Here is a 57671-nt window from a genome sequence, read left to right on the forward strand (position 1 = left end):
GCGCCAAGGGAGCGGGTGTCTGAGTTCTGCTGCCCCCGGCAGGGGGGGGGGGGGGGCGCGGGGGGGGCCGGGGGGCCCGCCCCCCCCCCCGCCCCCCACCCCGGTGCCGGCTCCGCCGCGGCTGTCCGCGACGTACACCGGCCTCAGCTCGCCCAGATGCCGGTGATGTCCGAGGCGGAGGCGGCGTTGCCCGCGTGCGTGGTGAGGCCCGCCAGGTCCTCCAGCGTGCGGAGCACGTTGTAGTGGTTGTACGTCGTGGCGGACGACGAACCGACCTTGACCGGCTGGCCGTACAGCACGGTCGGGATGCGGTTGCCGCTCAGCCGGTTGTCCTCGTCGAAGGTGACGACGAGCAGGCTGTTGTGGGTCTTCGCCCAGGTCGCGTAGGCACCCAGCTTGTTCTTCAGCCAGGTGTCACCGGTGGACACCGAGCAGTCGTGCATGTCGCTGCACAGGTTCGGCGTGACGAAGGAGACCTTGGGCAGGGTGGTGAAGTCCGTCGGGAACTGCGCGAAGGTCTTCGCCGTGGACGTCGGGACGTTCTTGAAGGCGAACCACGGGTTGTGCTTGCGCGCGTAGTCGCCGCTGCTGCAGGTGGTGGAACCCTGGCTCGGCAGCGTCTCGTTGTAGCTGGCCCAGCTCTTGCCCGCGGCGATCAGCTCCGAGGCGAGGTTGGCGGCCGAGCTGAAGCCGGGGGTGTAGCAGCCGTCGTCGGTGACGCCCTGGTTGCCGCCCGAGAAGATCTGCAGGTAGTTGGGCTGGCTCGGGTGCGTGACGCCGTACGACTGCGTCAGGCTGGCGCCGCCGGCCTTGAGCGTGTTGTTGAGGTACGGGGCGCTGGAGCTGCCGATGACCTGGCTGTAGGCGTGGTTCTCGAGCATCACCACGACCACGTGGTCGGGGTTCGGCACGCTGCCGGCCGCGTGGGCGGTCTCGGCGCCGCCGAGTCCGGCCCACAGGCCGAGGGAGGCGGCGGCGACGCCGAGGGTGGAAGCGAGGGCGGTGACGGTGCGACGGGGACGGGGCAGGGACCAGCCGGACACGGCGGACCTCCGTGAAGGGGGGGACGGGGAGTGGCGCCGCGCCAGGTTAGGAGGGGGCCGTGGACGTCCGAAGCGCCGCGGAAGTGAAGGTCCGGGGAACGGTGCGTACGTTCTGGATCTTGAGGTCAAGCGCAGGTAAAAGGGCCCGGGGAACGCAACTCGCGTTCCCCGGGCCCTTGCTGTCAGGACGTCACTTGACGTACGTGATGCCGTCCGTGGTGATCGCCGGACGCCCGGAGGTGCCGACGACGACGACCTTCAGCGTGTGCTTGGCGCTGGTGCTCCAGGTCTTGGACCAGATCGTCTGCCGGTAGGCGGTGGTGGAGGACTTCAGGTCCACCGTGGCCGCCTTGACCCCGTCGACGTAGACGTACGCCTGGCCGGAGGTCGAGGCGCGGGAGACCACCCAGCCGACCGAGCGGCCGGTGAACGTCCAGGTCAGGCTGGCGTTCTTGGAGGACGAGGTGAGCGACTTGCCGCCGAGGTAGCTGGTGCTGCTCTTCGCCGACCACGTCCCGGCCTTCGTCGCCGAGGTCTCCTGCAGGATCGCCGCCGTGCGGCTCACCGAGGCGGTGGTGTAGTTCCCGGCCGCGTCGGTGGCCTTCAGGCCGTACGTGACCGCGGTGTTCGCCTTGCCCGTGGTGCTCCACGAGGTGGTGGTCGGGCCGAAGGTGGCCGTGGTCGGGGCGGTCGCCGCGACGCTCTTGAGCGCGCCGTTGTCGGCGGCCTTCCAGCTCACGGAGACCGGCACGGAGGTGCTGGACACCGTGGCGTTGCGGATCTTCACCGAGGGGGCGGTGGTGAACGTCGGCTTGGTCGTGTCGCCGACCACGGTGTACGAACTCGCCGACGTTGCCGTCTTGTTGCTCATGTGCACCGCCCGCACGGTCACGGTGTGCTTGCCTGCGGCGACCGTGATCGGCGCGGAGGTGGCGGTGGCCTTGGCGGTGGCCGCGACCTTGCCGTCCACGAGCACCTCGAACCGCTTCAGGACGGCTGTCGGCGTGCTCTCCTTCCAGGCCACCGTCGCCGTGCCCTTGGTGTAGTACGAGGAGCCGGAGAGCGTGGCGCCGCTGACGCCGTTCAGCGTCGGCGCGGCGACGCCGGCCGCGTAGGAGCGGATGGTGGCGAGCTTGTCGTACAGGTTCTGGCCGGGGCAGGCGGTGGCGAAGCCGTCGCGGTGCCCGGAGATCGGGTTGAACGTGTACGACTTGTTGAGGACCCACGGCGGGCTGTCCTTCGCGCCCTCGACCAGGGTCTGCGTCTTGCTGCCGGGGTTGGGGTTGATCCCGTACTGGCCGAGCTTCCACGCGGACAGCGCCGCGATCGAGCCGAGCATCTTGGAGGAGATCGGCGTGGCCGGGACACCCTTGATGACCTGGAAGGTGCCGATCGCGGCGATACCCCAGCTGCGCGTGTTGAAGCCGTAGGTCTGCGCGCCGATGACCGGCAGGTCCATGCCGCCGTAGCGGCCCTCGAAGATGGTGCCGCACTTGTCGACCAGGGCGTTGTAGCCGATGTCACGCCAGTCCTGCGACAGGTGGTAGGCGTAGATCCACCGGACGATCGTGGCCGATTCGGTGCAGTCGTAGTCGGCGGCGGTATCGGTGTGGTGGACGAAGACCACGTTCACCTTGTCCGCGTAGGGCGGGTCCCCGGCCTCGCGCTTGGACTCGTCGGCGCCCCAGCCGGCCCGGCTCACGACGGCCGGCTTGGCGACGGTGGACGCGGGAGCGGCCGGCCGGGTCGAACTCGGCGACGGCGAGGTGGAGGTGGTCGCGGACTTGCTCGGCGAGGCGCTCGTCGACGCCGAGGAGCTGGCCGGCGGGGTGCTCACCGGTGCCGAGGTCGACGGCTCCGCCGTCTGGCTCGGGGAGGAGGCTCCGGGATCCGGCGTGGCCGAGCCGGGCGGGGTGTCGGTCGCCGAGGGGTCGGCCGACGGGGTCGTGGTCTCCTCGGCGTCCGCCGCGAAGGCGGCGGGCGCCATGGCGACGTCGGTGCCGCTCTTCTTGGCGTCGCCGACCAGCTCGAGCTGGAGGCCCTTCGGGAGGGTGCCCGAGGCACCGTTCGCCGACACGACCTTGAGCTCGACGCCGTTGGACAGGCCCACGTACAGCGGGGCCGAACCGCCCCGGGTGGCGCCCTCGGTCTTCGGGTCGGGAGCGTCGTCGTAGTGCGGGTCGACCGCGTGCCAGTCGGACCACCGGCCGGTCTTCACGGAACGGGTGCGCACCTGCACCGTGCCGTCCAGCTCCGTGCGCGGGTCGTCCCACGTCACCCCGAGCAGGCCGAAGGTGTCGGTGTCGCGCCGCGGCAGGGCGCGCTCCCCGCCCTTGCCCTTGAGGTCGACGGACTGGACCGCACTGGGCACCGGCCCCTTCGCGTCGGCCGACGGGGCGGTCCCCTCCGGACCGCTGGCCACGGACGCGGCGGTGATGACACCGGCCCCTCCGAGCACGACCGCCCCCACCGCGAGCCACGCACGCCCGCGCAGACGTATTCGCCGCATGTTCTCTTCCCCGCCCCGTCCCACTCATGGGTAGCCGTGGGTACCGTTGGTTGATTTCTTAAACCTCTGAAACAGCAAGCGCTTTATACCAGAAGGACCAGACCGCGCTCACACCGCCGGACGATCACCCCAAACCGGGCATACCGCCAGGTAACAGGGCCGGGGCAGGGCGGATACTCTCTCTAGGGCGGATCGGGCCAGCCGGGAGCACCGGGAAAGGCAGGCGGCGTGCTGGAAGGGCGACGGGACACCAGGTTCGGGCGGCTGCTGCGGCACGGCTTCAGTGACGCCGTGGCCGCCGAGGCGCTGCTGGGCGGGGAGCAGCTCGCCCCGGTCCGCAGCGACCCGGTCCTGCTCGACGCGCTGGGCGCCACCGCCGACCCCGACCAGGCGCTCGCCTCCCTCGTACGGGTCCTCGAGGCCCTCGATCCCGGGGAGCGGCGCACCCTCCTCGACACGCTCACCACGGCCAAGCCGCTGCGCGACCGGCTGCTCGGGGTGCTGGGCGCCTCCGTGGCCCTGGCCGACCACCTCACCCGGCATCCGCGCGACTGGCACGCCCTGGTCACCTACGAGCACGCCGACCTGCACCCGGGGACCACGGAGTTCGAACGGGGGCTGGCCGGGGCCGACGACCCCGAGTCGCTGCGCGTCGCCTACCGGCGCTGCATGCTGGGCATCGCCGCCCGCGACGTGTGCGGCACCAGCGACCTGGTGCAGACGGCCGCGGAGCTCGCCGACCTCGCCACCGCGACGCTGCGCGCGGCCCTGGCCATGGCCGAGGCCGAGGCGCCGGATGACGCCGCGCTGTGCCGGCTGGCGGTGATCGGCATGGGCAAGTGCGGCGGCCACGAGCTCAACTACATCTCCGACGTCGACGTCATCTTCGTGGCCGAGGCCCGCCCCGACGCCGAGGAGGCCAAGGCGCTGCAGGCCGCCACGCGGCTGGCCTCGCGCATGATGCGGATCTGCTCCGACACCACCGTCGAGGGCAGCATCTGGCAGGTCGACGCCAACCTGCGGCCCGAGGGCCGGCGCGGCCCGCTGGTGCGCACCCTCTCCAGCCATCTGGCCTACTACAAGCGCTGGGCCAAGACGTGGGAGTTCCAGGCGCTGCTCAAGGCCCGCCCGGTGGCCGGCGACCCGGCGCTCGGGCAGGAGTACGTCGAGGCGCTGTCGCCCATGGTGTGGCAGGCCGCCGAACGCGAGCACTTCGTCCAGGACGTGCAGGAGATGCGGCGCCGGGTCGTGGAGAACATCCCCGTCGCGCACCTCGACCGGGAGCTGAAGCTGGGCCCCGGCGGCCTGCGGGACGTGGAGTTCGCGGTGCAGCTGCTCCAGCTCGTGCACGGCCGCACCGACCCGTCGCTGCGCAGCGGCACCACCCTGACCGCGCTGTCCCAGCTCGCCGCCGGCGGTTACGTGGGGCGGGCGGACGCGGCGGCGCTCGACACCTCGTACCGCTTCCTGCGGACGATGGAGCACCGCATCCAGCTCCACAAGCTGCGCCGCACCCACCTGGTGCCCGAGGACGTGGCGGACCTGCGGCGGCTCGGCCGCTCGCTGGGCTTCCGGGCGGACCCGGTGGTGGAGCTGCAGCGGGAGTGGCGGCGGCACGCGCGGGAGGTGCGCCGCCTCCACGAGAAGCTCTTCTACCGGCCGCTGCTCGACGCGGTCGCCCAGCTCGCCCCCGGCGAGGTGGGCCTGACCCCGGACGCGGCCAAGCAGCGCCTGGAGGCGCTCGGCTACGCCGACCCCACCGCGGCACTGCGCCACCTGGAGGCGCTGGCCTCGGGGGTCAGCCGCAAGGCCGCCATCCAGCGGACCCTGCTGCCGGTGCTGCTCGGCTGGTTCGCCGACTCCGCGGACCCCGACGCGGGCCTGCTCAATTTCCGCAAGGTCAGCGACGCCCTGGGCCGCACCCCCTGGTACCTGCGGCTGCTGCGGGACGAGGGCGCCGCCGCCGTCAACCTCGCGCGGGTGCTCTCCTCCGGGCGGCTCGCCCCCGACCTGCTCATGCGGGCGCCCGAGGCGGTCGCCCTGCTCGCCGACGACGAGGGGCTCCAGCCCCGCACGCGTGCTGCGCTGGACCAGGAGGTGCTGGCCGCGGTCCACCGCGCGGACTCCGCCGAGCAGGCCGTCGCCGCGGTGCGTGGGGTCCGCCGCCGCGAGCTGTTCCGCACCGCGGCCGCGGACCTCGTCGGGGTCCACCGCGACGACCCCGACGCCATCGGCACCGCCCTCACCGACCTCAACGCCGCCGCCGTCACCGGAGCCCTGCAGGCCGCGGTCAACGCCGTCGAGGCGGCCGAGGGGGAGCCCCTGCCGACCCGGTTCGCCGTCATCGGCATGGGCCGCTTCGGCGGCCGCGAACTGGGCTACGGCTCCGACGCCGACGTCCTGTTCGTCCACGAGCCGTACGAGGGCACCGACGAGCACCGGGCCGCCAAGGCCGCGCTCAAGGTCGCCAACGAGCTGCGCAGGCTGCTGCAGATCCCCACCACCGACCCGCCGCTGCTCATCGACGCCGACCTGCGCCCCGAGGGCAAGAGCGGACCGCTGGTGCGCACGCTCGGCTCGTACGCCGCCTACTACCGGCGCTGGTCGCTGGTCTGGGAGAGCCACGCCCTGCTCCGCGCCGAACCGGTCGCGGGCGACGAGGACCTGGGCGCCCGCTTCATCGGCCTCGTCGACCCGCTGCGCTACCCGGCCGACGGGCTGCCGGAGGAGGCGGTCCGCGAGATCCGCCGGCTCAAGGCCCGAATGGAGTCCGAGCGGCTGCCGCGCGGCGCCGATCCGACGACCCACGCCAAGCTGGGGCGGGGCGGGCTCAGCGACGTCGAGTGGACCGTGCAGCTGCTGCAGCTCCAGCACGGCGCGCAGTTCCCCGGCCTGCGGACCACCCGTACCCGGCCGGCGCTGGCCGCGGCCGCGGCGGTGGGGCTGGTCCCCGCCGAGGACGCGGAAGTCCTGGACGCCGCCTGGATCCTGGCGAGCCGGATGCGCAACGCCGTCATGCTCGTCCGGGCCCGTGCCGGCGACACCTTCCCCGGCGACGGCAAGGAACTCGCCGCGGTGGGGCGGTACCTCGGCTACGAGCCGGGCCACGTGGGCGACATGGTCGAGGAGTACCGCCGGGCCACGCGCCGGGCCCGCGCGGTGGTCGAGCGCCTCTTCTACGCCACGTAGTCCGCGCCCGCCGCCCGCCTACGCCGTGGCGACGCGCACCTGGCGCGGCAACCGGTAGGCGAGGCCGCCGTAGACCGCCCAGGAGGCGGCGAAGCCGACGCCGAGGCAGAGGGTGCCGCCGGCGGCGTCGAGCCAGAAGTGGTTGGCGGTGGAGACGATGACGAGCAGCGTGACCACCGGGTAGAGCACGCCCAGCACCCGCACCCAGGCCCGCCGCGCGAGCATGGCGACGGTGATGCCGCACCACAGCGACCAGCCGATGTGCATCGACGGCATGGCCGCGTACTGGTTGGAGACGTGCGCCAGGTCGCCCGACGCCATCGACCCCCAGGTGTGGTGGATCTTCACGGTGTCGATGAAGCCGCCGCCCTCCATCAGCCGGGGCGGCGCCAGGGGGAAGAAGTAGTAGCCGAGCAGCGCGATGCCGGTCGTCACGAAGAGGACCAGCCGGGTCGGCGCGTAGCGCCCGGGGTGCCGGCGGAACAGCCAGACGAGCACGGTGAGGGTGACGATGAAGTGGAGCGTCGCGTAGTAATAGTTCATCGCGACGATGAGCCACGTTACGGAGTTCACGGCATGATTGACCGCGTGCTCGAAGGCGAGCCCGAGGGACCGTTCCAGGCCCCAGACGTGGCCCGCGTTCCGCATGGCGTCGTCCTGCTGCTCGGGCACGGCGTTGCGCACCAGTGAGTAGATCCAGTAGCTGACTGCGATCAGCAGGATCTCGAACCACAGCCGGGGCCGGCGTGGCGCCAGCAGCCTGTTGCCCGTCGTCGCTCCATCGGCGTCACGGGAATCGATGGAGCGCGGTGGTGCGGCGTCACTGCGGTGGGCCATGGTCTTCGCGGTCGATTCCCCCATGGGGCGATAGTCTGCCATGCGGTCCGGTGCCGTCCGATCAACCCCCGGTGGGATTCCGTGCATCGCGCGTACGCCTCCCGGCCGACTGCTGTACGGGTACGGCTGCCCGGGCCTTGGGACCTGATGCCGTCGAACCGCGGACGACCAGTTCGGGCAGGAAGACGAACTCGCTGTGCGGTGCCGGGGTACCTCCGACCTCCTCCAGCAGCGCGCGCACCGCGGCCTGACCCATGGCCGTGACCGGCTGCCGGATGGTGGTGAGCGGCGGATCGGTGAAGGCGATGAGCGGGGAGTCGTCGAAGCCGACGACGGAGACGTCCCCGGGGACGGACAGCCCCTGCTGCCGGGCGGCGCGGACGGCGCCGAGCGCCATCATGTCGGAGGCGCACACCACGGCCGTGCAGCCGGACTCGATCAGGCCCGAGGCGGCCGCTTGACCACCCTCGAGGGTGAACAGCGAGTGCTGGATGCGCCCGGCCGCCTCGTCGGCGGCTATGCCGAGCACCTCTTCCATGCTGCGCAGGAAGCCCTCTATCTTGCGTTGCACGGGGACGAACCGCTTGGGACCGACCGCGAGGCCGATCCGCTCGTGGCCGAGCGCCGCCAGATGGGTGACGGCCAGACGCATGGCACCGCGGTCGTCGGGTGAGACGAACGGCGCCTTGATCTTGCCGGAGAAGCCGTTGATCAGGACGAACGGCACGCCCTGGCCGTGCAGCCGGTCATAGCGCTCCACGTCGGCGGTGGAGTCGGCGTGCAGTCCGGAGACGAAGATGATCCCGGCGACACCGCGCTCGACGAGCATCTCGACGAGTTCGTCCTCGGTCGAGCCGCCCGGGGTCTGGGTGGCCAGCACCGGGGTGTACCCCTGCCGGGTCAGGGCCTGCCCGATGACCTGCGCGAAGGCCGGGAAGATCGGGTTCTCCAGCTCCGGGGTGATGAGCCCGACGAGGCCCGCGCTGCGCTGCCGCAGCCGCACCGGCCGTTCGTACCCCAGCAGGTCGAGGGCGGCCAGCACGGATTGGCGAGTGGCGGCGGAGACCCCGGGCTTGCCGTTGAGGACACGGCTGACGGTCGCTTCGCTCACCCCCGCCTGGGCTGCGATGTCGGCAAGCCTTGCGGTCACAGGATTGGACTGTACCGGTCGCATCTCAGATCGCCCACCAGATGCACGAATCAGCCGGAAGACGGACGGATCCGCCGGTGAACGCCACGGGCTCGTTGGAGAGCACCGGCCGACCCGGCACGGCGAGTTGGACCGGCGCCGGATTGACGTTGACGGTGCACACCAGGCCGGGACGGGAGAAGGCCAGCACCCCCTCGGGAGCGTCCAGCCAGCGCATCGGCCCGTCGCCGAGGCCGGGCAGTTCACGGCGCAGCCGCAGGGCCGAGCGGTACAGCTCCAGGGTGGAGTCGGGGTCGCCGGTCTGCGCCTGGACGCTCAGTCCGCCCCAGCCCGCGGGCTGCGGCAGCCAGCTGCCGGCCGGGCCGAAGCCGTGGCTGGGGCCGTCGGCGGTCCACGGGATGGGCACCCGGCAGCCGTCGCGCAGCCCGTCCTGGCCGTTGTCCCGGAAGAAGGAGGGGTCCTGGCGGACCTCGTCCGGCAGGTCGGTGACCTCGGGCAGACCCAGTTCCTCGCCCTGGTAGACGTATACGGAACCGGGCAGCGCGAGCATCAGCAGGGCCGCGGCGCGGGCCCGGCGCAGCCCGGCCGTACCGCCCCCGTAGCGGGTGACGTGCCGGACCACGTCGTGGTTGGAGAGCACCCAGGTGGTGGGGGCGCCCACGGAGACGGTGGCGGCGAGGGACTCCTCGATCACCGCGCGCATCGCCCCGGCCTCCCACGGGCACTGCAGGAAGTGGAAGTTGAAGGCCTGGTGCAGCTCGTCGGGGCGGACGTACAGCGCCATGCGCCCGGCGTCGGGCGCCCAGGCCTCGGCGACGCCGATGCGCTCGGACGGCAGTTCCTGCGGCCCGGGGCCGGGGGAGTAGGAGTCGAGCAGCCGGCGCCAGGCGCGGTGGATCTCGTGCACCCCGTCCTGGTCGAAGAAGGGGAGCAGCTGGGAGCCGATCATCTTGACCTGCTCCTTGTGGCCGATGTCGGGCAGGCCGGGCGCCTTGACCATGCCGTGGGCGACGTCGATGCGGAAGCCGTCCACACCCAGGTCCAGCCAGAAGCGGAGGACGGCGTCGAACTCCTCGCGGACCTCGGGGTGGTCCCAGTTGAGGTCGGGTTGCTCGGGCGCGAAGAGGTGGAGGTACCAGTCGCCGTCCGCGACCCGGGTCCACGCGGGGCCGCCGAAGACCGACTCCCAGTCGTTGGGCGGCAGTTCGCCGTGCTCGCCCTTGCCGGGGCGGAAGTGGTAGCGCTCACGGTCCGGCCCCCCGCGCCGGTCCGTGAGCGCCGCCCGGAACCACGCGTGCCGGTCGGAGGTGTGGTTCGGGACGATGTCGACGATCACCCGCAGGCCCAGCCCGTGGGCGGTGCGGATGAGCGCGTCGGCGTCCGCGAGGGAGCCGAAGAGGGGGTCGACGCTGCGGTAGTCGGCGACGTCGTAGCCGCCGTCCGCCTGGGGCGAGGCGTAGAAGGGGGTCAGCCAGACCGCGTCGGCGCCCAGTTCCGCCAGGTACGGCAGCCGGGCCCGGATGCCGGGCAGGTCGCCGACGCCGTCGCCGTCGCCGTCGGCGAAGGAGCGTACGTACACCTGGTAGATGACGGCGCTGCGCCACCAGCCGGGTGTGCCCCCTTCGGGGGCGGCCGGGGTCTCGTCGGTCGCGTCGTGGATGACGGGGGCGAGCTCTTGGGTCATGTCGGTCCCTCGGGAGTCGGCGCCGTTCCCTGCCGATGATTCCGATCCGCCGCGTGATCGGCAATGCCTTTCAAGAATTTGCGGAAGATCGCGTAACGGCTTCCAGGAGCGCGAGCGTCCCACGTCACGTCTCCCGTCTGCAACTGTGAGGACACGCAGATGTAACGATCGGAAGATCTTGCAAGTCTTTGCAGCAAGGTCTTTCGTCGGGCTTTCATCCCTGTTACGTTCCTCGACAGCCCGGCGGCCGCAAAGGCGCAGTCGGCAGGGGGGACGCGGCGACGCGTCCCGCACCATCACGGGCTTTCATCCTGGAGGAGATCACATGCGGCGTGGCATAGCGGCCACCGCGCTGGTTGCGGCGCTCGGGCTTGCGGCGACGGCTTGCGGCGGCGACGACGGCGGCAGTGACAAGGCCGGCGGTCCCGTCACCATCACCTGGTGGGACACCTCGAACGCGACGAACGAGGCGCCGACCTACAAGGCCCTGATCGCGGACTTCGAGAAGGCGAATCCGAAGATCAAGGTCACGTACGTCAACGTGCCGTTCGACCAGGCCCAGAACAAGTTCCAGACGGCCGCCGGCAGCAAGGGCGCCCCGGACGTCGTCCGCGCCGAGGTCGGCTGGACCGCCTCCTGGGCGAAGTCCCAGTTCCTCGCGCCGCTGGACGGCACCCCGGCACTGGCCGACCAGGGTGACATCAACCCGTCCCTGCTCAAGCAGGCGCAGTACGAGGGCAAGACCTACGGTGCCCCGATCGTCACCGACACCCTCGCGCTCATGTGGAACAAGGAGCTGCTGAAGAAGGCCGGCTTCGACAAGGCCCCCGCCACCTGGGACGAGCTGAAGGCGGTCGCCAAGGCCGTCAAGGCCAAGGACAAGGTCGACGGCTTCTGGCTCCGCGCCGACTCCTACTACGAGCTGCCCTTCCTCTTCGGCGAGGGCACCGACATGGTCGACGCCGCGGCGAAGAAGATCACGATCAACTCGCCCGAGGCCGTCAAGGCCGTCGACGCGAGCAAGTCCGTGCTCGCCTCCCCGGGTGTCCACAAGCTCGACGTGACCGCCGACAGCTACGCCCACATGCAGGACGCGTTCGTCAACGGCAAGGTCGCCATGATCGTCCAGGGCCCCTGGGAACTGACCAACATCTACAAGGGCGCGGCCTTCTCCGACAAGGCCAACCTGGGCATCTCCTCCGTCCCGGCCGGCTCCACCGGCAAGGCCGGCGCCCCCACCGGCGGCCACAACCTGGCCGTCTACGCCGGCTCGGACAAGGCCCACCAGGAAGCCGCCCAGAAGTTCGTCGGCTGGATGACCTCGGGTGAGACCCAGGCCAAGATCGCGCTGAAGAACGGCACCCTGCCGACCCGCACCTCCGCCTACACCGCCGAGGTCAAGGCCGCTCCCGGCGTCGCCGAGTTCCAGGACATCCTGGCCAACGTCGCCCGCCCGCGTCCGGAGCTGCCCGAGTACAGCTCCCTGTTCGCCGACTTCAACACCGGTCTGACGAACGTCCTGCAGGGCAAGACCGGCACCCAGGAGGGGCTGGACGCGACCGCCGACGCCTACAAGAAGCTCGTCAAGGACTTCCAGTAAGGCAGCCATGAGCCGTCCGGTCCGCCTCCCCCGAGCGGGGGGCGGACCGGACGGCCCGCCCGCGTCCGCACGCATGCCCCCCGGCCGTGCGCCGCGGCCGTACCACCCTTAGCGAACCTCTCGAAAAGGTGCCGAAGATGACCGTCGCCGTCCAGGGCGGGACCCGGAAGACCAAGCGTGGCGAGGCGCCGCGCCGCGGTCCGCTCAGCCGCATCCGGCAGTCGTACAACCGCAACTGGTATGCCTGGGCCATGGTGGCGCCGGTGGTCGCCGTCATCGGCCTGCTGGTGCTCTACCCCCTGGTCCGCGGCATCTACCTGTCGCTGACCGACGCCAACAGCCAGAACGTCGGCCGGACGATCGGCGTCAACCACATCCCGGACTCCTTCTCCTGGGTGGGCTTCAAGAACTACACGGAGATCCTCTCCGGGGCGGACCACCAGTTCTGGCCGCACTTCACCTGGACCATCATCTGGACGGCCGTCTGCGTCACCCTGCACTACGGCCTCGGCCTCGGCCTCGCCATGCTGCTGAACCGCAAGATCCGCGGCCGCACCTTCTACCGGCTGGTGCTGATCCTGCCCTGGGCCGTGCCCACCTTCGTCACCGTCTTCTCGTGGCGGCTGATCCTCGCCGACGACGGCGGCATCCTGAACACGGTCCTGCACTCGCTGCACCTGCCGACGCCCGCGTGGCTGAGCGACCCCTTCTGGCAGAAGACCGCGGCGATCATGGTCAACACCTGGGTCGGCGTGCCCTTCATGATGGTCTCCCTCCTCGGCGGCCTGCAGTCGATCCCCTCCGAGCTGTACGAAGCGGCCGAGATGGACGGCGCCACCCCCTGGCAGCGGTTCCGCTTCGTGACGCTCCCGGGCCTGCGCTCGGTGAGCAGCACGGTGATCCTGCTCGGCATCATCTGGACCTTCAACCAGTTCGTCGTCATCTTCCTGCTGTTCGGCGCGAGCGCGGGACAGGACGCGCAGATCCTGGTGACCTGGGCCTACCGGCTCGGCTTCGGACAGGACCCACGTGACTACGCCGGTTCCGCCGCCTACGGCGTGATCATCCTGTCCATGCTCATCGTCTTCGCCTCCGTGTACCGGCGCTGGCTCGCCCGCTCCGAGAACGCGGCCGCCTGACGGCCGCCCCCGGCAAGGACATCGTCATGACGCAAGAGAGGGCAGCCACCCCCATGAGCACCACCGCAGACCTCCCCGCGACGGGAGCCGACCAGGGCGTGACCGCCGCCCCCGCCCGGGCGGCCGCGCGCCGGCGCACCGGCCGCGGCGAGCGCAGCCGGGGCGCGTCCGTGCTGATCCACGGCGTGCTGATCACCGCGAGCCTCATCGCGGCCTTCCCCGTGCTGTGGATCGCCTGGGTCTCCTTCGGCCCCGACAAGACCGACTTCCTGCACCCGGCCGACATCGCCGGCAAGTTCAGCTTCGAGAACTACACCAAGGTCCTCGGCGACACGAACTTCCTGCAGTGGTTCCTGAACTCCATGATCGTCGCCCTCGGCACCTGCGTGCTGGGCGTGTTCATCGCCGCCAGCTCCGGCTACGCGGTCTCCCGGATGCGCTTCCCCGGCCACCGGCAGCTGATGTGGATCTTCCTGGTGACCCAGATGTTCCCGGTCGCCATCCTCATGGTGCCGCTGTACAACATCCTGGCCGACCTGGGCCTGCTGGACACGTACTGGGCGCTCATCCTGGTCTACTGCACCACCGCCGTGCCGTACTGCGCGTGGCTGCTCAAGGGCTACTTCGACACCATCCCGCAGGAGATCGACGAAGCCGGACGGGTCGACGGCCTCACCCCGTTCGGCACCTTCTACCGGCTGGTCCTGCCGCTGGCCCGTCCTGGCCTGGCGGTGGCGGCCTTCTACACCTTCCTCACCGCGTGGGGAGAGGTCGCCTACGCCTCGGTCTTCATGCTCGGCGACGACAAGTACACCCTCGCCGTCGGACTGACCACCTTCATCAGCGAGCACGACAACCAGTGGGACCTGATGGCCGCCACGTCCGTGCTCATCGCCGTCCCCGCGTCGGCCTTCTTCTACGTCGTCCAGCGGCACCTGGTCACCGGCCTCACCGCCGGCGCGGCCAAGTCCTGACCGTCGTCCGACCCGGGGCACCCGGCCCACCGGCCGGGTGCCCCGGCCTCGCCCCCTCGCCGCACGAGCAACCACTTTTCCAAGGGATCACCATGACCCAGTACCTGGCGGACTCCACCCGTCACCCCCACTCCTGCGACCAGCCCGTGGCCACCACGGACTGGTGGAGAGACGCGGTCATCTACCAGGTCTACCCCCGCAGCTTCGCCGACGGGAACGGCGACGGCATGGGCGACATCCCCGGCGTCCGCGGGCGGCTCCCGTACCTGCGCGACCTCGGCGTCGACGCCGTCTGGCTGAGCCCCTTCTACGCCTCCCCGCAGGCCGACGCCGGTTACGACGTCGCCGACTACCGGGCCATCGACCCGATGTTCGGCACCCTCCACGACGCCGACGGCCTGATCCGCGACGCCCACCGGCTGGGTCTGCGGATCATCGTCGACCTGGTCCCCAACCACTCCTCCGACCAGCACGAGTGGTTCAAGCAGGCGCTGCGCGAGGGTCCCGGCTCGCCGCTGCGGGCGCGCTACCACTTCCGTCCCGGCAAGGGCGAGAACGGCAAACTGCCCCCCAACGACTGGGAGTCCATCTTCGGCGGGCCGGCCTGGACCCGTGCCGCCGACGGCGAGTGGTTCCTGCACCTGTTCGCGCCCGAGCAGCCCGACTTCAACTGGGAGCACCCGGCCGTCCAGGACGAGTTCCGCTCGATCCTGCGCTTCTGGCTCGACATGGGCGTCGACGGCTTCCGCATCGACGTCGCCCACGGCCTGGTCAAGGCCGACGGCCTGCCCGACATCGGCGCCCACGAGCAGCTCAAGCTCCTTGGCAACGATGTCCTGCCCTTCTTCGACCAGGACGGCGTCCACGACGTCTACCGCTCCTGGCGGCGCATCCTCGACGAATACTCCCCCAGCCTTCGGCCGGGGGCGCCCCCAGGCGCCCGCATCGCCGTCGCCGAGGCCTGGACCCCCACCGTCGAGCGCACCGCCAACTACGTCCGCGCCGACGAACTGCACCAGGCCTTCAACTTCCAGTACCTCGGCACGAAGTGGGACGCCGTCGAGCTGCGCGAGGTCATCGACCGCTCGCTCGACGCCATGCGCCCGGTCGCCGCGCCCACCACCTGGGTCCTGTCCAACCACGACGTGGTACGCCACGCCACCCGGCTGTCCCCCGACGGGAAGGGCTACGACCTGCGCCGTGCCCGCGCCGCCTCCCTGCTGATGCTGGCCCTGCCCGGCTCCGCGTACGTCTACCAGGGCGAGGAACTGGGCCTGCCCGAGGTCACCGACCTGCCCGACGAGGCCCGTCAGGACCCGGCGTTCTTCCGCGCCGCCGGCCAGGACGGCTTCCGCGACGGCTGCCGCGTGCCGATCCCGTGGACCGCGGAGGGCAGCTCGTACGGCTTCGGCAGCGGCGGCAGCTGGCTGCCGCAGCCCGAGGAGTGGGCGGGCCTCAGCGTCGCCGCGCAGACCGGTGACCCGGACTCCACCCTGGAGCTGTACCGCTCCGCCCTGCGGCTGCGCCGCGAGCGGGACGGCCTCGGCGCGGGCGAGTCGGTCCAGTGGCAGGACGCCCCGCAGGGCGTGCTGTCCTTCCGCCGGCCCGGCTTCGCGTGCACCGTCAACACCACCGGTGCTCCGGTGACGCTGCCCGCGCCGGGCCGGGTGCTGCTGGCCAGTTCCCCCGTGGAGGTCACGGCGGACGGGGTCGTCCTCCCGGCCGACACGACCGTCTGGTGGGCCGTTTGACGTGCGTCGCGGTCGCATAGGGTCGGGGACTGTGAACACCACCGCTCGACTTGCCGACATCGCGGCCCAGGCGGGGGTCAGCGAGGCCACCGCCAGCCGCGTGCTGAACGGGAAGGCGGGGGTCGCCCCCGCCACCCGGCAGAAGGTGCTGGCCGCACTGGACGTGCTCGGCTACGAGCGTCCGGTGCGGCTGCGCCAGCGCAGCGCCGGCCAGATCGGGCTGATCACCCCCGAGCTCAACAACCCGATCTTCCCCGCCTTCGCCCAGGTCATCGAGCAGAACCTGACCGGCTACGGCTACACCGCGGTGCTGTGCACCCAGCACCCCGGCGGCTCCACCGAGGACGAACTGGTGGAGGCGCTCGTGGAGCGCGGGGTGCGCGGCATCGTCTTCCTGTCCGGGCTGCACGCGGACGTCACCGCCGACCCCGAGCGCTACGCCCGCCTGCTCGGCCAGGGCGTGCCCTACGTGCTGGTCAACGGCTTCAACCCGGCGATCGCCGGGCCGTACATCTCGCCGGACGAGCGCGCCTCGGCACGCATCGCCGTGCAGCACCTGGTGGAGCTCGGCCACCAGCGGATCGGCCTGGCCGTCGGGCCCAACCGCTTCGTGCCCGTGCACCGCAAGGTCGAGGGCTTCGTGGAGTCGCTGGGCAGCCTGCTCGGGCTCGCCGAGGAGCAGGCCGCGGAGTACGTCCAGCACACCCTCTTCTCCGTGGAGGGCGGCCACGCGGCCGCCGGGGCGCTGCTGGACAAGGGCTGCACGGGCATCGTCTGCGGCAGCGACCTGATGGCGCTCGGCGCGGTGCGCGCGGTGCGGGAACGGGGGCTGACCGTCCCCGGGGACGTGTCGGTCGTCGGCTACGACGACTCGCCGCTGATCGCCTTCACCGACCCGCCGCTGACCACGGTCCGCCAGCCGGTCGAGGCGATGGGCGCGGCCGCGGTGAACGCGCTGCTGGAGGAGATCGGCGGCAACCCGGTGCAGCGCGCGGAGTTCGTCTTCCAGACGGAGCTGGTCGTCCGCGGCTCCACGGGTCAGGCGCCCGGCGCCGGCCGGCGTTCCTGATCGTCTCCGGTCGTCTCTGATCGTCCCCGGCCGTTCCTGATGCGCGGCGGGTGTTGAGGCGGGCCCTGGACCTGCCCCGGGCGGGGCGCAGCGGGGTGGCTTCGTCGGTCCTGGGCCCGCCTCCGTCTCGGTGGCGACCGGTCCAGCCGGCCGGGCGCGTGGGACCCGCCGTCAGGGGCGGACCCCCGGCCGGCCGAACCGGGCCGAAGAGGAACGTAACAGCCGCTCCGGTCAGGACGGAAGGCCCCTGCAGAAACTTTCTGCAAGATTCTGCAGGGACCTTTCGGAAGGGCGGGACCGCAGGTGGGAGGGGGTCAGGGTGCGATGCCCACGCCGTCCAGGCGGCTCCACACGCGCTCCTGGGCGGCGGACAGCGCCGGCCAGTGCCGCGCCCCCGGGCGGGGGTACACGCGGGAGGCGTAGGGGCGCGGGACGTACCCCGGTTCGAAGAAGCACCCCGTGCCGTAGGTGGTGTCGAACGCCGGGCAGGAGGCCGCCACCGAGGCCGGCGTGGGCTTGCGGCCGGTCCGTGCCCAGGTCGCCAGTGACCGCATCGCGGCGGCGTACTCCGCGTCGCTCAGCTCGCTGTGCTCGCTCTCCCGCGTGAAGTTCTGCACCAGCAGCCGCCCGCGGTGGGCGCCCTCCAGGGAGGCCCGGTAGGCCGCCTCGTGCTCGACGAAGGCGGTCGGGTCGTCGATGGCGTGGACGGTGAGCACGGGGATCGACACGGCGCCGGTGACGTCGCTGTCGTAGGACAGGTCCCGGCGGGCCGTGGGGTCGGCGGCGAAGCGCTCCACACCCGCGTTGAGCGCCGCGTCGTCGTGCGAGCCGGTATAGCGGACGGTGCTGTTGCCGAACGGGTTTCGGCCGCCGAGCCGGTTGTGCACGATGTCGCGGAAGGTGAAGGTCGCGAACCGCAGGTGCGATTCCAGCGTCCGCTCCGGGATCCCGGTCACCGCCAGGATGTCGTCCAGGTTGCGCTGCTGCAGGGCGGTGCGCTCCTGCGGGGGCGAGGCGTAGCCGGTGCACTCCTGCAGGCGGGAGCGCAGTCCGCTGGTGGTCATCGTCGAGTCGGCGCGCAGCCCCATCCACAGCGGGTACGGGGGCTCGGTGGGCCTGGGGTGGTTGCGGCAGTAGTACTGGTAGACCACGCGCAGGTCCACCCGGTAGTCGTAGCCGCGTGAACCGCCGCCCAGGACGCCGCTGGTCAGCAGGGCGCCGTCGTACGGCGCATGGCGGCCGGTGCCGTAGATCTCGGCGACCTTGGCCGCCACGTCGCCGCCCCAGGACTGGCCGTGGACGAAGGTCCGGCGCGGCGTGCCGAAGCGCTCCACGAACAGCCGCCGCACGTTCTCGGTGTCCTTCGCCGCCATCCGCGTGCCGTAGCCGCCGCGGCGGTAGGAGGAACCCGCCCAGGCGTAGCCCTCCTTCACCATGACCGACCAGCGCGCCAGGTCCCCGGTGCTGCGTTCGGGGTCTGAGGTGTCGCCGAGGTCGGGGCCGCCGTGGGCGTGGACGACCAGCGAGCCGTTCCAGTCGTGCGGGACCGCCATGGCGTAGAAGGCGCCGTTCGCGTCCTGGCCCCGGTAGCAGGCGGCCTCCGCCGCCAGCTCCGCCGGGCAGTCGGCGGGGGCGGGCCCGTCGGCCGCGGACGCAGGTACGGGCCCGGCCAGGGCGGTGGCGAGGAGGGCGGCGACGCCCGCGATCGTCACGGAGATGCGGTGTCGTGCGGATCCGGACCGGGGGCGGTGGGGGGAGTGCCCGGTGACCATCGTCTCGTCCTTCCGTCGTCCGGCGCTTCGTTGCGCGGGCCCCGATGCTTGGGGACGGAGGCGGTGCGGGTCCAGAGCCGTGGCCTTTGCGTTCATAGTGTTCGGCGACCGGCCGCGGCGGACCGGGATATGACGGGGCGTCATCTGTGTTCCGCCGCCGTCGAGGCCGTCCTGTTGGAAATCCTTGCGACATCTTGCTGTAAGCCTGCTGTAAGAGGTACGGTCCCGGTCACGGTCCGGCACCGCTGCCGGGCGATGGCTCATGGCGCGTGGGCTCCCAGAGGTACAACCGTCCGCACACGGATTCCGCAAGGAGAACACCCCGTGGCCCAGCACACCGGGCTGCCCGCGTCCACGCGCCCACGCGCGCGCAGACGCGGAGCCGCAGCCGTCGCGGTGGCGGCCCTCGCCGCCGCCCTCGCCGTCCCCGCCTCGGCACCCGCCGCCTCGGCGGCCGCCCCGCCCCCACCGCCCTCCGACGCGGCGCTCGCCGCCCAGACGGCGCGTCACGACCTCACGCGGGAGCAGTTCTACTTCGTACTGCCGGACCGTTTCGCCAACGGCGACACGTCCAACGACAGGGGCGGTCTGACCGGCACCCGGCTCAGCACCGGGTACGACCCCACCGACAAGGGCTTCTACCAGGGCGGTGACCTCAAGGGGCTCACCCGGCGGCTCGACTACATCAAGGGCCTCGGCACCACCGCGATATGGATGGCGCCGATCTTCAAGAACCGGCCCGTCCAGGGCTCGGGCGATCAGGCGTCGGCCGGCTACCACGGTTACTGGATCACCGACTTCACCCAGGTCGACCCGCACTTCGGCAGCAACGCCGACCTCAAGGCGCTGATATCCAAGGCCCACGCCAAGGGCATGAAGGTCTTCTTCGACGTCATCACCAACCACACCGCCGACGTCGTCGACTACGACGAGAAGTCCTACGGCTACCTCTCCAAGGGCGCGTTCCCCTACCTGACGAAGGACGGCGTGCCCTTCGACGACGCCGACTACGCGAAGGGCGGCAAGGGCTTCCCCGCCGTCGACCGCGACTCCTTCCCCCGCACCCCCGTCGTCACCGCCAAGAGCAAGGTCCCGGCCTGGCTCAACGACCCGACGATGTACCACAACCGGGGCGACTCCACCTTCGCCGGCGAGAGCTCCGACCAGGGCGACTTCTCCGGCCTGGACGACCTGTGGACCGAGCGTCCCGAGGTCGTGAGGGGCATGGAGGAGATCTACGAGAAGTGGGTCCGCGACTTCGCGGTCGACGGCTTCCGCATCGACACCGTCAAGCACGTCGACCTGCCGTTCTGGACCCAGTGGGCCACGGCCCTCGACTCCTACGCGGCCGAGCACGGCCGCAAGGACTTCTTCATGTTCGGCGAGGTCTACTCCGCCGACACCGCCATCACGTCCCCGTACGTCACGCAGGGCCGCCTCGACTCGACGCTCGACTTCCCCTTCCAGGACGCCGCCCGTCAGTACGCCTCCCAGGGCGGCTCCGCGGCGAAGCTGGCCGGGGTCTTCGGTGACGACTACCGGTACACGACCGACAAGGCCAACGCGTACGAGCAGGTCACCTTCCTCGGCAACCACGACATGGGCCGCATCGGCACGTTCCTGAAGCAGGACAACCCGAAGGCCGACGACGCCGAACTCGTGCGGCGGGACCGGCTCGCCAACGAGCTGATGTTCCTCTCGCGCGGCAACCCGGTCGTCTACTACGGCGACGAGCAGGGCTTCACCGGCGCCGGCGGCGACAAGGACGCCCGCCAGACGATGTTCGCGTCCAAGGTCGCCGACTACCTCGACGACGACCAACTGGGCACCGACCGCACCCACGCGAGCGACGCCTACGACACCGGCGCCCCGCTCTACCGGGCGATCGCGAAGCTGGCCGCGCTCCGCAAGGCCCACCCGGCGCTCGCCGACGGCGTCCAGACCGAGCGCCACGTCGCCGACGGCGCCGGGATCTACGCCTTCTCCCGCACCGACGCGAAGACCCGTACCGAGTACGTCGTCGCCGTCAACAACGCGACCGAGGCGCGGACCGCCGACGTCCCCACGGGCTCCGCGAACACCGCCTTCACCGCCCTCTACGGCACCGAGGGCTCCGTCACCAGCGGCGCCGACCGGAAGATCGGCGTGACCGTCCCGGCGCTGTCCACCGTGGTCTACAAGGCGGGCAAGCCCCTCGGCGCCCCCGCCGCCCGGCCGTCCCTCACCCTGAAGGCCCCCGCCGCGGGTGCCACCGGCACCGTCGAGCTCTCCGCCGACGTCGACGGCGGGCAGCTCAACCGCGTGGTCTTCGCCGCGCAGACCGGCAACGGGCCGTGGAAGGTCCTCGGCTCCGCGGACCACGCGCCGTACAAGGTCACCCAGACGGTCGGTGACGACGTGACGCCCGGCACCGCGCTGCGGTACAAGGCCGTCGTGATCGATTCCGCAGGCCGCACCGCGAGCACCACCGCCGGGACCACCAGCGGCACCCCGGTTCCGCCGCAGCCCCCGGTGGCGAGCAGCCGCGACTACGCCGTCGTCCACTACAAGCGCGCGGACAACGACTACACGGACTGGCGCCTGTACGCCTGGGGCGACATCGCCGACGGCGAGGGCACCACCTGGCCGGCCGGCCACGACTTCATCGGCCGCGACGCCTACGGTGCCTTCGCCTACGTCAAGCTCAAGCCGGGAGCGTCCAGCGTCGGTTACCTCGTCATCGACAAGGACGGGAACAAGGACGTCGCCGCCGACCGGTTCATCGACGTCACCAAGAACGGTGAGATCTGGGTGGAGCAGGGCAAGGAGGCCGTCGCCACCCAGGCCCCGTCCGGCACCGAGCCGGGGCAGGACAGGACGAAGGCGGTCCTCCACTACCACCGGGCTGGGGATACCTCCCAGGCCGGAGGCTCTGGGGGAGGGGACTACGCGGGCTGGGGCCTGCACACCTGGACCGGCGCCGCGAACCCGACCGACTGGACCGCCCCGCTGCAGCCGGTGCGGACCGACGCCTACGGCGCGGTCTTCGAGGTGCCGCTCGCCGCGGGCGCCACGTCGCTCAGCTACATCCTCCACAAGGGCGACACCAAGGACCTGCCCGCCGACCAGTCGCTGGACCTCGCCACCTACGGACACGAGGTGTGGCTGCTGAACGGAACCGAGAAGTACCTGCTGCCCTCCACGTCCGGCTCCTCCGCCGACCTCGACCTGTCCGCGGCCAAGGCCCAGTGGATCGACGCCGACACCGTCGCGTGGAAGACCGGCGACACCGCCGCGAGTCACCAACTGGTCTACGCCCCGGACGGCGGCCTGGCGATCAAGGACGGCGCTCTGACCGGTGAGGGCCACTGGCTGCGCCTGCAGCGCGTCACGGGCGGCCTGACCGACGCCCAGAAGGCCCGCTTCCCGCACCTGAGGGACTACGCGGCCTTCACGGTCGACCCGCGCGACCGCGACCGTGTCCGCACCGCCCTCACGGGGCAGGTCGTCGCCACCCAGCGGCTCGCCAATGGCGCGTTGCTCTCCGCAACCGGCGTCCAGATCCAGGGCGTCCTGGACGACCTGTACGCGGCCAAGGCGACCAAGGCCGCGCTCGGCCCGGTCTTCACCCACGGCAAGCCCACCCTGTCGGTGTGGGCCCCCACCGCCCACTCCGTCGCCCTGGACCTGGACGGCACCACCGTCCCGATGCGGCGCGACGCCTCCACCGGTGTGTGGAGCGTGACCGGCAATCGGAGCTGGACCGGCAAGCCGTACCGCTACGTCGTCACGGTCTGGGCGCCCGGCGTGCAGAAGGTCGTCACCAACAAGGTCACCGACCCCTACTCGGTCGCCCTGACCGCCGACTCGAAGCAGAGCCTGGTGGTCGACCTCGACGACGCGAAGCTCGCCCCGGGCGGCTGGTCGCACCTGGCCAAGCCCAAGGCCGTGGGCCTGAACAACGCGCAGATCCAGGAACTGCACATCCGGGACTTCTCCGTCGCGGACTCCACCGTCCCCGCCCGGGACAAGGGCAAGTACACCGCCTTCACCGACACCGGCTCGGCGGGGATGACGCACCTGAAGGCGCTGGCGAAGTCCGGGGTCTCCTACGTCCACCTGCTGCCGGCCTTCGACTTCGCCACCGTCGCGGAGAAGAGCGCCGACCAGGCCACCGTCGACTGCGACCTGGGCGCCTACCCGGCCGACTCCGACAAGCAGCAGGAGTGCGTGGCCGCGGTCGCCGCGAAGGACGCCTACAACTGGGGTTACGACCCCTTCCACTACACCGTCCCCGAGGGCTCCTACGCCACCGACCCGGACGGCACGGAGCGCACCGTCGAGTTCCGGAAGATGGTGCAGGGGCTCAACCAGGCGGGCCTGCGGGTCGTCATGGACGTGGTCTACAACCACACCGCCGCGAGCGGCCAGGACGACAAGTCCGTCCTCGACAGGATCGTCCCCGGCTACTACCAGCGCCTCCTGGACGACGGCACCGTCGCCAACTCCACCTGCTGCTCCAACACCGCGACCGAGAACGCGATGATGGGCAAGCTGGTCGTCGACTCGATCGTCACCTGGGCCAAGGAGTACAAGGTCGACGGCTTCCGCTTCGACCTGATGGGCCACCACCCCAAGGCGAACATCCTCGCCGTCCGCAAGGCGCTGGACGCGCTGACCCCCGCGAAGGACGGCGTCGACGGCAAGAAGATCATCCTCTACGGCGAGGGCTGGAACTTCGGCGAGGTCGCCGACGACGCCCGCTTCGTGCAGGCCACCCAGAAGAACATGGCCGGCACCGGAGTCGCCACCTTCTCCGACCGGGCCCGCGACGCGGTCCGCGGCGGCGGCCCCTTCGACTCCGACCCCGGCGTCCAGGGCTTCGCCTCGGGCCTGTTCAACGAGCCCAACGGTTCCGCCGCCAACGGCAGCGAGGCCGAGCAGCGGGCCCGCCTGCTGCACTACCAGGACCTCATCAAGGTCGGGCTCACCGGCAACCTGAAGTCCTTCTCCTTCACCGACAGCAGCGGCAAGGAGGTCAGCGGCGCCGAGGTCGACTACAACGGCTCACCCGCCGGATACGCGGACGCCCCCGGCGACGCCCTCGCCTACGCCGACGCCCACGACAACGAGGCCCTGTACGACGCGCTCGCCTTCAAGCTGCCCCAGGGCACCTCGCCCGCCGACCGGGCACGCATGCAGGTCGTCGCCGAGGCCGTCCCGGCCCTCTCCCAGGGGCCGGCGCTCTACCAGGCGGGCTCGGACCTGCTGCGCTCCAAGTCCCTGGACCGCAACTCGTACGACTCCGGCGACTGGTTCAACGCCATCCACTGGGACTGCTCCTCGGGCAACGGCTTCGGCCGCGGCCTGCCCCCCAAGGCCGACAACGAGTCCAAGTGGTCCTTCGCGAAGCCGCTGCTGACCGCGGACACGCTCCGGGTCGGCTGCGCGCAGACCGCCTCGGCCTCGGCCGCGTACCAGGACCTGCTGCGGATCCGCTCCACCGAGCCGGCCTTCGGGCTGACCACGGCGGCGCAGGTCCAGGAGCAGCTGTCCTTCCCCCTCTCGGGCGAGCAGGAGACCCCGGGCGTCATCACCGCGCAGCTGGGCCGGCTGGTGGTGGTCTTCAACGCGACCCCGAAGGCCCAGGACCAGCGGGTCGGCGCCCTGTCGGGGAAGGCCTACGCCCTCCACCCGGTGCAGGCCGCGGGCTCCGACGCCGTGGTGAAGCGGGCCTCCTACGACGCCGCGTCCGGCACCTTCACCGTGCCGGGCCGCACCGTCGCGGTGTTCGTCCGGAAGTAGCGACACGTTCCGTGACCGCCCGGTCGGCGGCCCGCTCTCCGCGGGTCCCGGCCGGGCGGTGCTGCGTACGGGCGAAGTGCGTGGCCATCCGGATGAATCGGCGGCGCGTCGGTCCCGGTGGGTGATCCGCCAGGGGTACGTATCCGCGCGGCTCCGGTGACGCACGGTGATTGCCGTCCCGGGAGGCCTCGTTCCCGTCGTCCCCTGGAGGACCCTTGAAGCGGCGCCAGCGAATATCGCTTTCCAGCCTTCCCGCCCTGCTCGTCCTGCTCGTCGGCACCCTCCTGGGCGCGGTCGTCCCCGCGCACGCCGACGACTGGGGGCCGGGCGCACAGATCGCGGCCCCCCACGACCGCCCCGGCTCCGGCCCCGGCTCGGGCCCCGGTTCGGGCCCCGGCTCCGGTCCTGGTTCCCGCCCTGGCTCCGGCCCCGGAGTCGGCCCGGTCATCGGTGCCCCCGGGCGCCTTCCCGGTGGCCCGGAGAACCCGCGCATCTGCATCGGTGCCACCTTCACCGACCGCAAGTTCTTCTGCGGTGACCCCCGGCTCGGTCCGCGGCAGCTGCCCACCAAGGGCCTGCTCGGCGCGATGGTGGCCGACTACCGGCGCCTCGACGGGCAGAACGCCAACGGCTTCCTGCGCACCTGGTTCGACTTCACGACGAACAGCTACAAGTTCCCGCCCAACGACGGCTTCCTCCCGGGCGGCCCCGTATCGGTCATCAACCTCGCCGTGGGGCAGAAGATCGACCGTTTCGGCGGCGAGGGCGGACGTTTCCTCGCGCCCGCGGGCTCGCCGTACTCCCAGCGCTCCATCGCGCCGTCCAACCTCAACACCTTCGACCCGGGCTATCCCTTCAACTACCACCTGTACAAGGTGGTCAGGCCGTTCGCGGTCTCCGCGGGAGTCGTGGCGCCCTTCTACGGGCAGCCGGGCAACGGGCTCCAGTACGTGCTGCCGATGAACGACAGCGTGATCAACCACATCAACAACGGCGAACTCATCCGGCTGAACTGACGGGGCCCGACCATGGACCGGCGTGAACTGTGCGAGGCGCTCGCCTCCGCGGGGGTGCCCGGCGGGCTGTACGAGGTCCCCGGCTTCCACGAGTTCGACCTGAGGCCCCCGGACTTCAGGTACCTCCGGCAGGAGGGCGAGGCCTGGGTGGTCGGCAACTACGAACGCGGCGTCCACGACCCGCACCGGCGCTTCGGCACCGAGGACGCGGCCTGCCGCTACCTCTACGACGAACTCACCGACCGCGGGCCAGGCCCGGGCCCTGGAATCGACCAGGAGATGGAGGAGGTACTCCGCGACCGGGAGGAGATCCAGCGCGCGGCCGATGATTCCTATGAACGGGCCCGGCGCCGGGAGACCTGAGCCGCGGCCGTCCAGGCCGCACACAGCGGAGCGGCCCGCCCTCGACCTCCGGGCGGGCCGCTCCGCCGCGTGCCTCGCCTACAGCTTCTTCTCCAGCAGGGTCACCGCGTACGGGCTGCCCTTGCCGCTCTGCTTGTGGGGCTGCTCTCCGACGACGGCGTAGCCCGCGCCCTCGTAGTACGCCCGCAGCTGCGGGTTGGCCGCCACGCAGTCCAGCCGCGCGTACGGGCGGCCGGACTCGGCGATGCGGCGCTCCGCCCGGTCGAGCATGGCCCGGCCGGTACCGCGCGGGGCGGTCGTCCGGTCCACCATGAGCCGGTGGACGTAGCCCGCGTCCGGCGGGCGCACCCCCCAGGCGTGCTCGTCGTCCCACCACAGCTCAAAGGCGCCGACCACCCGGCCCTCGCGTTCGGTGAGCCAGACCTCGCCCGCCGCCATGCGCGTGCGGAAGTGGCCCTCGTCCATCTCGCCGGGCTTCCACTGGTCGATGCCGTGCTCCTGCATCCAGCGGGCCGCGTCGTCCCGGAGGCGGACGAGGAGGGTGGCGTCGTCGGGCAGTGCGAGGCGGAAGGAGAGGTCGTTCATGCCTCCATTGTCAGGGAACCGTTTCCGGGCCATCGCTCGGCCGGTCCCGCGAGGGCCAGGCCCACCAGGCCCATGCCGACGAGCCCCAGCATGCCCAGCACGTACAGCCAGGCGAAGGCCGAGCCCCAGTCCATGGCGCCGGGGTGGGTGAGGACCGCCAGGAGCGAGAAGGCGCCGACCGCGGCGTAGCCGGCGGCGCCCGCGCGCATCCGCTCCGGATCGCCCTCGCGCAGTGCCCACAGCGAGCCGAGGCCGAAGGTGAGCGTCCACACCCCCAGCGCCCGCAGGTCGAGGTCGGTCACCGGCCACGGCCACACGCCGCGCAGCGCGCCGGGCACCGCGAGCGTGGCCGCCCCGAGGCCGCAGCCCACCAGCGCCACCCAGGCGAGGGGCACCCCGGTGAAGAGGTCGGCCGGCCCGGACCGCGGCGGGTCGCCGCCCGGAGCGCGGGTCTGTACGGCCAGCAGGACCAGCCCCACGACCGGCATCACGGCGTGGACGGCGACGAAGCCCCATGCGCCGAGGAAGCCGCCGATCTCCCCCTCGGTCAGGTGCAGGCGGTCGTGGTGCAGCACGGCGACGCCCAGCATGAGCACCAGCTGGGCCAGCGAGGTGTACGCCACGATCCGCACGTCCACCCACCGCCGCAGCCGCAGCCCCACCGCGAACAGGGCCACCCCGGAGGCGTACGAGGCTCCGAGGGTGGCCGCGGTCAGCGGGGAGCGGACGGTCCAGGCGAAGTACGCCGCCGTGCCGCCGGCGAACAGCAGCAGGAGCAGCGCCAGGTAGCCGCACGCGAGCATCAGCGGCACGAAGTACAGCGCGCGCAGGGAGGGCCGGACGGCGCGCCCGGGGACGTCCGCGGGAGTCGTCATGGCACGACAGGGTGCCGCATCGCCGCCCGGAACTGAACCCTTCGGCAGGAGGGAGTTACCAAGGGTACGGCCAGGTCCGGGCGGCTCGCGGCGCCGCGTGGGGGGTGGCGCGGCGGTCCGGTCAGTTCACGAAGACGGCAGGGCCGCCGTCCTGGCCGGAGTCGGTGACCGGGGCGTACTTCGCGGTGAAGAACCCGTTGGCGAAGCAGAGCGAGGAGCCGGAGGCCTTGGTGAACTGCTGGGCGGCGAAGGTGATGCTGTTGTCGGCGTTGTCCGCCGTGCCGGTCAGGCTCGCCGCCCGGTAGACGCAGGTGATGCTGCCCAGCAGGGTGCGCAGCACGATCGTGGTCTGGACGGTCGAGCCGTCGGCCGGGGAGACGGTGACGACGCCGTCGGAGGAGACGGCAGAGGTGTACGGCAGGTTGTCGACCGTGATGCTCGTGACGCCCAGCACGCCCACGACGTTGCTGCTGCAGCCCGCGCTCGGGAAGGTGTGCGCGGTGACCGACTCGGTGGCGGTGCCCGGGGCGGCGGGTGCCCCGGCGGCCGCTCCACCCGCGGAACAGGCCACCAGGGCGGGGGAGGGCGGGCTCAGCGCAGCGTCGTGAGCGCCGCGCCCGAGTCGAGCACCGCCGACAGCTCGGCCCGGGCGCCCTGTTCGGCCCGCACCGCCATCGTCGGGCCCTTCGAGGCGCCGGTCACGCCGCCCGTGGCCTTGATCCGCGTCACGTCACGGCTGCCCGCCGCCAGCAGGTACCAGTGGCCGGCCGTGGACTTCCACAGCGCACCGGCCAGCACCTGCGGCACCGCCCGGCCGCACGCCCCGCTGTCCCGGCCGCTCTGGCCCACCGGTGCGCCCGGGGTGCCCGGCTCGGAGACCGGGGGCAGGAACAGCGCCAGCGCCCGGCCGTCCGTGCCGCGCCAGGTGTCGGCGCGGGCGCAGACCCACGACGCCTGCCCGTTGTCCTCCGGCAGCCGCTGCGTCGCGTACCGCCAGACGTTGACCGACCGGGTGCCCAGGCCGCTCATGGAGGAGAGGTTGCAGGCCGTCCGGGCCACGTTCGCCAGCCCCGTGGGGCCGGTCGCCTCCAGCGGCGTGGCGTCCGAGGCGGGCTGGTACGTCAGGTGCGCCGGCACGAGGTCGCCGAGGTCGGTGAGGAGGAACGGCCGCTCCACGCTGAGCCCGCCGGCGGCCCGGAACTGCAGCGCGGGCCAGGTGGCCCCGCACACCCCGGGACGGCTGTCCGCACCGGGCATCCGCACCGGCTCGGTCACCCCGTCCGCCGTGCGGTCCAGCTTCGCCGGGGCGCGCCCCGGCTCCCGCAGGTCGCGGGAGGCCGCCTCGGTGACCCAGGGGGCCGTCAGGAACCGGGTGTTGCCGTCCGTCCGGCCCAGCACCACGGCCGCCGTGGTCACGCCCGCGCCGTCCACCCGGGCGAAGTCCAGGGCCGCCGAGCCCCCGCCGTCGCGCGGCTCGGCGTAGCGCACCAGGCGCAGGCCGTCGTACATCAGCACCACGGTGGCGCCGTCCACGTCCCCCGCGTACAGCAACTGCGGCTGCTGCGCGGGCAGTCCCTCGGCGGTGCCCGTGGTGGCCGACACGGCGACGTTGCCGGAGGGGTGAGCCCACACCGCCATCGCCCGGCCCAGCAGCGTCCGGTCGCCGGCGCGCCCGCCGCGGGCCGGCCAGGCCGTGAAGTCCACCCGGGAGGCGCGGGTCCACGCGGTGTCCTGCACCCGCACCAGTTTCGCCGGGTCCAGCAGATCCGCGGTCCCGTACGCGCCACCCGGCGACCCGCCCGCCGCGTACGGGTCCTGCCCGCCGGTCAGCACCGCGACCAGCGTCGCGGTCACGGCGATCGCGCCCGCCGCGATGAGGCCCACCCGCACGTGCTGCCGCCTGCGCAGCAGATCCGTCGGCCGGGCCTGCACCGTGCACGGGTCGAACCCGCTGCCGCCCAGCAGCAGTCCCTCCGGCACCGCCTTGGCGGCCTTCAGGGCGCCCCGCGGGTCGGCGACGCCGGCGGCCACCAGCAGCCTGCGCACCTCGCGGCCGTCCGCGTGCCGGGGCCGCTCCAGTTCCAGCAGCGCGTAGGCCGCCCGCCCGGCCGCGCTCAGCCCGGACAGCGCCCGGTCCAGCTCCGCCTCGTCCGTCCCGGTCGCCTTGGTGTGCAGCCGCAGGCCCCAGACGTACGGCGCCGGACCGCCCACCACCGTCCTGCGCAGCCGGCCCCGCCAGCCCCGCTCGCGGCCGAACGCCAGCGCCGTGTCCAGCACTTCCTGCCGCACCAGGGCGTACGCCGGGTCCACGGCCCCCCGCGGCCCGGGGACGTCCACCACGGCGGGGTCGGGCTCGCACGGCGAGCGCGGCAGCACGCCCTGCGTCAGGGTGTGGGCGGTCAGCACCCTCCGGTGCCGGCCGAGCGACGGCGGCAGCGTCAGGTAGGCCAGCCGGACCAGGTGCGGGTAGTTCTCGACGAGTGCGGCCTCCGCCTCCTCGACGTCCACGATGACGGCTGCGCCGTGCCGGGGACGGGTGGCGGTCGCGTGCTGGGCGTTCACGTTCCGTAGAACGAGTGAATCCTGGGATGGTCACCCCGCCACCGCGCGCCGCCCCGGTGCCGGGAGGCCCAACCGGCCCGTGAGCAGGGGTTGTCGGTGCCCCGCGTCATGATGGCCGCATGCACGAGACGGACTGGGCACGGCTGTTCCACGCCTACGGCGCCGCCACGGACACCCCGCGGCATCTGGCCGCCCTGCGCACCGGCCGGGAGGCGGACGTCCGGGCCGCCCTGGAACACCTCAACGGGGCGATCGTCCACCAGGGCACACCCTGGCCCGCCACACCGCCGGCCGTCCGCCAGGTCGCGGAACTGCTCGCCGGGGAGCACCCGGCGGCACCCAGGCAGGCTCTGCTGGCCTTCCTGCGGTACGCGGCGGAGGCGGCGCCCGACCCGGCGGAGGCGCAGGAGTGGCGGGCGCGGGCGTTCCCCGCGGACGGGGCGGCGGCCGACGCGTGGCAGGAGGCCTGGGCGAACGCGGACGAGGCGGAGCAGCAGGCCCTCTGGGACGACGAGATGGCCGACCTGGCGGTCGTCCGCGCGGCCGTGGGGGTGTACGACGCCCTGCCCGCCGTCCACGCGGCAGCCGCCGTCCACCTGACCGACCCCGACCCGCAGGTGCGGACCGCCGCGGCCGCCTGCGTGGCGCGCACGGCCGCGCACCCGGCGCTCGCCGGCCGCAGGGACGAGGTCGTCCGCGTCCTCACCGCGGCCTCGGTCGCGGCCGGGGCGGACGAGCGCGCCGCCCTCGCCGTCCACCTGGGGGAGCTGGGCGAGGCGCCCCGGGCCCTGCTCGCCGACCCCGAACCGGCCGTGCGGGTCTGCGCCGCGCTCGCCCCCGCCCTCGACGGCGACGAGGACGCGCACACGGTGCTGCTGGACGCCCTGCGCGACCCGGCCGCGCTCGACGCGGCGTTCGGCCGCAAGCCCGCCACGTTCACCGGCCGGCCCCGCTTCACCGTCGCCGCCGCCCTGTGCCGGCGCGTCACCGACCCCGAGCGGCTGCTGCCCGCGGCCCTCGCCGTCCTGCCGCTGATCCTGTGGCGCCACCCCGACCCGGACCTGGGCCCCTATCTCCCCCGGTTCTTCCCCGAGGGCTGGCCGGCGGCCCACACCGCCACCCCGGCCCAGCGTGCCTACGCCGGGGCCCTGGCCGCGCACGACACCTTGTGGGATCCGCGCGGTGGCAACCGGGGTGCCCTCTTCGCCAGGCTCGGGCTGCCCGGCGACCGCGCCGCGTGGCGGGCCCTGAGCACGACGTCCGAATCCCGCCGGACCTCCTGACCGGTCCGGGCGACGCTGGGGGCATGGACACCCATCGCATCGCGTACGAGGTCCGGGCCCTCGACCCGGCCGTCGCCGAGGAGTTGCGGGGCGGCGACGACGCCGGTCTCGTCCCCCGCCCCGAGCCGGACCCGGAGGGCGGCGCCCCGCTCCGCTGCTGCCTGCGGCACAGCGCACCGGAGGAGCGGATCGCGCTGGCCGCCTACGCGCCGCTGCGACGCTGGGCCGCCGCGACCGGGGCCGACCCCGGCCCGTACGACGAGACCGGGCCGGTCTTCGTGCACGCCGCCGCGGAGGACTGCCCCGGCCCGCCGGACGCCCCCGGCTATCCCGCGGCCCTGCACGGCGAGCGGCGGGTCTTCCGGTGCTACGACGCCCGGGGCCGCATCCTCGGCGGCCGGCTGGTCCGGCTGACCGCGGACGAGGTCGCCGCGGGCGCCGCCGACGCCGTCCTGGCGGCCCGGTTCGCCGATCCGCGGGTCGCCCTGGTGCACGTACGGGCCGTGGAGTACGGCTGCTTCCTCTTCGAGGCCGTCCGCGCGCCGTGAACGTGCCGTGGACGCGCCGAGGGCGCCCGGCGTGTGGACGGGCGCCCTCGGGGATGGTGCGGAGCGTCAGACGAGGTCGGCCTTCTCCAGCGCGGAGCAGCAGGTGCCGACGATGAGGCGGGTGACGACGTAGGGGTCGACGTTGGCGTTGGGCCGGCGGTCCTCGATGTAGCCCTTCTTGTCGACCTCGACCTGCCACGGGATGCGGACCGAGGCGCCGCGGTCGGAGACGCCGTAGCTGTACTCGCTCCAGGGGGCGGTCTCGTGGGCGCCGGTCAGGCGGGCCTCGACGCCGGAACCGTACTGCTTGATGTGCTCCATCGGCTTGTCGTCGCGGCCGAGGGCCTCGCAGGCCTCGATGATCGCGTCGTAGCCCTCGCGCATGGCCTTGGTGGAGAAGTTGGTGTGCGCGCCCGCGCCGTTCCAGTCGCCCTGGGCCGGCTTGGGGTGCAGGGTGGCGGAGACGCCGAACTCCTCGGCGGTGCGGTAGAGCAGCCAGCGCGCGACCCACAGCTGGTCGGCGACCTCCAGGGGGCTGAGCGGGCCGACCTGGAACTCCCACTGGCCGGGCATGACCTCGGCGTTGATGCCGGAGATGCCCAGGCCCGCGGCGAGGCAGTTGTCGAGGTGCTGCTCGACGATCTCGCGGCCGAAGATCTCGTCGGCGCCGACGCCGCAGTAGTAGCCGCCCTGCGGGGCCGGGTAGCCGGCCTCGGGGAAGCCCAGCGGGCGCGAGCCCTGGAAGAAGGTGTACTCCTGCTCGATGCCGAACAGCGACTCCTGGCCCGCGAACTGCTCGGCGACCGGGCGCAGCAGGGCACGGGTGTTGGAGGAGTGCGGGGTGTCGTCGATGTTGAAGACCTCGCACAGCACCAGCAGGTCGTCGCCGCCGCGGATCGGGTCCGGGTACGTGGCGACGGGCTTGAGCACGCGGTCCGAGCTGTGGCCCTCGGCCTGGTTGGTGCTGGAGCCGTCGAAGCCCCAGACGCCGGGCTCCGCGCCGTCGGCGAGGATCTTGGTCTTCGAGCGCAGCTTCGCGGTCGGCTCGGTACCGTCGATCCAGATGTACTCGGCCTTGTAGCTCACGGGCGTCATCCTTGTTGGCGTGGGCCTTGCGGGTGGGTGGTGTTGCCGCTGCAGCCTCACAACCTGCGATTTCACATCCATTGCCCGTGTGTTAACCCGATGTGAACGCGCTGCCGTCCCACCTGCCGGACACCCCGGCAGGGCCTGCGGAAGGCCCTCCACCGCCCCGGGGACGGGCCCCCGCGGACCGCCGTGACCAGGGACGTAGGGTGTGTGCCATGCCTCACATCACCGTGGACTACACCGGCAACCTCGCGGACGCCTTCGACCGGCGCGGCTTCGCGACCGCGTTGCACCCGCTGGTCGCCAAGACCATCGACACCAGGGTGGAGGCGTGCAAGACCCGCTTCCGCCGGTCCGACGAGTACGTCCTCGCCGACGGTGCCCCCGAGCACGCGCTGGTGTTCGTCCAGGCCGCCGTCCTGTCCGGGCGCACGCCCGAGGCCAGGACGCAGCTGAGCGAGGCCGTCCTGGAACTGCTGCGGGAGCACCTCGCGCCGACGCCGGGGCTGAGCGTGCAGACCGCCGTCGACGTCGTCGAGCTCGACCGCACCTGGTACCGCAGCCACACCGAGCCGGCGGGGGAGCGGTGACCATGCGCATCGGACTGCTCGGCACCGGCCCCTGGGCGGAGATCGCCCACGGCCCCGCCCTCGTCGCCCACCCCGACGTCGAGTTCACCGGGATCTGGGGCCGCCGCCCCGAGGCGGCGGCCGCACTCGCCGCGACCCTCGGCACCCGCGCCTACGCCGACGTGGACGAGCTCATCGGCGACGTGGACGCCGTCGCCATCGCCCTGCCCCCGGACGTGCAGGCCCCGCTGGCCGCGCGTGCCGCCGAGGCCGGCCGGCACCTGCTGCTCGACAAGCCGGTCGCGACGACCCTGACCGACGCCCGCCGTGTCGCCGACGCGGCCGAGGCCGCCGGGGTCGCGTCGGTGGTCTTCTTCACCCTCCGCTTCGACGCCACGAGTTCCGCCTGGATCGACGAGCAGGCCGCCGTGGACGGCTGGTTCACCGCGCGTGCGGAGTGGTTCGGCTCGGTGTTCACCTCCGGCGACAGCCCCTTCGCCGCGTCGCCCTGGCGGCGCGAGAAGGGCGCCCTGTGGGACGTCGGGCCGCACGCGCTCTCCGTGCTCCTCCCGGTCCTCGGGGACGTCACCGCGCTCACAGCCGTCCAGGGGCCCGGCGACACCGTCCACCTGGTGCTGCGGCACGACAGCGGCGCCTCCAGCACGGCGGCGCTCAGCCTCACGGCCCCGCCGGCGGCCGCCGGCATGACCGTCGAGCTGCGCGGCACCTCCGGGGTCGTCTCGCTCCCCGGCCGCGCCGACGGTCCCGTGCCCGCCTTCGGCAACGCCATCGACGCCCTGCTCACGGCCGTGCGCACCGGTGTCCCCCACCCCTGCGACGCCCGCTTCGCGGCGCGCGTGACGGAGTTGCTGGCCTCGGCCGACCCTGTGTGACGCGCCGTCAGGGGCAGGACCCTGGCGGGCGACTTGCGAAGTGCCTATCGTTTTGGGTATGGCAGCGGACTGGTGGTCCATCGAAGTCCTCAACGCCAGCACATCCGCCGCGGCATGGCGTGACGCGTATGCGCCGACGCTCGTGGAGTCGGCGGTCACCAACCGTGCACTGGCGTGGGAATGGCACTCGTACGGGTGGGGCGTCGTCTTCGAGTTGTGCTTCCGTGAAGAGGAGCACTGGCTCGCATGGCGCGCCCTGCCCGGCACTCGCGCGGCGCTCGACGCCGTCCCCGATCCGGTCTCCGGCGTCCTGGTCCACCGCGGTCGCGGCGGCACCAGCGGAGCCTTCGTCCCCCGCTCCCCGCACCGGTCGCCGGGCGCGGCCGCGGTGGGTATCCCCGAGCCCCCGCCGGAACCGTCCGGCGCGGCCGTCCTGTGCGAACGGGCGGCGCGCGCGTAACGCCCCTCAGCGCGCGCCCCGCCCGCGGCCCGCCCCGCCCCGCCCCGCCCACGGCCCGTGGCAACGCGGGCACGGCGGCCGCGGGATGGGCGGTGAACGCGGGGAACCGCCCCCGGCGGTACGCGTTCCCGTAGCTCACCGCGCGGCGCTCGGTGAGGGCGAGGAACTCCGGGTGCTCCGCGGCGAACCGCCCGTGCACGCGGTGTGCCTCGCTCCCCGGCGCCAGGGCCTCGGTGAGCCGTGCGCGGAGGTCGACGACGATCTCCGGCACGTACTCGCCGGTCACCGGCCGGCCCTACCCGGACCGGACACCCGTGCGGCGGGAAGAATGCGCCTCGGCGCCGCCTTGTACGGATCATGAAGGCCATCGTGTACACGGAAGGCGGCGGCCCCGAGGTGCTGCGCCTGACCGAGCGGCCGCTGCCGCAGCCGGGTCCGGGCGAGGTACGGGTACGGGTCGAGGTGTCGGGGGTCAACCCGACGGACTGGAAGTCGCGGCGCGGCGGGCCGCCCGCCACGGTCGCGGAGCAGGTGCCGAACCAGGACGGCGCCGGGGTGGTCGACGCGGTCGGGGAAGGCGTCGACCCCGGACGGACCGGTGAGCGGGTGTGGCTGTGGGAGGCCGCCTGGCAGCGGGCGGACGGCACCGCCCAGGAGTACGTGACGCTCCCGGAGGCACACGCCGTGCCGCTGCCCGCGACCGCGTCCTTCGACACCGGCGCGAGCCTCGGGATCCCGGCGATGACCGCGCATCGCGCGCTGACGGTGGCGGAAGGCGGCCCGGCCCGGCTCGCCCCGGGCGTCCTCGGTGGCCGGAACGTCCTGGTCGCGGGCGGGGCGGGCGCGGTCGGCCACGCGGCGATCCAGCTCGCGCGCTGGGCGGGGGCGTTCGTCGTGGCCACGGTCAGCAACCCCTACAAGGCGGAGCTCGCCCGTGCCGCGGGGGCGCACCACGTCGTGGACTACACGGCCCCCGACCCGGCCGCGGAGATCCGCCGCGCCGCGCCGGAGGGTGTGGACATCGTCGTGGAGGTCGCGGTAGCGGTGAACAGCGGGCTCGACCTGGCGGTGCTGGCGCCGAACAGCGTCGTCGCCTACTACGCGGACAACGGCGGCGCCGAGTTCACGCTGCCCGTCAGGGAGACCTTCGCGCGCAATCTGCGCTGGCACGGCGTGCTCGTCTACACCATGCCGGACGCGGCGAAGCGCGAGGCGGTCGCGGCCGTCACCGCGGCCCTGCGGGACGGCGCCCTGCGGTCCGGCGAGGAGTCGGGGCTGCCGCTGCACCGCTTCCCGCTGGAGCGCACCGCCGACGCCCACGCGGCGGTGGAGGAGGGCGTCGTGGGCAAGGTCGTCGTGGACGTGTAGGCCGCGGGCGCGGCGGGCGGCCGCCAGGGCTGTCGCGTTTGTTCAAGACCGGCCGCCGCCCCTGCGCGCAGCATGGCCGCATGACCGAACTGCACGCGTACATGATCGAAGCCGCGGGCGAGGCCGCCCGCGTCGCCCGCGGGGTGGGCGGCGACCCCGCCCGGCTCTCCGCCCCGACGCCCTGCGGGGAGTGGGACACCCGCACGCTGCTCAACCACTGGATCCTCTACACCTCGCACGGCCTGGAGCACCGCGCGCTGCGCAAGCCGCTGCCCGAGGAGCTCACCGCCCGCGACTTCACCGCCGGCCCGGACTGGGCCGGGGCGTACGCGGAGCAGCTGGACCGGGCCGTTGCGGCGTGGGCGGAGCCCGAAGTCTGGGAGGGTGAGGTCGACCTGGGCCATGGGTCGATGCCGGCCGCCGAGGTCGCCTCGATGATCGTCAAGGAGCTCGCCGTCCACGGCTGGGACGTGGCCCGTGCCACCGGCCAGGAGTACCGCTGCGGCGAGGCCCTCGGCGCGTTCGTGCTGGCGGTCGTGGACCGGTACGCCGAGGTCTACCGCCGGTACGAGGGATTCGCCGCACCCGTCACGCTCGGCGACCCCGGCGCGGCCACCGCCTTCGAGCGGGCCCTGGCCCTGTCGGGCCGTACGCCTACGCGCCGATGACGCCCGTGCCCAGCAGGCCGAAGAGCAGGGTGCCGATCACGAGCCGGTAGACGATGAAGGCGTTGAACGAGTGCTTGGCCACGAACTTCAGCAGCCAGGCGATCGACGCGTACGCGACGACGAAGGAGACGACCGTCCCGACGACGAGCGGCGCCGTGTCCACCCCGGCGCCGAGCGCGTCCTTCAGCTCGTACAGACCGGCACCGGTCAGCGCGGGGATGCCCAGGAAGAACGAGAGCCGCGTCGCGGCGACCCGGTCCAGGTCGAGGATGAGCGCGGTGGACATCGTCGCGCCGGAGCGGGAGAAGCCGGGGAAGAGCAGGGCGAGGATCTGCGAGGAGCCGACGAGCATGGCGTCCTTGAACGTGGTGTCGTCCTCGCCGCGCTTGTGGCGGCCCATCTGGTCGGCCGCCCACATCACGCCGCTGCCGACGATCAGCGAGCCCGCGACCACCCACAGTGAGGCCAGCGGCCCCTCGATGAGCGGCTTGGCCGCCAGGCCGACGACCACGATCGGGATCGTCGCGAAGATCACCCACCAGCCGAACTTGTAGTCGTGGTGGTACCGCTCCTCGCGGTTGGCGATGCCGGTGAACCACGCCTTGCAGATCCGGACGATGTCCTTGAAGAAGTAGACCAGCACGGCCGCGATGGCGCCGGACTGGATGACCGCGGAGAAGGCGACGACGGCCTTGTCGTCCACCGGGATGCCCATCAGGCCCTCGGTGATCTTCAGGTGGCCGGTGGACGAGATCGGGAGGAACTCGGTGACCCCCTCCACGACGCCGAGCACAGCTGCCTGACCGATACTGATGGCGCTCATGGGACCCATCTCTGCGGAGGACGTGGCATGCCCGAGCCTGCACCGGCCGGAGCCCTACGGAGTGTAAGAGAAGTCCCGCGCCCCCCGCGAACCAGGTCCGCCCCGACCGCACGCCCCGACCGCACGCCCCGACCGGACGCCCCGGCAGGCTGCCACCTCGCGAACAGGGCGGTCGCGCGGGCGCGCGGTCCGGCGGCCTGTCGCGCATGTCACATCACCGGCATCCCATGGGAAAAGGTGATGAAGGTGATGTCTACCGTGAAAAGGCGTGGAAGCGCACAATGGTGATGCGGTCGTGCTGCGGCCGCGCAGTCGGTCCGACGTGCAGGCCCGAAGGAGGCGAGTCGTATGGCCGACCTTTCCCACCGGCCAGGTGACATCACCGGTCACCCCGACGTGCACGAGATGCGGGACAGGTACGCCCGCATGCTCGAAGGCGGGCGGGACGTGGCCCTCGTCGACGGGCCGGTGTTCCTCGCCGGCCTCTACTGCGCCATCTCCCCCTGGACGGTCCACTTCTCGGGCGCCCGTCCCGAACTGGCGCTCAACAACCTGGTCATCGGCATCGCCGTCGCCCTGCTCGGGCTCTGCCTCGCCATGGCGCCGGCCAGGATGTACGGCCTCAGCTGGGCCATCGCGGCCCTCGGCATCTGGATGATCATCTCGCCCTGGGTGGTGTCCACCACCGGCCCCGGCGCGGGGGCGATCGCCAACAACGTGGCGGTCGGCGCGGTCATCTGCCTGCTCGGTCTGGTCGCCGCGTTCACCCTCGGCCGCGGTCGGCGCGACACCCCCGCCATGTGAAGGAGGCGGCGGCGTTCGCACCGCCGCACCCCGCCGGGCCCCTCCCGCCGTGTGCCCTCACCGGCCGGAGGGGCCCGGCGCGTGCGCGGGGGCGACGCGGGGCGGGAAGCGCGGCGGGAAGCGGAGCGCCCCAAGGCCCGCACGGTGCAAGGACGGTGTGACGGAGGGCTCGAACAGGCCCGGTCGTGGGCAATACTGGCGGCCGCATGCCTGCGTAGGAGCCCTCCATGTCGATGATCAGCAATCTCCGCAAAGCCGTCCGCCTCACCCACGTACGCCAACGGCGTGTGGACCTCAGCCACCCGGCGCGTTCCCCGCTGGGCAGTTCGGTGGTGAACTGCGTGGTCTACATGGACGGAGTGCGCCAGGACGACTGCGCCGCGTACGAGGCGATCGCCCGGGTCCGCAAGTCCGGCCGGGGCTTCGTGTGGATCGGGCTCCACGAGCCGTCGGAAGCGGAGTTCGCCGGTGTCGCCGAGCTGTTCGGGCTCCATCCGCTCGCCGTCGAGGACGCCGTGCACGCCCAGCAGCGGCCCAAGCTGGAGCAGTACGGGGACACCCTGTTCACCGTCCTCAAGACCGCCCGCTATGTCGAGCACGACCGGCTCACCGCCACCAGCGAGGTCGTGGAGACCGGCGACGTCATGGTCTTCACCGGCCCCGACTTCGTCATCACGGTGCGCCACGGGGGCCACGGCTCGCTCGGCCCGCTCCGGGAGGGCCTGGAGACGGTCCCCGACCAGCTCGCCAAGGGGCCGGCCGCCGTCCTGCACGCGATAACCGACCACGTCGTCGACCAGTACCTCGCCGTCACCTCCGCGGTCCACGCGGACATCGAACAGGTCGAGACGGACGTCTTCTCCGACCACCGCGGCCGCGGCACCGACGCCGGCCGGATCTACCAGCTCAAGCGCGAACTGCTGGAGCTCAAGCGGGCCGTGGCCCCGCTCGGCCGCCCCCTCCAGCGGCTCGCCGAGGAGCCCCTGCCCGGCATCGAGGCCGACCTGCGGACCTACTTCCGCGACGCCGCCGACCACCTCGCCCGCGCCACCGAGCAGGTCACCTCCTTCGACGACCTGCTCAACTCGATCCTCCAGGCCAACATCGCGCAGGTGTCCATGGCCCAGAACGAGGACATGCGCAAGATCAGCGCCTGGGTCGCCATCCTCGCCGTCCCCACCATGATCTGCGGCCTGTACGGCATGAACTTCGAGCACATGCCGGAACTGCACTGGACCTACGGCTATCCGCTCGCCGTGGGCGTGATGGTCGTCGCCTGCTTCGTCATCCACCGCGGATTCCGGCGCAACGGCTGGTTGTGAGCAGTGCTGTGTGACATATTACCGGCGTGAGCAAGCCGACGAGCTGCGATGTCGTGGTCGTCGGCGCCGGGATGGTGGGCGCGGCCTGCGCCCTCCACGCCGCGGCGGCAGGGCTCCGCACCGTCCTCGTGGACCGCGGGCCGGTGGCCGGCGGCACCACCGGGGCCGGCGAGGGCAATCTGCTGGTCTCCGACAAGGAGCCGGGTCCGGAGCTCGGACTCGCCCTGCTCTCCGCCCGGTTGTGGCAGGAATTGACGGAACGTCACAACCTGGGTGCGACCGCCGAGTACGAGGCCAAGGGCGGGCTCGTCGTGGCCTCCGGCGCGGACGGACTGCGCGCACTGGAGGACTTCGCCGCCGCCCAGCGACGCAGCGGCGTCCAGGCGGTGCCCGTCCCGGCGGACGGGCTGCGCGAGCTCGAACCCCACCTGGCGGACGGCCTCGCCGGAGGCGTGCACTACCCCCAGGACGCCCAGGTGCAGCCCGCGCTCGCCGCCGCCCGGCTCGTCCGCGCCGCCCGCGACCTGGGGGCGCAGGCGCGGCTCGGCACCATGGTGACGGCGGTGCTCCGCGCGCCGGACGGCGCCGTGCGCGGGGTCCGCACCGACCGGGGCGACATCCACGCCCCGGCCGTCGTCAACGCCGCGGGCACCTGGGGCGGCGAGGTGGCCGCCCTCGCCGGGGTGCGGCTGCCGGTACTGCCGCGACGGGGCTTCGTCCTGGTCACCGAGCCCCTGCCGGCGCGCACCGTCCGCCACAAGGTGTACGCGGCCGACTACGTCGCCGACGTCGCCAGCGACTCCGCCGCCCTGCAGACCTCCGCCGTCGTCGAGGCCACCGCCGCCGGCCCCGTCCTCATCGGCGCCAGCCGCGAACGCGTCGGCTTCGACCGCACCTTCTCGCTGCCCGTCGCCCGCCGCCTCGCCGCCCAGGCCCTCGCCCTGTTCCCGGTGCTCCGGGACGTCGCGACGCTGCGCGCCTACACCGGCTTCCGGCCCTACCTGCCGGACCACCTCCCCGCGATCGGCCCCGACCCCCGCGTCCCCGGGCTCCACCACGCCTGCGGCCACGAGGGCGCCGGCATCGGACTCGCCCCGGCCACCGGCCACTTGATCGCGCAGTGCCTCACCGGGGCCCGCCCCGAGCTCGACCTCACCCCCTTCCGCCCCGACCGCTTCCCCGCCGAGGAGGCCACTCCGTGAGCCGACGCAGCCCCCTGCGCCTGGCCCGCGCCGCACCGGGCCCGGGCTTCACCTTCACCTTCGAGGGGCGCGACATCCCCGCCCACCCCGGCCAGTCCGTCGCCGCCGCCCTCTGGTCGGCCGGCGTCCTGTCCTGGCGCACCACCCGCGTCGACGGCGCCCCGCGCGGCGTCTTCTGCGGCATCGGCGTCTGCTTCGACTGCCTCGTCACGGTCAACGGCCGCCCGGGGCAGCGCGCCTGCGTCACCGTCGCCCACCCCGGCGACGTCGTCACCCCGCAGGTGGGCACGGGGGAGCTGCCGTGAGCGCCCGCGTCGGGGCTGCCGCCGGCCTCGTTCCGGTGCGGGCGGCCGGGCTCGGGTGTGTCCTTGGCGGGGCGGACGCGCGGAGTCGCCCGCCCCGGGGGCGTGGCCAACCGGCAGGCGGGCCTCGGGCAGTGGGTGCCCATGGCGGGGCTGTCCGCGGCGCGGGTCCGGCGTGGCGGTGGGTCCCGACGGGAGCGCGGCGCGGGGAGCGGACGGCGGGTTCTGCCGCGGACCGGCCCTGCCGGCCGGTGACGGCCACGGGGGCGCCGGTCACCAACAGGTCGGCGGGGACGGCCGGAGTGGGCGGCACGGCGGTCGCCCGTGGCGCCGGTCCGGGGCGGACGGCCGGGCTCCTCTGGTGGGTCCTTTGCGGGGCGGCCGTGAGGAGTTGTTCTCCCGGGGGAGTCGTCGAGGTTGCTCGCGGTGCGGGTCCGGCGTGGCGGTGGGTCCCGACGGGAGCGCGGCGCGGGGACCGGGATCCCCGGGGGAGGACGGCAAGTTCCGCTGGGGACTGGTCCTGCCGGCCGGTGAAGGCGACGATGTTCCCGGCGGCCCCGGTGACCGGCGGGTCCGCCGGAGTGAGCGGCACCGCCGTCGCCCGCGGCGCCGTCGTCGGGGGGCGGCCGGGGCTCGTGCGGGCCCGGTCCGCGGCACCGGGTGCGGTCCGCGGGAGGCGGGCGTGACCGGGGACAGGTACGAGCTGGCCGTCGTGGGGGCCGGACCGGCGGGGATCGCGGCGGCGCTGGCGGCCGCGGACGCGGGCGTACGGGTCGCCCTGGCCGACGCCGCGCCCCAGGCGGGCGGGCAGTTCTACCGGCAGCCCGCGCCGGGACTCCGGGCGCGCAGGGCACGGGCCCTGCACCACGCGTGGCGCACCTGGCGGGGGCTGCACGGACGACTGGAGGCCCACCTCGCCACGGGCCGTGTCACCCACCTGCCGCAGCGCCAGGTCTGGTGCATGGACGCGGGGTTCACCCTCCACACGCTCGAGGCGGGCGCGATCCGGGCGGACGCGGTGGTCCTCGCGACCGGGGCCTACGAGAAGGTGCTGCCGTTCCCCGGCTGGACGCTGCCCGGGGTCGTCACGGCGGGCGGCGCGCAGGCCATGCTCAAGGGCGGCCTGGTGCTCCCCGGCCGTACGGTCGTCGTCGCCGGGACGGGGCCACTGCTGCTGCCGGTCGCGGCGGGCCTCGCGGCGGCCGGGGCGCGCGTCGCGGCGCTCGCCGAGGCCGCCGACCCGCGTGACCTGCTGCGGCACGCCACCGCCGTACCCCTCGGCAAGGCCGTGGAGGGTGCCGCCTACGCCGTCCGGCTCGCCCGGCACGGGATCCGCGTGCGCTGGCGGCACACGGTCGTCGCCGCCCACGGCGAGGACCGCGTCGAGGCGGTCACCCTCGCCGGGCCCGACGGCGCACGGCGCCGCGTCGCCTGCGACGCCCTCGCCGTCGGCCACGGGCTGTTGCCGCACACCGACCTGGCGGACTCCTTCGCGGTGGACGCGGAACAGCGCACCCCCACCCCCGGCGTCTGGGCCGCGGGCGAGGTGACCGGCGTCGGCGGCGCGGAACTCGCGCTGGCCGAGGGGGAGATCGCCGGCCGTTCCGCCGCCGCCCGGCTGCGCGGCACCGAGCCCGACCCCGCCGCGTGGGCCGCGGCCGCCCGCCGCCGCGAGCGGCTGCGGAGGTTCGCCGCCGTGCTCGACGCCGTCTACCGGCTCCCCGGCGACTGGGCGGAGTCCACCGTCACCGACGACACCCTGCTGTGCCGCTGCGAGGAGGTGCCCGCCGCCGCCGTCCGCGAGGCCGTCGGCGACCTCGGCGCCGGCGACCTGCGCACCGTCAAGCTGCTCACCCGCGCCGGGATGGGCTGGTGCCAGGGCCGCGTCTGCGGCCCCGGCGTCGCCGCCGTCGCCGGTTGCCCCTTCACCGACCCCGGGCGGTCCCTCGCCCGGCCCGTGCCGCTCGGTCTGCTGGCCGGCGGGGCAGAAGAAGAGGAAGAGAGGGAACAGCCATGAACACCACCCCCGACCGCCCGTGGCGCGGCGTGCTCGTCGCCACCGCCCTGCCGCTGCGCGCAGCTGACCTGTCCGTCGACTACGAGGCCTACGCGGCCCACTGCGCCTGGCTGGTGGCGAACGGCTGCGACGGCGTCGTGCCCAACGGCTCCCTCGGCGAGTACCAGGTCCTGACCCCCGCCGAGCGCGCGCGGGTCGTGGAGACGGCCGTCGCCGCGATCGGCGGCGAGCGCGTCGTACCGGGCGTCGCCGCGTACGGCTCGGGCGAGGCGCGCCGCTGGGCCGAGCACGCCGCCGACGCCGGCTGCTCGGCCGTGATGCTGCTGCCGCCCAACGCCTACCGTGCGGACGAGCGTTCCGTGCACGCCCACTACGCCGAGGTCGCGCGGGCGGGGCTGCCGGTCGTCGCGTACAACAACCCCTACGACACCAAGGTCGACCTGACCCCGCGCCTGCTCGCGGAGCTGCACGGCGCGGGCCACATCCAGGCCGTGAAGGAGTTCAGCGGCGACGTGCGCCGCGCCTGGGAGCTGGCCGAACTCGCCCCGGGACTCGACCTCGTGGTCGGCGCGGACGACGTCCTGCTCGAACTGGCCACCGCGGGCGCCAAGGGCTGGGTGGCGGGCTACCCCAACGCCCTGCCCCGCGCCTGCGGCGAGCTCTTCCGCGCCGCGGTCGCCGGGGACACCGCGACCGCGCTGCCGCTCTACCGGGCGCTGCACCCGCTGCTGCGCTGGGACTCCCGGACGGAGTTCGTCCAGGCCATCAAGGTGTCGATGGACCTCACGGGCCGGTACGGGGGCCCCTGCCGCCCGCCGCGCGTGCCGCTGCTGCCGGAGCAGGAGAAGGAGGTCCGGGCCGCCACCGAGGCCGCGATCGCCGCCGGCCTCGCCTAGCCGGGCTCCGGCCCGGCCCCCGACCCACGAGGAGGACACACCCCCATGCGCAGCAAACTCGTCCTGCACGCGGTGGACTCCCACACCGAGGGCATGCCCACCCGCGTCGTGACCGGCGGCATCGGCACCGTCCCCGGCGCCACCATGAACGAACGCCGCCTCCACTTCCGCGACCACCTCGACCACATACGGCACCTGCTGATGGACGAGCCGCGCGGCCACGCCGCGATGAGCGGGGCGATCCTGCAGCCGCCGACCCGTCCGGACGCCGACTACGGCGTGATCTACATCGAGGTCTCCGGCTACCTCCCGATGTGCGGGCACGGCACGATCGGCGTGGCGACCGTCCTCGTCGAGACCGGCATGGTGCCGGTGACCGAGCCCGTCACCACGGTCCGCCTCGACACCCCGGCGGGCCTGGTCGTCGCGGAGGTCGCCGTCGACGGCGGCGCGGCGACCGCCGTGACCTTGCGCAACGTGCCCTCGTTCTGCGTCGCGCTGGACCGCAAGGCCGTCCTCGCCGACGGCCGCACGGTCACGTACGACCTCGCCTACGGCGGGAACTTCTACGCGATCCTGCCCCTGGACGCCTTCGGCCTGCCCTTCGACCGCTCCCGCAAGGACGACATCCTCGCCGCGGGCCTCGCGCTGATGGACGCGATCAACGCCGAGGACCCGCCCGTCCACCCGGAGGACCCCACCATCCGCGGCTGCAAGCACGTCCAGTTGCTGGCGCCCGGCTCCACGGCCGTCCGTTCGCGGCACGCCATGGCCATCCACCCGGGCTGGTTCGACCGTTCGCCCTGCGGCACCGGCACGAGCGCGCGCATGGCCCAGCTGCACGCCCGCGGCGAACTGCCCCTCCACCAGGACTTCGTGAACGAGTCCTTCATCGGCACGCACTTCACCGGCCGGCTCACCGGCACCGCCGAGGTGGCAGGTCTGCCCGCCGTGCTGCCGTCCGTCACGGGCCGCGCCTGGATCACCGGCACCGCCCAGTACCTGCTGGACCCGGCCGACCCGTTCCCCGCCGGATTCGTCCTCTAGCCGCCCGGGCACCGATACTGGTCGCATACATGCCACGTCGCAGAGGAGGAGCCACCGCATGGCAGCGCACGACGGGCCCGCCCTGCCCGCCCTGCCCGCTCTCGGCGGGCAGCGTTCCGGCAGCTACCGCGAGCTCGTCGCGGACGCCCTGCGCGCGGCGCTGGTCGCGGGGGAGCTCCGCCCCGGCGAGGTGCACTCGGTGCCCGCGCTGGCGGCCCGCTTCGGCATCTCCGCCACGCCCGTCCGCGAGGCGCTGCTGGACCTGGCCAAGGAGGGGCTGCTCGACCCCGTGCCCAACAAGGGCTTCCGGGTGACAGCGGTGTCCGAGCGGCAGCTCGACGAGTACACCCACATCCGCTCGCTCATCGAGGTCCCGACCGTCACCGGCCTCGCCTCCACCGCCGACGCCACGGCGCTGGAGGCGCTGCGCCCGGCCGCCGAGGAGATCGTCACCGCCGCCGCGGCCGGCGACCTCATCGCCTACGTGGAGGCCGACCGCCGCTTCCACCTCGGGCTGCTCGCGCTCGCCGGCAACGAGCACCTGGTCGAGGTCGTCGGCGACCTGCGCAAGCGCTCCCGGCTGTACGGCCTCACGGCGCTGGCCGAGCGCGGCCTGCTGCGGGCCTCCGCCGAGGAGCACCTGGAGCTGCTGGACGCCCTCCTCGCGCGCGACGGCGCGGCCGTACAGGCCGTCATGACCCGGCACCTCGGGCACGTCAGGGGCCTGTGGGCGCGGTGACCGGCGCCGGCGCCGTGGGACCGGGACCGTTCTTCACCGTGCGCACCGGGCCGGGGGAGCCGCGGGCCGAGGGTTTCGTGCCGCTGGCGCAGGTGTACTCCGGGCGGCCGTCGCCCGCGCTCACCGGCCGGGTGGCGGAGGTCGGGCGGCGCCTGCGCACCTCCGAGCGGCGCGTCGCCGCCTCGCTGGCCCACCAGGGGCTGGCCGCACGGCTGTGGTCCGTCGCGCTCGGCCCGGCGGCGCTGACCGGCCGCATCCCCGACCTCTCCGGCGGACGCCTGTGGTGGCACCCCGGCCGGTCCACCCCGGACGAGCTGTGGCTGCCGGACGACGCCCCGGACGTGCCCGCGGGACGGCTGCGCGAGGACGTCCTCCACGGCCACCTCGTGCCGCTCTGCGCGGCCGTGCACGCGGTGTCGGGCGTCGCGCCCGGACTGCTGTGGGGCAACGCCGCCTCGGCCCTCGCCGGCACCCTGCGGGTGCTGTACTCCTGGTGCCTGGGGGAGGGCGCGCGGCCCGACGCGGCCGCCCGCGCCGTCGCGCTGACGGAGGAACTGATGACGGACCCTCTGCTGCGCGACGCCGGCGACCTGCGGCTCACCGGGGCCGGCGCGCCCGCCTACACACGCCGCAGCTGCTGCCTGTACTACCGCGTGCCCGGCGGCGGGCTGTGCGGGGACTGCGCGCTGCGCTGAGGGCGGGAAGGCCTTCGTTCGGCCCCTCGACCAGGAACTATCCGCGTGGGCAGAGAAGTTGATGATGTGAAAAGCTGTCGTCAGCGGTGCCGGGTCAGGGCCCGGACGGCCGCCGAGAGGAGCGCAGCGTGATGGAGAACGGCTTCCGCGCCGAGGAGATCGACACCGGCAGGCCGCACCCCGCGCGGATCTACGACTACCTGCTGGGCGGCAAGGACAACTACGAGGTGGACCGCACGGCCGCCGACGCGCTCGCCGCCGCGGCGCCCGAGGTGAGGATCGGCGTCCGCGCCAACCGGGCCTTCATGCGCCGCGCCGTCCGGCACGTGGTCGGCAGCGGCGTCCGCCAGGTCCTCGACATCGGCACCGGCCTGCCCACCTCCCCCAACGTGCACGAGATCGCCCAAGAGGTGGCGCCGGACGTCCGCATCGCGTACGTCGACAACGACCCGATCGTGAACACGCACGCCAACGCCCTGCTCAGCCGCTCGGGCGCAACCAGCGTCGTGCTCGCCGACCTGCGCGACCCGCGGGCCGTCCTGGAGCACCCCGACGTCCGCCGGGTCATCGACTTCGACGAACCCGTCGCCCTGCTCCTCGTCGCCGTCCTCCACTTCCTCACCGACGAGGAGAAGCCCGCGGAGGTCGTCGCCACCCTGCGCGACGCGCTCCCGGCCGGCAGCTACGTGGTGCTCTCGCACGCCACCGGCGACTTCGCCGACCGCAGCGACGCCCAGGCCGTCTACAACAACGCCACCGCCACCTTGAACCTTCGTCCCCGCTCCGAGGTCGAGCGGTTCTTCGACGGTCTCGAGCTGGAGGAGCCGGGCCTCGTCCAGGTCCCCTTCTGGCGCCCCGACGCCCCGGTCCCGCCCCGCTCCGCCGAGATCGGCTTCTACGGCGGCGTGGCCCGCCGCGGCTAGCCTCTGGCGGGCCGGTCCAGACGCGCCGCGAGGACCCGGGCCCTGGCCTGCTGGACCGCCCCCGCCTGGGAGGCGGCGAAGCGCAGCAGACCGGGCGGCGTGCGCAGGTGCAGGGTGTCGGTGACGAGGCTGCCGGCCCCGTCGCGGGCGATGGCGAAGCGGTAGCCCATGCGGACCCGCGCGGGGCTGCGCACCTCGCCGGAGATCTCGGCGGCGTGCGGCAGGCGGTCCGGGACGGCGACGAGCGTGACGTCGATGACGTTGTCGTGCCGCAGCAGACCGAGGAAGCGGAACCGCTCCACGGCCGTGTAGCGCACGGTCCCGCCGCTGCGGCGCACGTCGCGGACGTCGACGAGGAGCGGCGACAGGCCGATGTAGTGCGACGGCTCCGCCAGGTGCGCGAAGACCTCCTCCGGCGGCGCGGCTATCCGGAAGGCGTGCTTCAGTTCGGCGGACGGCATCCCGGACCCCTCCTCGACACGGCGGCACATGCCACGGCGATCCTCCCACCGCCCCGCCCCGTACGCGCCCCGTACGCGCCCCGTACGCGCCCGCTCGGTCTGGTGCCGCATGGGATCGCGAAGAAGTGACCCGGAGGTCGGTCCGCTGACCCGGGTCCGCCCAGGCGATCAATCTGTGAGCCGCGGTCGACTGGTCAACGGTTGTCAGCGTTGCCAGTTCGGCGTGACGGGCTGATCCGACGGGTGCTCGCCTGATTCCCGCGTCGCAGTCAAGCGTCCGACGGAAAGGGCCATCATGACTGCGACAGCGGTTGCGAGCACACGAACGAATGTGGTGTCAGCCATGATCGCGAAAGCACTCGAGCCGATCACGACCACTACCCCGCCGCGGATCCTGTCGCTACGCGAGACCTTGCCGGCTGCCATTGCCCCTCCAGTGTCAGCCCGCACCCTACAGCCCGGTCAGTGTGGAGAGGCTCCGGGCTGGAGCTGCGATGATCGCCCGGTGAGCTACCAAGCCAACCAGCGGTGCCGTCTGCCAGCGTTCCCGGATGCGCCACCGCCACCCGCGGCCCACCGTCCACTCGCTCATCCTGTCTGGATCCGGCAGAGTCCGGCGCTCGACCTGCCCTACCGCGGAGTGCGATTCCTCCACGACGTTGCGCACGTACACGCGCGCCTCGCGCCGGGCAGCCGGGCGGCGCGAACGCGCGGGGCCGTCGACCGCGTCTTCCGGATGAGGAAGGACGCAGGCGACGGCCCCGGTACGGCCCCGGAGGGGGATGCAGGTGCTGTGACCTGCGGCGTTCTTAGATGTCGAAGTAGAGCTCGAACTCGTGCGGGTGCGGGCGCAGCGCGATCGGCGCGATCTCGTTGGTCCGCTTGTAGTCGATCCAGGTCTCGATCAGGTCGGAGGTGAAGACCCCGCCCTGGAGGAGGAACTCGTGGTCGGCCTCGAGGGACTCCAGGACCGCCGACAGCGAGGTCGGGACCTGCGGGACGCCCGCGTGCTCCTCGGGGGCGAGCTCGTACAGGTCCTTGTCGACGGGCTCGGCCGGCTCGATCTTGTTCTTGATGCCGTCGAGGCCGGCCAGCAGCAGCGCCGAGAAGGCCAGGTACGGGTTGCCGGAGGAGTCCGGGGCGCGGAACTCGATGCGCTTGGCCTTGGGGTTCGCACCCGTGATCGGGATGCGGATGGCCGCGGAGCGGTTGCGCTGCGAGTAGACCAGGTTGACCGGGGCCTCGAAGCCGGGGACCAGGCGGTGGTAGGAGTTCACCGTGGGGTTGGTGAAGGCCAGCAGCGCCGGGGCGTGCTTGAGGATGCCGCCGATGTAGTAGCGGGCGGTGTCCGACAGGCCCGCGTAGCCCTGCTCGTCGTAGAACAGCGGGGCGCCGTTGGTCCACAGCGACTGGTGGACGTGCATGCCGGAGCCGTTGTCACCGAAGATCGGCTTGGGCATGAAGGTCGCCGTCTTGCCGGCACGCCAGGCGACGTTCTTCACGATGTACTTGAAGAGCATCAGGTCGTCGGCCGCGGCGAGCAGCGTGTTGAACTTGTAGTTGATCTCGGCCTGGCCGGCGGTGCCCACCTCGTGGTGCTGGCGCTCGACCTGCAGGCCGGACTTGATCAGCTCCAGGGTGATCTCGGCGCGCAGGTCGGCGAAGTGGTCGACCGGCGGGACCGGGAAGTAGCCGCCCTTGTACTTGACCTTGTAGCCGCGGTTGTCCTGCTCCGCACCGCTGTTCCAGGCGCCGGCCTCGGAGTCGATGTGGTAGAAGGACTGGTTCGCGCTGGTCTCGAAGCGGGCGCTGTCGAAGACGTAGAACTCGGCCTCGGGGCCGAAGTACGCGGTGTCGGCGATGCCGGAGGAGGCGAGGTAGGCCTCGGCCTTCTTCGCCACGTTCCGCGGGTCACGGCTGTACTGCTCGCCGGTGATCGGGTCGTGGATGAAGAAGTTGACGTTGAGCGTGGAGTCCTTGCGGAACGGGTCCAGCTTGGCCGTGGACAGGTCCGCGATCAGCGCCATGTCGGACTCGTGGATGGCCTGGAAGCCGCGGATCGAGGAGCCGTCGAACATCAGCTGCTCGTCCGGGTCGAAGGACTCGACCGGGACCGTGAAGTGCTGCATCACACCGGGCAGGTCGCAGAACCGGACGTCCACGAACTTGACGTCGTTGTCCGAGATGAACTTCTTCACCTCGTCGGCGTTTTGGAACGACATCCAACTCCTCCTTGGCCCGGCCCGGGAGGCCGGATTGCAGCTCATGGGTGCGACCAGTGCGGTGGCGCACGTTGGTGCCGACCATAGAGATCGGGCATTTCCCTCTCGTGACCCATTTGTTTCTTGCAGGTTAACCGAGCCGCCGCACGGGTGCCGGGTCGGACGTGGGCGCCCCAAGGCGGGGGGTTACCGTGGAGCCGTGGACAACAGGGATGTCATCGGATCGTGGATCGAGGGCCCGAAGGCCGCCGCGGAGCGGATGGGCGTCGACTTCGGCTACCGCGGGCAGCGCCTCGGGCTGCCGGAGGAGGGCCCCGGCTCGCTCGCCCCGGTCGGCCGGCGCATCGCGGCCCTCTTCATCGACTGGGGCCTGTGCGCGGTGATCGCATACGGGCTGATCGCGCACCGTGACGCGGGCGCGGCCAATCCGTGGACCACGGTGGTCTTCGGCCTCATGAGCGTGCTGCTGCTGGGCACCGTCGGCACCACCCCGGGCAAGCGCCTGCTGCGGCTGCGCGTGGTCCGGCAGGACGGCGGGCGGCTGGGCCTGGGCGCGGCGGCGCTGCGGACGCTGCTGCTCCTGCTGGTCATCCCGGCGGTGGTCTGGGACCGCGACACCCGCGGCATGCACGACCGGGCCGTGAAGGCGGTCCAGATCCGGATGTGACCGCGGCCGCGGATGTGACCGCGGCGCACACCACGCGAAGTGCCCCGGACGAATCGATTCGTCCGGGGCACTTCGCGTTCCGTTTCGTATGCGATCAGCGGCCCTTCGGCATCCGCATGCCCTTGGGGAGCGGGCCCTTCGGCACCGGCATGTTGCTCATCAGGTCGCCCAGGGCCCGCAGCCGGTCGTTGACCTCGGTGACCTTGGGGCCGGGCAGGACCCGCGGCAGCTTCAGCAGGGTGGTGCGGATCTTCTTCAGCGGCACCTGGCCCTCGTCGTTGCCCACGACGAAGTCGGTGACCGGGACGTCGACGACGATGCGCGCCATCTTCTTCTTCTCGGAGGCCAGCAGGCCCTTCACCCGGTTCGGGTTGCCCTCGCCGACCAGGACGATGCCGGCCTTGCCGACCGCACGGTGCACGACGTCCTGGCTGCGGGTCATCGCGACCGCGGGCGTCACCGACCAGCCGCGGCCGACGTTGTCCAGCACCGCCGCCGCGGCGCCGGGCTGTCCGTCGAGCTGGCCGAACGCGGCCTTCTCGGCACGCCGCCCGAAGATGACCGCCATCGCCAGCAGGGCCAGCAGGAAGCCCAGGATGCCCGCGTAGATTTCGTGACCGATCAAGAAGCCGATGGCGAGGATGACACCGAAGGTGACGATTCCCACAGCCGCAAGGACGAGACCGACCTTGGAGTCGACCCGCCTGGTCATCTTGTAGGTCTGGGCGATCTGCTTGAGGCGCCCAGGGTTGCTCTCGGATGTTTCCCTCGCCATGCCGCACAGGATACGTGGCCCGCGCGTCCCGGGCCCCACCGGAGGGGGTCCGGTTTTCGCCCGGAGGCTCCGCGGGGTCTAGAGGACGTCGCCGCGCGGGGCGCGCGAGGAGACCAGGGCATCCATCACGTGCTGGGCGTCGCGGCGGTCCTTGGCGCGCTTGCGGTCCTCCAGGACGGCGGACCAGGCGTTGCGGCGGGCCGTCTCCTCGGCGCCGCGGAACAGGAAGTACTCCACGGCGCGCAGCGCGCCGGCGGCGGCGCCGGGGATGGTGATGCTCTGGCGGTGGAGGTGTGCGGCCTCGGCCTGCATGGTGGTGTCCCCCTCAGGACGGCTCAGACGCGGGTGGGTGTTCCGCTTATCCAGAGTCACCACATTGTGTTACCAGTCCGTGACCGGTCGGTCAAACCGTCGTGAAACCCCGGCGGTGGCTTTGCGCCGTTCTCCGCGGACGTACCGCACGTCAGGGACGCGTCAGGGGCCCCCGCGGGGGCCCCTGACGTGACGAACCGCACGTTCCGGCGGTGAGCCGCAGGTCACCGCAGCGTGATCAGACCGCCTGTACGGCGACGACCTCGCCGCGCTCGCCGCGGCGCTCGACGGCCTGCTGGAAGAGCCGGCCGGCCCGGTACGAGGAGCGCACGAGCGGGCCCGACATGACACCGGCGAAGCCGATCTCCTCGGCCTCCTCCTTCAGCTCCACGAACTCCTGGGGCTTCACCCAGCGCTCCACCGGGTGGTGCCGCAGGCTCGGACGCAGGTACTGGGTGATGGTGATCAGCTCGCAGCCCGCGTCGTGCAGGTCCTGCAGCGCCTGGCTGACCTCGGCGCGCTCCTCGCCCATGCCGAGGATGAGGTTGGACTTGGTCACCAGGCCCGCTTCGCGGGCCTTGGTGATGACCTCCAGCGACCGCTCGTAGCGGAAGCCGGGGCGGATGCGCTTGAAGATCCGCGGCACGGTCTCCACGTTGTGGGCCAGCACCTCGGGACGGGCGCCGAAGACCTCGGCGAGCTGCTCGGGCACCGCGTTGAAGTCGGGGATCAGCAGCTCGACCTTGGTGCGGCCGTCGGCCCGGTCGGCGGTCATGGCGTGGATCTGCCGCACGGTCTCGGCGTACAGCCAGGCGCCGCCGTCCTCCAGGTCGTCGCGGGCGACGCCGGTGATCGTGGCGTAGTTCAGGTCCATGGTGACGACGGACTCGCCGACGCGGCGCGGCTCGTCACGGTCGAGGGCCTGCGGCTTGCCGGTGTCGATCTGGCAGAAGTCGCAGCGCCGGGTGCACTGGTCGCCGCCGATGAGGAAGGTGGCCTCGCGGTCCTCCCAGCACTCGAAGATGTTGGGGCAGCCCGCCTCCTGGCACACCGTGTGCAGACCCTCGCGCTTCACCAGGCCGTGCAGCTCGGTGTACGCGGGACCCATCTTGGCCCGGGTCTTGATCCACTCGGGCTTGCGCTCGATGGGGGTCTGGCTGTTGCGGACCTCCAGACGCAGCATCTTGCGGCCTTCAGGTGCGACAGCGGACACGTCCGACTCCCTCTCGCGGCTTCATTTCCTTGGTGAACATCAGCGTACGCCTGTGGATTCCTGGACGGCCCGGGGGAGCGGCTCGGCCGACTCCAGGACCAGCCGCAGGTGCTTCTCGACCACCGGGAGGACCTCGGCGACGGTGACCTCGCGGCCGAGCTCGTTGCTGAGCGAGGCCACCCCGGCGTCCCGGATGCCGCACGGCACGATCCGGTCGAACCAGGTGTTGTCGGGGTTGCAGTTCATCGCGAAGCCGTGCATCGTCACGCCCTTCGCGACGCGGATGCCGATGGCGGCGAGCTTGCGGTCCTCGCGGCGCTGGCCGGCGTTGGACGGGGCGTACTCGGGGCCCGAGAGGCGGGGGTCGAACTCCTCGTCCTGCAGCCGCGGGTCGAAGTCCAGGGTCAGCCCCGGGATCACCGGCGGCCGGTCCTCGATCGGGTCGCCCAGCACCCACACGCCGCTGCGGCCCTCCACCCGGGTGGTCTCCAGGCCGAACTCGGCGCACGCGTTGATCAGCGCCTCCTCCAGGCGGCGCACGTGCGCGACCACGTCCACCGGGCGCGGCAGCTTCAGGATGGGGTAGCCGACCAGCTGGCCCGGCCCGTGCCAGGTGATCTTGCCGCCGCGGTCGACGTCCACCACGGGGGTGCCGTCCAGCGGACGCTCGCTGTCCTCGGTGCGGCGGCCCGCGGTGTAGACCGGCGGGTGCTCCAGCAGCAGGCACGTGTCGGGGATCTCGTCGGCGAAGCGCGCGGCGTGCACGCGACGCTGCTCCTCCCACGCCTCCAGGTACTCCACCGCGTCCTCGCCGAAGCCCAGGTGGACGAAGCGCAGGTCACTCACGGCCGCTCCCTTTGTGGTCCTTTGCGGCGCTCCTCCACGAGTCAAGAGCGCCTCAGCAACTGTACGTCCGGTGAGGTGGTGTCCTGCACGGGGCCGGGGGCTTAGCACCCGACGAAGGGCAAAGGAAGCGTTCTGCCGATATGTGGGTGCAGATTCACCCGATACGGCGAATGCGAGGCGCTCGGGTGGTGAGTGAGTCGATACAGAACGTTACATTCGCGCCGTTCTGCGGATGGCTCGGAGGGCCGCAGGCGGTGAACACCGCTCCGGACGCCCGCGGCGCCGCGCACCCGCGCAGCCGGACACCCGCAACGACACAACTCCGCAGGCCCGCACGCCCGGAAGGCAGGGGACCGCACCACTGATGTCCGACCGTTCCTCGCAGCGCCCCCCGAACCGTCAACTGGCCGCTTTGATCGCCGAAGCCGGGTTCTCCAACGCCGGGCTCGCCCGTCGGGTGGACCAGCTCGGCATCGAACACGGTCTGGATCTGCGGTACGACAAGACCTCCGTCACCCGGTGGCTGCGCGGCCAGCAGCCCCGGGGCACGACGCCCGCACTCATCGCCGAGGTCTTCACCCGGCGGCTCGGCCGGCGGCTGTCCGCCCACGACCTCGGCCTCGACGCCGTCGCCCCGGTCTACGCGGGACTGGAGTACGCCTCCTCCCCGGAGGAGGCCGTGGAGATCATCTCCGGGCTGTGGCGGAAGGACACCGGGAACCAGGCCGACCTCCGCAAGATCGCCTTCACCCCTGCGGGGCTCGTCGTCCCCAGCCGTGACTGGCTGATCGGCCGGGCGGACGACCGGGTGGGGCGCGGCCCCGAGCCGGGCACCGGCCCGGCCGGTCCCGGTCCCGGCCACGGCCACGGCCGCGGTCCGGGGGCGGCTCGGCTGCCGGCGCAGCGCGCGGGGGGCGGATCACGCGGGGCGCCCGCACCGGTGGCGGTCGCCGCGCCCGCGGTCTTCGGGGGCACCGGTCAGCGGGTCGGCGTGGGGGACATCGCCGCCCTGCGCTCCGTCGGCGAGCTCTTCCGCACCCTCGACAACGCCTACGGCGGCGGCCACGCGCGGCAGGCCCTCGTCCGCTACCTGGAGCACGAGGCCGAACCCATGCTGCGCGGCACCTACGGGGAGACCATGGGACGCCGCCTCTTCGCGGCGGTCGCCGACCTCACCCGGCTCGCGGGGTGGACCTCGTACGACATCGGCGCGCACGGGCTCGCCCAGCGGTACTTCGTGCAGGCGCTGCGGCTCGCGCAGGCCGCCGGGGACCGGGTCTACGGGGGGTACGTCCTCGTCACGATGAGCCGCCAGGCGGTCTACCTCGGGCACGGCCGCGAGGCCGTCCAGCTGGCGCGGGTCGCCCAGCAGGGCGTCGCCGGCGGGGCCCCGCCGGTCGTGCAGGCGCTCTTCCACGCCGCCGAGGCGCGCGGCCACGGGCTGCTCGGCGAGGTCCGCGCCTGCACGGCGGCACTGGTGCGGGCCGAACGCGCCCTGGAGGCGGTCAGGAACGGCGACGACGTCCCGTCCTGGGCGCGCTTCTTCGACGAGGCCCAGCTCGCGGACGAGTTCGGCCACTGCCACCGCGACCTCGGCCAGTACCGCGCGGCCTCGCAGCACGCCGAACGCTCGCTGCAACTGCGCGGCCACGCGTACGCGCGCAGCCGCGTCTTCTGCCGCACGGTGCTGGCCGCCGCGCGCCTCGGCCTCGGCGAGGTCGACGCCGCCTGCGCCCTCGGCGCGGAGGCCATGCAGGCCGCGGTCGAGATGCGGTCGCTCCGCGCCGTCGAGTACGTCCGCGACTTCAGCCGCCGCCTCGAAACCCACCGCGACGCCGCCCCCGTCCGCGCCTTCCACGACCGCGCCGCCGCGCTGGGCGTCCCGGCGGGGTGACACCGGTCGGCGGCGCGGGGATGCCGCCGGGTGCACGGGACCGCGCGGCGGCCGGAGGGCGGCGTACCCACGGGGGGCATGCTGCCGCCGGTTCCGCCGGGCCCCGCGGTCGTCGGGGTCCGGCCCCGACGGGTTCGCTCCGGCGCGGTCCGCGGCGTTCTCCGTGGTGCTGCGCCGGCGCGTGGGGTACGGAGTCCGGCGGTCGCAGGGGGCCTGCTTACCGGCCTGGCGCGGTCCGTGGAACGGCGGGGGACTCCGCAGGCCGAGGTTGCCGGGCGAGCCGGACAGCGCGGCGGCCCGAGGACGGCGCACCCATGTCGGATGGCGGCAGAGACCGGGCGGCCGCAGGGGGAGGCGCGGGCCGCGCCGGGTGTCTCAGGTGGGAGCCATCGGTCGCCGGGCCACCGATCCGGCAGCTACTCGAAGGTGGCGCAGGGGACCGCGCCGTGCGCGGTTGCCGCTCGGCCGCCTTGGCGTTCCAGCGCGACTCCGCCCCCGTCCGCGCGTCCACGACCGGCGGAGTGCCGCCTGCCCCGACGGGTTGGCGCCGGGGCAGGCCGGGCACGCCGGCACGGCTTCGGGCGGCGCAGGGTGTGCCGCCGCGCCGGCCCCGGGGCGGGGTCAGGCGGCCAGGGGTTCGGCGGGGGGTGCCGGGGGGAGGCCGACGTCGCGGAGGAGGCGCTGGGCCGCGCGGCGGCCGGAGAGCAGGGCGCCCTGGACGGTGCTGGTGTCCCGGTGGTCGCCGCAGACGTAGAGGCCCTGCAGGATCCGCACCGGGCGGCGCAGGTCGTGCGGGGCCGTCATCGCGGGGAGCGCCTCGGCGTCGTGGTGGACGGCGAGCAGCTCCCACGCCGCCGTGGACGTGCCGTAGAGCTCCGCGAGGTGGGCCCGGACGGCGATGTCGTCCGGGGCGGGGGCGGCGGCGCGGCCGAGCAGTACGGAGGTGACCAGGGCGCGGCCCACGGGCGCGCGGGAGGGGTCGACGAGGCTGGCCGGAAACGTGTGGGAGACCGGTCCGCGCCGGTCCGCGTCGAGGACGAGCGCGGGCTGCTTCAGCGGTGCCGCGGGCGCGGCGTGGTGCAGGACGGTGACGCCGTGGAAGGCGGGGACCCGCAGTCCCGGCAGCAGTCCGGCCGCCGCGCGGGCCCCGGTGGCGACGACCACGGCCCGGCACGGGATCTCGTCCCCGCCCGCGGTGCGGACGCCGTTGGTGGCCGCGGCGACCGCCCGCACCCCGGTGCGGACCGTCCCCGGCGGCAGCGCGGCCGCCAGGGCCTGCGGGACCGTCACGGCGCCGCCCGCCGGCAGGCACGTACGGCCGAGGGCGAAGCCGCGCAGGACCAGGTCGGCGACCCGGCTGGACGTCGTGAGGTCCGGATCGCAGAGCAGCGCGGACAGCAGCGGCCGCAGGTACCCGTCGACCGTGCGGGGTGCGAAGCCGCGCGAGGCGAGGGCGGCGGCGGCCGTGGTCTCGGGGCGGTCCAGGAGGCGCTCGACGGGGGCGTCGGCCAGGCGGTTGAGGGCCGCCCGCAGCCGGGCCTTGTCCAGGGGCGAGCCGATGGGCGCCCGCGCGGCGGCGAGTGCGCCGCGCGGGTCGCCGACGCGGTAGCCGCGGCCGGCGGCCCGTACCAGGACGCCGGGGGAGAGCGGCCGCAGCTGCACGCCCCGCAGGACCGCGGTGCGGCGCAGCTCCGGGTAGGAGGTGCTGAGCAGTTGTGGACCCCGGTCGAG

General features: G+C 73.2%; 47 protein-coding genes and 1 pseudogene (1 of these 48 running past the window's edge). 28 read left to right on the forward strand and 20 right to left on the reverse strand.

Annotated elements, in window-relative coordinates:
* Positions 1-143 precede the first annotated feature (143 nt).
* Entirely contained in the window at positions 144-1043 is a 900-nt protein-coding gene (locus tag ACFV3E_RS00925; protein ID WP_500532786.1) for an alkaline phosphatase family protein, read from the reverse strand.
* 190 nt (positions 1044-1233) lie between these two features.
* Positions 1234-3552 carry a peptidoglycan recognition protein family protein gene (locus ACFV3E_RS00930; RefSeq protein WP_500532787.1) on the reverse strand — a complete coding sequence of 773 codons (2319 nt, stop codon included), beginning with the start codon at positions 3550-3552 and terminating at the stop codon, positions 1234-1236.
* A gap of 228 nt (positions 3553-3780) precedes the next feature.
* Between ACFV3E_RS00930 and ACFV3E_RS00935 the strand changes: the two genes are divergently transcribed.
* Positions 3781-6741, forward strand: coding sequence for a bifunctional [glutamine synthetase] adenylyltransferase/[glutamine synthetase]-adenylyl-L-tyrosine phosphorylase (locus ACFV3E_RS00935; protein WP_500532788.1), 2961 nt, complete (start codon positions 3781-3783; stop codon positions 6739-6741).
* A gap of 18 nt (positions 6742-6759) precedes the next feature.
* Here ACFV3E_RS00935 and ACFV3E_RS00940 read toward each other — a convergent pair whose 3' ends face one another.
* Genes ACFV3E_RS00940 through ACFV3E_RS00950 form a run of 3 tightly spaced genes read right to left on the reverse strand, consistent with a single transcriptional unit; the run spans position 6760 to position 10412 of the window.
* Positions 6760-7602 (reverse strand): phosphatase PAP2 family protein, encoded by an 843-nt coding sequence (locus ACFV3E_RS00940; RefSeq protein ID WP_500532789.1) that lies wholly within the window; start codon positions 7600-7602, stop codon positions 6760-6762.
* 37 nt (positions 7603-7639) lie between these two features.
* Positions 7640-8728 (reverse strand): LacI family DNA-binding transcriptional regulator, encoded by a 1089-nt coding sequence (locus ACFV3E_RS00945; RefSeq protein WP_500532790.1) that lies wholly within the window; start codon positions 8726-8728, stop codon positions 7640-7642.
* Positions 8729-8753: 25 nt separating this feature from the next.
* Positions 8754-10412, reverse strand: coding sequence for a glycoside hydrolase family 13 protein (locus ACFV3E_RS00950; RefSeq protein ID WP_500532791.1), 1659 nt, complete (start codon positions 10410-10412; stop codon positions 8754-8756).
* A gap of 325 nt (positions 10413-10737) precedes the next feature.
* Here ACFV3E_RS00950 and ACFV3E_RS00955 point away from each other — a divergent pair, with 325 nt between their 5' ends.
* The 5 genes from ACFV3E_RS00955 to ACFV3E_RS00975 all read left to right on the forward strand — a co-directional run bounded on the left by ACFV3E_RS00955 (position 10738) and on the right by ACFV3E_RS00975 (position 16945).
* Positions 10738-12012 carry an extracellular solute-binding protein gene (locus tag ACFV3E_RS00955; protein WP_500532792.1) on the forward strand — a complete coding sequence of 425 codons (1275 nt, stop codon included), beginning with the start codon at positions 10738-10740 and terminating at the stop codon, positions 12010-12012.
* Between the two features lie 137 nt (positions 12013-12149).
* Entirely contained in the window at positions 12150-13151 is a 1002-nt protein-coding gene (locus tag ACFV3E_RS00960; protein ID WP_500369980.1) for a carbohydrate ABC transporter permease, read from the forward strand.
* A 53-nt stretch (positions 13152-13204) separates the two neighbouring features.
* Positions 13205-14125, forward strand: a complete 921-nt coding sequence (locus ACFV3E_RS00965; protein ID WP_500532793.1) for a sugar ABC transporter permease — start codon at positions 13205-13207, stop codon at positions 14123-14125.
* 92 nt (positions 14126-14217) lie between these two features.
* Entirely contained in the window at positions 14218-15876 is a 1659-nt protein-coding gene (locus ACFV3E_RS00970; RefSeq protein ID WP_500532794.1) for a glycoside hydrolase family 13 protein, read from the forward strand.
* Between the two features lie 31 nt (positions 15877-15907).
* Positions 15908-16945, forward strand: a complete 1038-nt coding sequence (locus ACFV3E_RS00975; protein WP_500532795.1) for a LacI family DNA-binding transcriptional regulator — start codon at positions 15908-15910, stop codon at positions 16943-16945.
* 314 nt (positions 16946-17259) lie between these two features.
* On the opposite strand, the gene ACFV3E_RS00980 is transcribed toward ACFV3E_RS00975, so the two are convergent.
* Positions 17260-18717: a hypothetical protein gene (locus tag ACFV3E_RS00980; RefSeq protein ID WP_500532796.1), complete on the reverse strand. Its 1458-nt coding sequence runs from the start codon at positions 18715-18717 to the stop codon at positions 17260-17262.
* A gap of 324 nt (positions 18718-19041) precedes the next feature.
* Between ACFV3E_RS00980 and pulA the strand changes: the two genes are divergently transcribed.
* The 3 genes from pulA to ACFV3E_RS00995 all read left to right on the forward strand — a co-directional run bounded on the left by pulA (position 19042) and on the right by ACFV3E_RS00995 (position 25880).
* Complete coding sequence (pulA, locus tag ACFV3E_RS00985) at positions 19042-24501, forward strand: pullulanase-type alpha-1,6-glucosidase (protein WP_500532797.1); 5460 nt, start codon at positions 19042-19044, stop codon at positions 24499-24501.
* Positions 24502-24716: 215 nt separating this feature from the next.
* Positions 24717-25517, forward strand: coding sequence for a TNT domain-containing protein (locus tag ACFV3E_RS00990; RefSeq protein WP_500532798.1), 801 nt, complete (start codon positions 24717-24719; stop codon positions 25515-25517).
* A 12-nt stretch (positions 25518-25529) separates the two neighbouring features.
* Positions 25530-25880, forward strand: a complete 351-nt coding sequence (locus tag ACFV3E_RS00995; protein ID WP_500532799.1) for a hypothetical protein — start codon at positions 25530-25532, stop codon at positions 25878-25880.
* 78 nt (positions 25881-25958) lie between these two features.
* Here the strand turns inward: ACFV3E_RS00995 and ACFV3E_RS01000 are convergent, their stop codons facing one another.
* From ACFV3E_RS01000 to ACFV3E_RS01015, 4 genes and pseudogenes are all read right to left on the reverse strand, one after another.
* Positions 25959-26465, reverse strand: coding sequence for a GNAT family N-acetyltransferase (locus tag ACFV3E_RS01000; protein WP_500532800.1), 507 nt, complete (start codon positions 26463-26465; stop codon positions 25959-25961).
* On the reverse strand, positions 26462-27340 hold the full coding sequence (locus ACFV3E_RS01005; RefSeq protein ID WP_500532801.1) for a hypothetical protein: 879 nt from the start codon (positions 27338-27340) through the stop codon (positions 26462-26464). Before ACFV3E_RS01005 ends, ACFV3E_RS01000 begins: the two co-directional genes overlap by 4 nt.
* Before the next feature lie 121 nt (positions 27341-27461).
* Positions 27462-27875, reverse strand: a pseudogene (locus ACFV3E_RS01010) (Tat pathway signal sequence domain protein); the annotation flags it as partial.
* Between the two features lie 56 nt (positions 27876-27931).
* Complete coding sequence (locus ACFV3E_RS01015; RefSeq protein ID WP_500532802.1) at positions 27932-29902, reverse strand: hypothetical protein; 1971 nt, start codon at positions 29900-29902, stop codon at positions 27932-27934.
* 119 nt (positions 29903-30021) lie between these two features.
* Here ACFV3E_RS01015 and ACFV3E_RS01020 point away from each other — a divergent pair, with 119 nt between their 5' ends.
* Together ACFV3E_RS01020 and ACFV3E_RS01025 are read left to right on the forward strand one after the other, a co-directional pair.
* Positions 30022-31185: a hypothetical protein gene (locus ACFV3E_RS01020; RefSeq protein ID WP_500532803.1), complete on the forward strand. Its 1164-nt coding sequence runs from the start codon at positions 30022-30024 to the stop codon at positions 31183-31185.
* Positions 31186-31208: 23 nt separating this feature from the next.
* Positions 31209-31733: a DUF1203 domain-containing protein gene (locus ACFV3E_RS01025; protein WP_500532804.1), complete on the forward strand. Its 525-nt coding sequence runs from the start codon at positions 31209-31211 to the stop codon at positions 31731-31733.
* A gap of 66 nt (positions 31734-31799) precedes the next feature.
* Here ACFV3E_RS01025 and glnII read toward each other — a convergent pair whose 3' ends face one another.
* Entirely contained in the window at positions 31800-32819 is a 1020-nt protein-coding gene (gene glnII, locus ACFV3E_RS01030; RefSeq protein ID WP_500532805.1) for a glutamine synthetase, read from the reverse strand.
* Positions 32820-33037: 218 nt separating this feature from the next.
* On the opposite strand from glnII, the gene ACFV3E_RS01035 reads away from it, so the two are divergent.
* From ACFV3E_RS01035 to ACFV3E_RS01055, 5 genes are all read left to right on the forward strand, one after another.
* A complete protein-coding gene (locus ACFV3E_RS01035; RefSeq protein WP_500532806.1) occupies positions 33038-33412 on the forward strand; it encodes a 5-carboxymethyl-2-hydroxymuconate Delta-isomerase in 375 nt (124 codons plus the stop codon).
* Between the two features lie 2 nt (positions 33413-33414).
* The gene (locus ACFV3E_RS01040; RefSeq protein WP_500532807.1) at positions 33415-34284 is read left to right on the forward strand and encodes a Gfo/Idh/MocA family protein; all 870 of its coding nucleotides are present in this window, start codon (positions 33415-33417) and stop codon (positions 34282-34284) included.
* Between the two features lie 58 nt (positions 34285-34342).
* The gene (locus ACFV3E_RS01045) at positions 34343-34744 is read left to right on the forward strand and encodes a hypothetical protein (RefSeq protein WP_500369997.1); all 402 of its coding nucleotides are present in this window, start codon (positions 34343-34345) and stop codon (positions 34742-34744) included.
* A gap of 357 nt (positions 34745-35101) precedes the next feature.
* Complete coding sequence (locus ACFV3E_RS01050; RefSeq protein WP_499511479.1) at positions 35102-36112, forward strand: NADPH:quinone reductase; 1011 nt, start codon at positions 35102-35104, stop codon at positions 36110-36112.
* Positions 36113-36192: 80 nt separating this feature from the next.
* The gene (locus ACFV3E_RS01055; protein ID WP_500532808.1) at positions 36193-36780 is read left to right on the forward strand and encodes a TIGR03086 family metal-binding protein; all 588 of its coding nucleotides are present in this window, start codon (positions 36193-36195) and stop codon (positions 36778-36780) included.
* Here the strand turns inward: ACFV3E_RS01055 and ACFV3E_RS01060 are convergent.
* Positions 36767-37603 (reverse strand): undecaprenyl-diphosphate phosphatase, encoded by an 837-nt coding sequence (locus ACFV3E_RS01060; RefSeq protein ID WP_500532809.1) that lies wholly within the window; start codon positions 37601-37603, stop codon positions 36767-36769. The two genes, ACFV3E_RS01055 and ACFV3E_RS01060, sit on opposite strands and share 14 nt — an antisense overlap.
* A 348-nt stretch (positions 37604-37951) precedes the next feature.
* On the opposite strand from ACFV3E_RS01060, the gene ACFV3E_RS01065 reads away from it, so the two are divergent.
* The 10 genes from ACFV3E_RS01065 to ACFV3E_RS01110 all read left to right on the forward strand — a co-directional run bounded on the left by ACFV3E_RS01065 (position 37952) and on the right by ACFV3E_RS01110 (position 47550).
* The gene (locus ACFV3E_RS01065) at positions 37952-38407 is read left to right on the forward strand and encodes an SPW repeat protein (RefSeq protein ID WP_500532810.1); all 456 of its coding nucleotides are present in this window, start codon (positions 37952-37954) and stop codon (positions 38405-38407) included.
* Positions 38408-38634: 227 nt separating this feature from the next.
* Positions 38635-39729, forward strand: coding sequence for a magnesium and cobalt transport protein CorA (locus ACFV3E_RS01070; RefSeq protein ID WP_500532811.1), 1095 nt, complete (start codon positions 38635-38637; stop codon positions 39727-39729).
* A gap of 26 nt (positions 39730-39755) precedes the next feature.
* Positions 39756-40931 carry an NAD(P)/FAD-dependent oxidoreductase gene (locus ACFV3E_RS01075; RefSeq protein WP_500532812.1) on the forward strand — a complete coding sequence of 392 codons (1176 nt, stop codon included), beginning with the start codon at positions 39756-39758 and terminating at the stop codon, positions 40929-40931.
* Positions 40928-41236, forward strand: coding sequence for a (2Fe-2S)-binding protein (locus ACFV3E_RS01080; protein WP_500532813.1), 309 nt, complete (start codon positions 40928-40930; stop codon positions 41234-41236). The genes ACFV3E_RS01075 and ACFV3E_RS01080 overlap by 4 nt, the downstream gene beginning before the upstream one ends.
* 679 nt (positions 41237-41915) lie before the next feature.
* On the forward strand, positions 41916-43250 hold the full coding sequence (locus tag ACFV3E_RS01085) for an FAD-dependent oxidoreductase (protein WP_500532814.1): 1335 nt from the start codon (positions 41916-41918) through the stop codon (positions 43248-43250).
* Positions 43247-44146, forward strand: coding sequence for a dihydrodipicolinate synthase family protein (locus ACFV3E_RS01090; protein WP_500532815.1), 900 nt, complete (start codon positions 43247-43249; stop codon positions 44144-44146). Before ACFV3E_RS01085 ends, ACFV3E_RS01090 begins: the two co-directional genes overlap by 4 nt.
* A gap of 45 nt (positions 44147-44191) precedes the next feature.
* Complete coding sequence (locus tag ACFV3E_RS01095) at positions 44192-45193, forward strand: proline racemase family protein (protein WP_500370003.1); 1002 nt, start codon at positions 44192-44194, stop codon at positions 45191-45193.
* Positions 45194-45251: 58 nt separating this feature from the next.
* Positions 45252-45932, forward strand: coding sequence for a GntR family transcriptional regulator (locus tag ACFV3E_RS01100; protein ID WP_500532816.1), 681 nt, complete (start codon positions 45252-45254; stop codon positions 45930-45932).
* Positions 45920-46627, forward strand: a complete 708-nt coding sequence (locus ACFV3E_RS01105) for a (2Fe-2S)-binding protein (RefSeq protein WP_500532817.1) — start codon at positions 45920-45922, stop codon at positions 46625-46627. Before ACFV3E_RS01100 ends, ACFV3E_RS01105 begins: the two co-directional genes overlap by 13 nt.
* A gap of 128 nt (positions 46628-46755) precedes the next feature.
* Positions 46756-47550 (forward strand): SAM-dependent methyltransferase, encoded by a 795-nt coding sequence (locus tag ACFV3E_RS01110; protein WP_500532818.1) that lies wholly within the window; start codon positions 46756-46758, stop codon positions 47548-47550.
* Here ACFV3E_RS01110 and ACFV3E_RS01115 read toward each other — a convergent pair.
* The 3 genes from ACFV3E_RS01115 to glnA form a co-directional block, all read right to left on the reverse strand.
* Positions 47547-48011, reverse strand: a complete 465-nt coding sequence (locus ACFV3E_RS01115; protein WP_500532819.1) for an SRPBCC family protein — start codon at positions 48009-48011, stop codon at positions 47547-47549. The two genes, ACFV3E_RS01110 and ACFV3E_RS01115, sit on opposite strands and share 4 nt — an antisense overlap.
* A gap of 204 nt (positions 48012-48215) precedes the next feature.
* A complete protein-coding gene (locus ACFV3E_RS01120) occupies positions 48216-48437 on the reverse strand; it encodes a hypothetical protein (RefSeq protein ID WP_500532820.1) in 222 nt (73 codons plus the stop codon).
* 383 nt (positions 48438-48820) lie between these two features.
* Complete coding sequence (glnA, locus tag ACFV3E_RS01125) at positions 48821-50233, reverse strand: type I glutamate--ammonia ligase (protein ID WP_499511463.1); 1413 nt, start codon at positions 50231-50233, stop codon at positions 48821-48823.
* A 199-nt stretch (positions 50234-50432) separates the two neighbouring features.
* Between glnA and ACFV3E_RS01130 the strand changes: the two genes are divergently transcribed.
* Positions 50433-50900 (forward strand): RDD family protein, encoded by a 468-nt coding sequence (locus ACFV3E_RS01130; RefSeq protein ID WP_500532821.1) that lies wholly within the window; start codon positions 50433-50435, stop codon positions 50898-50900.
* Positions 50901-50994: 94 nt separating this feature from the next.
* On the opposite strand, the gene ACFV3E_RS01135 is transcribed toward ACFV3E_RS01130, so the two are convergent.
* The 4 genes from ACFV3E_RS01135 to lipB form a co-directional block, all read right to left on the reverse strand.
* A complete protein-coding gene (locus ACFV3E_RS01135) occupies positions 50995-51675 on the reverse strand; it encodes a DUF4191 domain-containing protein (protein ID WP_500322334.1) in 681 nt (226 codons plus the stop codon).
* Positions 51676-51753: 78 nt separating this feature from the next.
* Positions 51754-51987: an SCO2195 family GlnR-regulated protein gene (locus ACFV3E_RS01140; RefSeq protein ID WP_500532985.1), complete on the reverse strand. Its 234-nt coding sequence runs from the start codon at positions 51985-51987 to the stop codon at positions 51754-51756.
* A gap of 238 nt (positions 51988-52225) precedes the next feature.
* Entirely contained in the window at positions 52226-53200 is a 975-nt protein-coding gene (lipA, locus tag ACFV3E_RS01145; RefSeq protein ID WP_500370008.1) for a lipoyl synthase, read from the reverse strand.
* 39 nt (positions 53201-53239) lie between these two features.
* Positions 53240-54046, reverse strand: coding sequence for a lipoyl(octanoyl) transferase LipB (gene lipB, locus ACFV3E_RS01150; RefSeq protein ID WP_500370009.1), 807 nt, complete (start codon positions 54044-54046; stop codon positions 53240-53242).
* 364 nt (positions 54047-54410) lie between these two features.
* Between lipB and ACFV3E_RS01155 the strand changes: the two genes are divergently transcribed.
* Positions 54411-55940 (forward strand): NsdA family TPR-like regulatory protein, encoded by a 1530-nt coding sequence (locus ACFV3E_RS01155; protein ID WP_500532822.1) that lies wholly within the window; start codon positions 54411-54413, stop codon positions 55938-55940.
* A gap of 621 nt (positions 55941-56561) precedes the next feature.
* Here the strand turns inward: ACFV3E_RS01155 and ACFV3E_RS01160 are convergent.
* Positions 56562-57671 carry the 3' portion of an NAD(P)/FAD-dependent oxidoreductase gene (locus tag ACFV3E_RS01160; RefSeq protein WP_500532823.1) on the reverse strand. 132 nt of this gene lie beyond the right edge of the window, so the window shows 1110 of its 1242 coding nt (coding positions 133-1242); its start codon lies off the right edge, out of view; it ends in the stop codon at positions 56562-56564.

The sequence above is a fragment of the Streptomyces sp. NPDC059718 genome, assembly GCF_042733315.1.
GTDB lineage: Bacteria > Actinomycetota > Actinomycetes > Streptomycetales > Streptomycetaceae > Actinacidiphila.

What these genes read in the sequence shown, in the direction of transcription:
- ACFV3E_RS00930 (WP_500532787.1), bottom strand. Translation starts at nt 3,552, where the DNA reads ATGCGGCGAATACGTCTGCGCGGGCGTGCGTGGCTCGCGGTGGGGGCG.
- ACFV3E_RS00940 (WP_500532789.1), bottom strand. Translation starts at nt 7,602, where the DNA reads ATGGGGGAATCGACCGCGAAGACCATGGCCCACCGCAGTGACGCCGCA.
- ACFV3E_RS00950 (WP_500532791.1), bottom strand. Translation starts at nt 10,412, where the DNA reads ATGACCCAAGAGCTCGCCCCCGTCATCCACGACGCGACCGACGAGACC.
- ACFV3E_RS00955 (WP_500532792.1), top strand. Translation starts at nt 10,738, where the DNA reads ATGCGGCGTGGCATAGCGGCCACCGCGCTGGTTGCGGCGCTCGGGCTT.
- ACFV3E_RS00960 (WP_500369980.1), top strand. Translation starts at nt 12,150, where the DNA reads ATGACCGTCGCCGTCCAGGGCGGGACCCGGAAGACCAAGCGTGGCGAG.
- ACFV3E_RS00965 (WP_500532793.1), top strand. Translation starts at nt 13,205, where the DNA reads ATGAGCACCACCGCAGACCTCCCCGCGACGGGAGCCGACCAGGGCGTG.
- ACFV3E_RS00970 (WP_500532794.1), top strand. Translation starts at nt 14,218, where the DNA reads ATGACCCAGTACCTGGCGGACTCCACCCGTCACCCCCACTCCTGCGAC.
- ACFV3E_RS00980 (WP_500532796.1), bottom strand. Translation starts at nt 18,717, where the DNA reads ATGGTCACCGGGCACTCCCCCCACCGCCCCCGGTCCGGATCCGCACGA.
- ACFV3E_RS00995 (WP_500532799.1), top strand. Translation starts at nt 25,530, where the DNA reads ATGGACCGGCGTGAACTGTGCGAGGCGCTCGCCTCCGCGGGGGTGCCC.
- ACFV3E_RS01000 (WP_500532800.1), bottom strand. Translation starts at nt 26,465, where the DNA reads ATGAACGACCTCTCCTTCCGCCTCGCACTGCCCGACGACGCCACCCTC.
- ACFV3E_RS01005 (WP_500532801.1), bottom strand. Translation starts at nt 27,340, where the DNA reads ATGACGACTCCCGCGGACGTCCCCGGGCGCGCCGTCCGGCCCTCCCTG.
- ACFV3E_RS01020 (WP_500532803.1), top strand. Translation starts at nt 30,022, where the DNA reads ATGCACGAGACGGACTGGGCACGGCTGTTCCACGCCTACGGCGCCGCC.
- ACFV3E_RS01025 (WP_500532804.1), top strand. Translation starts at nt 31,209, where the DNA reads ATGGACACCCATCGCATCGCGTACGAGGTCCGGGCCCTCGACCCGGCC.
- ACFV3E_RS01035 (WP_500532806.1), top strand. Translation starts at nt 33,038, where the DNA reads ATGCCTCACATCACCGTGGACTACACCGGCAACCTCGCGGACGCCTTC.
- ACFV3E_RS01040 (WP_500532807.1), top strand. Translation starts at nt 33,415, where the DNA reads ATGCGCATCGGACTGCTCGGCACCGGCCCCTGGGCGGAGATCGCCCAC.
- ACFV3E_RS01045 (WP_500369997.1), top strand. Translation starts at nt 34,343, where the DNA reads ATGGCAGCGGACTGGTGGTCCATCGAAGTCCTCAACGCCAGCACATCC.
- ACFV3E_RS01050 (WP_499511479.1), top strand. Translation starts at nt 35,102, where the DNA reads ATGAAGGCCATCGTGTACACGGAAGGCGGCGGCCCCGAGGTGCTGCGC.
- ACFV3E_RS01055 (WP_500532808.1), top strand. Translation starts at nt 36,193, where the DNA reads ATGACCGAACTGCACGCGTACATGATCGAAGCCGCGGGCGAGGCCGCC.
- ACFV3E_RS01060 (WP_500532809.1), bottom strand. Translation starts at nt 37,603, where the DNA reads ATGAGCGCCATCAGTATCGGTCAGGCAGCTGTGCTCGGCGTCGTGGAG.
- ACFV3E_RS01065 (WP_500532810.1), top strand. Translation starts at nt 37,952, where the DNA reads ATGGCCGACCTTTCCCACCGGCCAGGTGACATCACCGGTCACCCCGAC.
- ACFV3E_RS01070 (WP_500532811.1), top strand. Translation starts at nt 38,635, where the DNA reads ATGTCGATGATCAGCAATCTCCGCAAAGCCGTCCGCCTCACCCACGTA.
- ACFV3E_RS01090 (WP_500532815.1), top strand. Translation starts at nt 43,247, where the DNA reads ATGAACACCACCCCCGACCGCCCGTGGCGCGGCGTGCTCGTCGCCACC.
- ACFV3E_RS01095 (WP_500370003.1), top strand. Translation starts at nt 44,192, where the DNA reads ATGCGCAGCAAACTCGTCCTGCACGCGGTGGACTCCCACACCGAGGGC.
- ACFV3E_RS01100 (WP_500532816.1), top strand. Translation starts at nt 45,252, where the DNA reads ATGGCAGCGCACGACGGGCCCGCCCTGCCCGCCCTGCCCGCTCTCGGC.
- ACFV3E_RS01115 (WP_500532819.1), bottom strand. Translation starts at nt 48,011, where the DNA reads ATGCCGTCCGCCGAACTGAAGCACGCCTTCCGGATAGCCGCGCCGCCG.
- ACFV3E_RS01120 (WP_500532820.1), bottom strand. Translation starts at nt 48,437, where the DNA reads ATGGCAGCCGGCAAGGTCTCGCGTAGCGACAGGATCCGCGGCGGGGTA.
- glnA (WP_499511463.1), bottom strand. Translation starts at nt 50,233, where the DNA reads ATGTCGTTCCAAAACGCCGACGAGGTGAAGAAGTTCATCTCGGACAAC.
- ACFV3E_RS01135 (WP_500322334.1), bottom strand. Translation starts at nt 51,675, where the DNA reads ATGGCGAGGGAAACATCCGAGAGCAACCCTGGGCGCCTCAAGCAGATC.
- ACFV3E_RS01140 (WP_500532985.1), bottom strand. Translation starts at nt 51,987, where the DNA reads ATGCAGGCCGAGGCCGCACACCTCCACCGCCAGAGCATCACCATCCCC.
- ACFV3E_RS01155 (WP_500532822.1), top strand. Translation starts at nt 54,411, where the DNA reads ATGTCCGACCGTTCCTCGCAGCGCCCCCCGAACCGTCAACTGGCCGCT.